Consider the following 56,635-nt stretch of genomic DNA (forward strand, 5'->3'; position numbering starts at 1 on the left):
AATATGGGCATGGGTCGACAGGCACATCAGTTCAGCTTTTAAGCCCTGATTGATGCGATGTTGCCCTTCAATGCGTTGTATAAAGACCTGAGAATTCAGCAATTCATTGGAAAACTGGATGTGCAGGGCGCGCTTTTGCAAACTCAAGCCCATACTGTCCATCAGCGTATGGATATTTTTAAACATCATGATTTATTATTTTTATAGGATTATTTTAATTTGAAACGCATTCTAGAAAATGTTGTTTTTTTAGTCCAGTAGGTTTTTTGTTAATTTTATCCATCGGTGCAATTCAGTTAAATGGATGAAATTAGATAAAAATGTGCAGAGATTAAGCCCATCCTTTTATTCTGCTGTGCTGCGCTTGCTGTTACACTGAAAAGCATAAGAATATTGAAGAGTTCGGGTCATGATTGACATTCATTCCAAACTACCGGCACAGGGTGTCACCATTTTCAGCGTGATGACTGCCATGGCACATCGCCTAAATGCCTTAAATCTTTCCCAAGGTTTTCCCGACTTTGCCGCACCACCCGCGCTACTCAAAGCCTTAAGCCAGGCGACTCTAGATGGTTTTAACCAATATGCACCCAGTGATGGTCTGATTTCACTGCGTGAACAGGTGGCCCAACAATTTTTAAAACGCGATCAATTGGTGATTGATCCACTGACTGAAATCACCATCACGCCTGGGGCCACGATTGCTATTTTTGTTGCCATTCAAGCGCTGATTCATGCCGGTGATGAAGTCATCATTTTCGATCCCTGCTATGACAGTTATGGGCCGAGCGTACAACTGGTTGGTGGCAAAGCCATTCATATTGCTTTGACTGCACCACAATTTTCAGTGGACTGGAACCGGGTTAAAGATGCCATCAATGATAGAACCCGGATGATCATTGTGAATACGCCGCACAATCCAAGCGGTGCCATCTGGTCAGGTCAGGACTGGTTAAATTTAATTGAACTGATCCGGGATAAAAACATCGTTGTACTGTCAGATGAAGTCTATGAACATCTGGTTTACGATGGTCAAAAGCACTCTTCAGCGCTGTCTTTCCCTGAATTGCGCGATCGTAGCATTGTCGTCGGTTCATTTGGTAAAACCTTCCATGTTACCGGCTGGAAAACCGGTTACTGCATTGCCTCACCTGAACTGATGAAACTGTTTCGCCAGATTTACCAGTTTGTCAGTTTCTGCGGCGTAACACCGATCCAAATGGCCTTGGCCACTTTTATGCAGCAGCATCCTGAACATATTGAAGGACTTACAGAATTTTATCAGGAAAAGCGTGACCTGTTTAATTCAGGCCTGCGTAACTCGCGCTTTCATTTTACCCCTTCACAGGGCACCTATTTTCAAAACCTGAATTACAGTGCGATTCGTCCCGATCTGGATGATGTCGAGATGTGTAAATTTCTGGCGGAACATCATGGCATTGTTGCCATTCCGGTTTCGGTTTTTTATCAACAAGCCCCGGAAAATTTACGTTTAATCCGTTTCTGTTTTGCTAAAAAAGATGAAACCCTAGAACAGGCCTCGGCCATTCTATCTGCAGTTTAAGTTCATGATTTATTCATGAACTTTAGCCTTAGTTACCTAACAACTAAGGCTTTTTTAAGCTAACTCGGATAGTGTGACTTTAAATCTGAAAATGATAAAAATATATTCACAGGACGTTCCATGCCTCATCATCAACCCCTGGTCAACCAGCAGAAATTATGGAAAACTTTTTTAATTTTCCTGTTGCCGTTGATTGCGACCAATATTCTGCAAAACCTGTCCGGAACGATTAACACCATTTTTGTTGGACAAATGATGGGGGTCAATGCAATTGCAGCGGTGGCAGTATTCTTTCCGATTTTGTTCTGCCTGCTGGCTTTTGTGATTGGACTGTCCTCCGGTGCCACCGTATTGGTTGGACAGGCCTGGGGAGCACAAAATATTGAAAAAGTGCGCTGTGTGGTCGGTTCTACCCTGTTTATGACCTTAATCGGCGGCAGTGTCATCGCCCTGTTTGGCGTGCTTTTTTCCAGGCCTATTTTACTTGCCTTAGGGACTGATCCGGATGTCATGCATCTGTCGCTGCCTTATGTACAGTGGATGCTGGCCAGTAGTCCCTTACTATTTATTTATATTATTTACACCTCCATTTTACGTGGCGTCGGTGACAGTACCACACCACTGATTGTCTCAGGCATGACTATTGTGATTGGTCTTTTCGTTACGCCTGTGCTGATTGCAGGTTATTTTGGCTTTCCGAAAATGGGCATTATTGCGCCGGCGATTGCTACCGCAATCGGTTATCTGGCAGTACTGATCTTTTTGCCCATATATTTGAATAAAAAAGATCACCCGCTTAAGCTTGACCGTCATTTGCTTAGCCATATCCGCCATCACCCTGAACTGAGTAAAATTATTCTGCGTTTGGGTATTCCTACTGGTGTGCAGATGGTGACAACCTCCGTTGCCGGCCTGGTCATTGTCGGGCTGGTCAACCGTCATGGTTCACATGCAACCGCAGCCTATGGTGCAGTCAATCAGGTGCTGAATTACATTCAATTTCCAGCCCTGTCCATTTCGATTGCCGCTTCCATTTTTGCAGCCCAGGCCATTGGTGCCGGAAAATCGGATCTGCTCAATAAAGTTACCCGTACCGCACTGGGTATGAATATCGTTATCACCGGTGGATTGGTGGCTTTGGCTTATCTGTTTTCCAAATATCTGATGGCGTTGTTTATTACCGACCCAACAGTGGTTGTACTGGGGCAGCAATTATTGTTTATTGTACTGTGGTCAATCCTGTTCTTTGGTGCCAGTGCCATTTTTGCTTCCATCATGCGTGCCAGCGGTACGGTCACGATCCCCATGCTGATTAATATCGGCGCAATTTTATTGATTGAAGTGCCTTGTGCTTACCTGTTCAGTTACTGGTGGGGCTTGCAAGGCATTTGGTATGCCTATGCGCTGGCGTTTGTCTGCTTGTGTATTTTGCAGGCTGTTTATTATCAGTTGGTCTGGAAGAAAAAGACCGTAACTACCCTTATTTAAACCGCTCACTGATTTAAAAAAGACCTACTGCAATGCTTGAGAAATAGAATCCTTTTCCTTATCCCATATAGGTGATAAGGATTTAATTTTATCGTATTTTTCAAGCATGTTTTTCCTTGTTATAAACCTGTTGAAAATGAATGATGATAACAAGGGATCAGCATGGCTAAACGACAAATTAAACTGGGTGCTTTTATTCCAACCACTTCACAGCATGCTGCAGGTTGGCGTCATCCACAGTCTCGTCCACAAGATCATTTAAGTGTTGATTACGCCATAGAACTGGCAAAAACAGCCGAACAAGGCTTATTTGATGCCTACTTTCTGGCTGATGGCTTATCGGTGAACTGGAGTCATGGTGCTTCCAAACACAAACAAAGTATCGGCTATAGCGACAAGGTGGTTGGCTTTGAACCGGTGACTTTATTTGCTGCTATTTCTGCCGTAACCAAAAATATCGGTTTTATTGCTACAGCCTCCACTACCTATGAAGAACCTTACCTTTTGGCACGTAAATATGCCTCTTTAGATCATATTTCTAAAGGGCGTGCAGCGTGGAATGTCGTGACCACCATTTCGGCTGATACTGCGCGTAACTTTGGTTTTAGTGCACACCCGGATGCCAAAGTCCGTTATGAACGCGCGGATGAATTTATTGAAGTGACGCAAAAACTTTGGGATTCCTGGGAAGATGATGCTTTCCTTTATGACAAGCACAGCGGTCAATTTTTTGATGCCAGCAAACAACACGAACCCTTGCATGCAGGTAAATATTTTCATGTGCAGGGTGCACTGAATGTGTCCCGTCCGCCGCAAGGTTATCCGGTGATTGTGCAAGCCGGTCAGTCTGAAGATGGTCGGGAACTGGCTGCAAAATATGCCGAAGTGATTTTCACTGCCCAGCAAGACCTGAGCGATGCCCAAGCCTTCTACCGCGATGTTAAATCCCGTTTAGCTAAATATGGCCGTCAGGCTGATGACCTGAAAGTGATGCCGGGCGTATCGGTTTTTGTCGCTAAGACTGAACAGGAAGCGCAAGAAAAATATGAATTGCTAAATAGCTTGATTCATCCTGATGTTGGTTTAGGCTTACTTTCTGGTTTGGCTGGTCATATTGATCTTTCAAAATTTGATCTGGATGCACCATTCCCTATAGAAGATATTGAGATCAAGTCTAGCCGTCAGCAAATGATGATTGAGATTGCCCAAAAGCATAATTTCACTATCCGACAACTATATGAATATATTGCCTCTGCACGCGGTCACTGGACGCTCATTGGTACGCCGGAACAAGTGGTAGATCAGTTGCAAAACTGGTTTGAAAATGCAGCAGCAGATGGTTTTAATGTATTACCACCTTCGACCCCGGCAGGCCTGAATGATTTTGTAGAATTTATTGTTCCTGAGCTGCAACGCCGTGGCCTGTTCCGTACCGAATATGAAGGCACGACTTTGCGTGAAAACTTAGGTTTAAAACGCCCTGAAAACCAGTATGTACTGGCTCGACAACAAACGCAGGCATCATAACAAGTATGAATAAAAAAAGCCTGCATGATGCGGGCTTTTTAATGGCTCATCTCAGTTTGATATATCGTATTACCATGCCAGTTTAAACTGCTCCAGCTCATGTGGCAGGCTGTCCTGAACATCCTGAAAGTCTTGCAAAATGTTATTTTTAATAGCAGCCAAACGGAAGTCTTCACGCTTGCGCGGACGCTCCAAATCGACATGTACAATACGCTTAATCCGCCCCGGATGCGGCTCCATGACCACCACCCGGTCACCGAGCAATACCGCTTCTTCCACATCATGAGTGACTAAAATGCTGGTGATTTTTTCAGTCTGCCAAATCCGCTGCAATTCCTGCTGCAGGTTGGCTCGGGTCAAGGCATCCAAAGCGCCGAATGGCTCATCCAGCAGTAAAATCTGCGGCCGATTCACGAGACTGCGCGCAATCGCGACGCGCTGGCTCATGCCGCCGGACAGCTGGCTGGGATAAGCCTTCTTAAAAGCGCTGAGCTGTACCAGTTCCAAATGATAATCGATCAATTCCTGCTTTTCAGCTTTAGCCAGCGGACTCTTTTCCAGCGCCAGCGCAACGTTTTGCTCGACATTCAGCCACGGAAACAAGCGGTGATCCTGAAAGACAATGCCGCGGTCTAGGCTGGTGCCTTTGACTGGCTGGCCATCAATCAAGATTTTGCCCTGAAATTCTGCATCCAGCCCCACCAGCAGGCGCAGCAGGGTTGATTTTCCGCAGCCACTGCTGCCGACAATACTGATAAATTCACCCGGATGGATATCTAAATTAATCTGTTCTAAGACTTTTAAGACCGTACCGTCTTTGGGAAAAGATTTGTCCAGATGCTGGATCTGCACTTGGCCGCTAATTTCAACTGCTTGATTCATGATTTATTCCTGTTTTTTTATTTATGTGTGCCCTGACGCCAGCGCAAGTTGTAATTTTCAAAATACTGCGCCGCTTTGGAAAACACCAAGCCGACAGCACCAATAATCACCATGCCGTAAATCACCACTTCCATCTGGAACAGGTTCTGCCCGTCCAGAATCGGATTGACCACGCCCGGCGCCGCTACAAAGAAATACTCGGCGCCCACTGTCGCCACCCATGAAAATACTAAGGCGATATTCAAACCGGCAAAAATGCTCGGCGCAGCTGCCGGCAAAATCACTTTGAAAAAGCGTTGCAGGCGGCTGAGCTGGAAAATCTGCGCCACTTCTTTGACTTTCTCCGGCACATTCTTCACGCCGTCATAGGTATTAAAGAACACCGGATAGAACACCACCAAGGCGATAAAAATCACTTTGGATACTTCACCATTGCCAAACCACATAATCATCAGCGGAATCCAAGCGAATACCGCCACATGCTTCACCGCATTCAATGTCGGTGCAAAAATCCGGTCGGCCCAGTGATTCAGTCCCAGCGCCAGCCCAGCCAAAGCACCCAGCCCTCCGCCAATCAAAAAACCGGAAGTATTGCGCAGCAGGCTGGACAGTACATTTTCATACAGCTCACCTTTCTGCACTGCCTGTACCAGTTCTGCCCATACCGCTGATGGCGCCGGCAGCAGCGCCGCATCAATCCAATGCAAGGCCGTTACCGCATACCACAGTACCAACAACACAACAGGAAGGACTGCACCTCGAAAATCATATTTTTTCATGCTTCATTTCCCCGATTATTTCGCCTGATTCCAGCCACTGAACTGTTTCTGCAGCAGGCGGATCAGCACATCAAAAACAAATCCGACCAGGCCAATCACAATGACCGTTGCCAGCACCACATCCAGCTGGAAAATCTGTCGGCCATAGACCATGACATAGCCAATGCCTTCACTGGAGGCCAGCAATTCCACCGCCACCAAAGCGCCCCAAGCGCTGGCCAAAGACAGGCGCAGCCCGCCAATGAAACTGAGAAAGGCGCCGGGCAAAACCAGGTTTTTAAATTTCGACCATGCACCCAATTGATAGACATCAGCGACTTCTGTCAGTTGCTGTGGAATATTGCGCACCCCTTTGAACACATTAATGGTCATCGGCACCAGCGCGGCTTTGGCAATCAGAATAATTTTCAGGGCTTCATCAATACCGACCAGCAAGATTAGCAGTGGAATCCAGCCCACCACCGGCACCAAATTGATCACTTTAAAAGTCGGCCAAAGATACGCTTCCGCGCTGCGTGACAACCCCATGGTCAGCCCCAAAGCCAGCGCCAGGATGATGCCGGCTGAAAAACCGTAACCGATGCGGCTCAAGCTGACCCGCAGATTGCTCCACAGCTCACCGCTGCTGTATAAGTCTTTCAGGGCCGTCCAGACCAAGTCCGGCCCCGGCAGCAGCAGCGGATTGACCCAGTTGTGCAATGAGGCGATATGCCACAGATACAGTAGCGCTAGCGGAAAAATCAGGCCTGCAGCCCAGCGCAGCGCGCTGCTGTGTTTTAAAAAATGGCGCCAATCTTTGACCGCAGGCGTTACCGCCTGAGTCAAGCTATCCTTAGATGCATCCAATTCAATATGTTTGAGCATCGTCACTCCCCCTCAGCCGCTGCGGGCTTATTTGCCCCAGTAAGCTTGCAGATTCAGGCTTTTGACTGCGTTATTGACATATTTCGGCTCGACCCATTGATCGACATCAATATTGCCGCGGATTAGCTTCAAGTCCTGTCCCGCTTTTAGTTTCTGCTTGATCAGGGAAATACTGGCCGCATCAAAAATGGGAGAGCTGTGGTTCTTCAAATCCACACCGTCATTGGCGCGGACAAAGGTGTTGTATGACAGCCCAGACTTCGACCAGATTTTAAACAGCGCTTCGCGGTTTTTCTGCTCAGATTCCCATGCCGCCTGTTTCACCAGCACATTCACCACGCGCTGCACCGTTTCCGGATATTTCTGTTCGAACTTAGAATTCACCAAGAGATAGCCTGAACTTTGCAGAGCAGTCGACTCTTTTTTCGAACTGTAGATAATCTTGGCCACGCCGCGGTCGACCACTGGAAACAAAGACTGGTTGCTGAAAATTGCATCCAAGTCACCGCTGGCCAGCGCGGCATAACCGACCGGGCCATCGACATTGACAAAACGGAAGTCTTTTTCAGTGAAACCGTATTTTTTAATGATTTGATACAGTGCCAAGTGAATGCTGGTGCCGCGGTAGAAACCGATGCGCTTGCCTTTTAAATCGGCCCATGATTTGGCCGGTGAGCCCGGTGGTACAGCCAGATAGGTGTTGTCATGCGTGCCGCCTACCGCAATCAACTTGGTATCCAAACGGCTGGCTTTGCCGATCAGTGTGGGTAAATCACCCAGCCAGGTAATATCCACCAAGCCATTGGCATAGGATTCATTGATAGCGGGGCCTGCGCCTTTAAAATTGTTCCACTGCACCTTAATGCCGTCTTTTTGGAATTCTTTTTCCAGCAGGCCTAAGGTTTGCGTGGTTGCATAGTAGCTGCCATAGCCGACGGGGCGGTTGCCGGTGCCGACATAGGGCGAAGCCAAGCGGATTACGGACGGTTTCGCCTCTGCAAAGGCCTGTACTGCCGGCACAAGAGTGGATACAGCGATCACGCTGCTGAATAAAATTTTAGTCCATCTAGACATTCGGTTTACCTCTGCATTTATGTACATTTATATAATTAGGGGGCTTAGAAGCCGTACTGGAACTGCGCGACCAGCTCGTTATAGTTTTTGCTGATCAATTCGTTATTGACATGGTTCAAGTTAATCTGGAACTTGGTGGTTTCCGCAAAAAAAGCGTTCAGGCCAATGCTGTGAATATCAATGCTTTGATTGGCTGCATTTTTATCGCGGTCGATGCTGTCGAAACGGTAAAAAGTCTGATAGGACTTCGGCCACCAATCGTCATAGCGCCCCTGATTGCGGAAACCTTTGACAAACTGCTCGCCGAAATTCCAGAACAGCGTGCCGGTATGCGATTCACTTTCGCGCTTATAGACCGATGCGGTCTGATTGCGGTAGGTATCATCCTCACCCTGCACATATTCATAAGTCACGCCAAAAGGATGATGGTTGTAGTAAATATCGAAGCCTTTACGCAGTACATCGCCTTTACCGGCGAAAGAAGCCAAAGCGCCGGAAGTATCAAATAGGTTGCTACGACCCTGATACCACGACACGCCAAAGCTCAGCTCACGCAGCCAAGAGTTGTATTGTGCCGGTAAGGTATAGCGCAGCCGGCCAATAAAATTCTTGTCGTCGTTGTCATCGGATTTGTTGGCACCGTTGCCGTTCACAATCCCGAAGGCATAGCTGATCATCGGTGAGCGGTAGTTATAGCCATAATCTACCGTTGGCAAAGCATCGCCGCGCACAATCAAACCGACTTCGCGCAGCGCCAAGCCATAGCCATAACCGGGCAAGCTGAACAGCGCATTGTTGATGGTTGGCTTGAGGTCTTCAGTGGCCTGAACTTCCTGACCGAAGGGCAGCAGCTGCTGGCCAAAAGTCACTGAAAGGCGTCCTGTATCTGCACTTAAGGTCGGCAACACGTTATAAATCAGCTGCGCATCGAGCAAATTCAAATAGCTGTTGTTGGTGCCGGTTTGCGGCGAAGTGCCAAAACGCAGGTTAAAATCGAGGTTCTTGCCTTGTTCATAATCTTTAAACAGATTGCCGGCAAAACCGATCTGCACCGCGCCCAAATCAAAAGACGAACGGCGGTGATTCACGGCAGTACTGCCTGTCTTATCTGCAGGCAGGGTGATTTGCGGCTCATCAATATAAGACGCTTTGGCCTGCACTACGCCGTTAATCAGCAATTGACGGGTCGACAGCGCCGTTTTAGTATCACGCTCACGCTGTACCTGATATTTATAGTTTTCAACATCGCTTTGAATGCCTTGCAGTTCCGCACGGGTCACATAGCTTTGATCATCCGCTGCATCGGTATCCTCCCCCTCTTCCCCAGCATCGGCATGGGCCGCACCAGCACTTTGACTGCTGCCTTGAATACGGTTCAACTCGCTTTTTAATTGTGTTAACGACTGCTCCAGCTGGCTGACCTGCTGCTGCAATTGTGCAACGTTGCTGTCTGCGTGACTGATGGCAATGCTGGCGCTCAGCAGAGTTAAAAGGCACTGTTGCAAATAGGCTGACATGATAAGCTAAATATCTTATTTATTTCGAGATACAGCAGATGAATCCCATCCACATTTATTATGGATAAAATTTAGGCTGTTTTGTAAGCTTTGGCTTACATCAATTCCGGTGCTTTGCTGCTATTCGGAATAGTAGAATTTTCATATTATTAAGTTGTCAGGAACAGGATGTTCCTTAAAATTACAAAGAATGAGCACCAGGATGGGGCCAAATAAGACAACCACAAGCACGCAGAGACCTAAAGTTCCAATAAAAAAACCTGGCAGGATAATCTGCACCCCGAAAGTTGGACACTCTTAGTCTAATTTGAAGGGTGCTTTTTAATGGCTAAATATTCTCAAGAATTTAAATTAAAAGTTGTGGAGCATTACTTGTCTGGTCATGGCGACTCTGTAACAGGTCAAATTTTTAATGTTCATAGATCAGATGTTCAAAAGTGGAGTAAAGCATTTAAACTTTATGGCATGGCAGGCTTAGAACTCAGAAGATCTAAAACAACTTTCACGGTTGAATTTAAATATCAAGTTGTTAAAGCAATATGTGAGGAAGGAGCTTCATTAAGAGAAACGATGCAACGCTTTCATATTAAAGAAACAAGCACGTTAAGAGATTGGTTGAAAAAATATAAAGAAAACGGTATAGATGGCTTGAAAACGAAAGCTAGAGGACGGCCCAAAAGCATGCTAAAGCCAAAGATAACGAGAGCTCAATATACTCAAGCAGATCAGGATAAAACCCATGAGGAACTGCTTGAGGAGTTGGCATATCTACGTGCTGAAGTTGCTTTCCTAAAAAAGCGGAGAGCCTTGATTCAGAAGCAGAAAGAACAGGAAAAAGTCGAACAGCAACGGCTGCAAGATTCATATCTGAATTAAGGCAAAACTACCCACTAAAGCATGTGCTATGTGCAGCCAAGATGGCGCGTAGTACCTATTTTTATCATCAGAAATCATCAAAAATCAATGATAAATACAGTGATTTAAAACAGCAAATCAAAGTGATCTATCATCAGCATAAAGGGCGTTATGGGTATCGCAGGATTACGCTTGCATTGAGAAATACAGGTTTGATCGTGAACCATAAGTGTGTACAGCGATTGATGATATCTATGAAGCTTAAATCACGTATTAGGGTTGTGAAATACCGTTCGTATAAAGGGCAAGTAGGTAAAATTGCAAACAATGTATTGCAGCGTCAATTCAAGGCTGAGCGACCTAATCAAAAATGGGTTACTGATGTGACTGAATTTAATATTCGGGGGGACAAGCTTTACCTATCTCCCGTCATGGACTTATTTAACGGTGAAATTATTGCATTTCAAATGGAACGTAGACCAGTATTCGGACTAGTCAAAGATATGCTTAAAGAGGCTATAGAGACACTCAACCTAAATGAGAAGCCAATGATCCATTCTGATCAAGGTTGGCAATATCAAATGAGATTTTACCAGAAACAGTTAGCAGAACGAGGGCTCACCCAAAGTATGTCACGTAAGGGGAATTGTTTAGATAATGCTGCTATGGAGAGCTTCTTTGGAATACTTAAATCTGAATGTTTCTATGGAGAAGAATTTAAATCAGTTGATGAATTGGAGCAAAAAGTGAAAGAATATATTCACTATTACAATCATGAAAGAATCAAGGTTAAATTGAAAGGACTGACCCCTGTAGAATACAGAAATCAGTCCTTAGAAATTGCCTAACTTACTGTCTAACTTTTGGGGGTCAGATCAGGATGCCGGGTTTTTTTATTATCTGGATATCGTAATTACTAGGCAGTATCATTGGTTGAGCCAGCAAACAGTCAGTTCTTACTTCCCAGCGCCCATTTCCCAGCTTACCATCAATGAACTATTAGATTATATCTAAAATATCTGCTTGCTTAGCCTGTTGTATTAACCACTCTTTAAACGCTATCAGCTTAGGTAAAGTCCTACATTCTTCTCTATACACAACATAATAGGCCAAGCTTGAGGGACATTTTATTTTCGGATATAGGCGAATTAGACGCCCTGCTTTTAAATCATCATTTGCCATGACGCTTCTAGCAAGTGCTACTCCTTGACCATTAATTGCAGCTTGTAATACAGAAGCTGAATTATTGATTTTAAGACCCCATTGATTATTCTCACTAGTGATTTGATGAAAATGTAGCCATTTATCCCAAGTAGTGAAACCAGAATAGTGATCCATTGAAAGGTCATGAATCAAAGGTAAAGTTAATAATCCCTGAGGAGATTGCAGTTTCTGTAAATGCGCTTTATAAAAAGTTGGTGAACAGACGGGAAAAGTTTCTTCTTCCATTAATTTTTCAGCGACAAGTCCAGACCAGCTTCCACTCCCATAGCGCACGCCAATATCGATTCCATTTGCCAAAAAATCAACAAGTTTTAGATTAGTATCCAAACGCACATCGGTATCAGGATAGGCCATTTGAAATTGATCAATTCTGGGTAATAACCATTTAGCTGCGAATGCAGGACTGACCGTTATGGTCAAGATGCCCGAAGATACCCCCTTTTTTAATTTTTCTAAGCCTAAGGTTAGCTTATCAAATCCTCCTCTAATATCAGGCAATACAGATTCAGCCAATTCAGTTGGGATCAGCCGATTTTTACCGGTTTGCTGCCGATGAAAAAGACGAGTTCCTAAATAGTCTTCTAAACCTCGAACCAATTGCCCTACTGCCGCAGGCGTCACATTTAATTCTTTTGCAGCAGCAGAAAAACTCTGATGTCTTGCACTGGCCTCAAAGGCTTTTAATGCATTGAGAAAAACTGGTGTATTCATATTACAGCAAAGATTTTCTTTTAACTTAAGTTAGATTATCTCATTTGTTTAGTATGAATTCTATCTCTAGAATAATTTATAAGTTATTGACAAAGACTACTTTTAAAGGATGTTTTCAATTTAAATTAATTGATCCATGAATAGACTTTCTTTAAGAGATACAACCATATAGGTTCTGATAAATGATTAAAGAAAATTTATTCGACTTTCAAGATTTTTCTGAGAGCATCATGTTGAAACAGTAGATGTGGCTTTGTAATTTTTGAAACTCACTGAATACTTCATTGATTACCCCACAAGTCTGTCTTTCAATAACGATGCAATTGCTAGATACAGATCTGTCTACCATTGATTTTCACAGACATCTTAAGAGACCCCCTATGCAAGACTGGAATAATTATCGTATTTCAATACTGAAACAAATTGCGGATTATGCCGCCCTCGCACCTGATACAATGAGTGGCTTATCCGCCATGGATGCCGGTACGAGTAAAATTGGGAAATTGGATGCTAAAGTTCATGAACTGATTGCCTTGGCAGTTGCTGTTACGACACGTTGTGACGGATGTATTGCCGTTCATGCCAAAAAAGCAAGTGAGTTAGGTGTAAGTAGAGAAGAAATTGCAGAGGCATTATCTGTTGCAATTACACTAAATGCTGGAGCAGCTTTAACGTATTCCGCACGTGTGCTAGAAGCCGTCGATAATCTCCCTAAACGTTAATATAGCTTAAAATAAACCTATGCATTTTCATTAAAATGCGTAGGTTTATTCATTTTAGGATAGCATTCATGTTGATTCATGCCGACTTTTCACAAACCGCCATCATCAAGCCAGAGGATTATCATTGGGTAAAATCTCCAGGAGGTGAAGTCGATCGGATGATGCTTGACCGTATTGGTACTGAAAAAGCACGTGCAACGAGTTTAGTAAAATATGCACAAAAATCTGCCTTCCCCCAACATGAGCATCATTTGGGTGAAGAAGTACTGATCTTGTCCGGCACTTTTACTGAGAATGCTACAGAGGATTATTCTAAAGGCTGGTATTTACGTAATCCCCATCGTTCAACTCATCGAGTCTCCAGTCAGGCAGGCTGTTTAATCTTTGTCAAATTGATGCAAATGACTGAAAACGAGAGTGAACCTACCCGGATTAATACCAATGATCCAGCGAATTGGATGCTTATCAAAGATAGGATGATATGCCCTTTATTTCAATCTGAACATGAGCAGACCTATTTAGAAAAGCTAAAGCCTGATCAAATTTTCAATGAGCAATCAGAACAAGGGATTGAGATTTTCATCATCCAAGGTCAGTTGTTTTGTGGCACTGAAATATACCCTGCGGGATCATGGATCCGTATGCCCATCCATAGCAGTGTTAAATTTCATGCAGGTCAATCAGGTGCTAGACTTTATGTAAAAACTGGACATCTGCAATATGCTATGAATGTATGGGGAAACAGACAGTAATGCGCATTCAGAATGCTATGCATCGTCAAGTCCTTATCTTGGCGAGCTCGCAAGCCCTATTCCAAACTGTTTCAGTTATAGTGATGACTATTGGTGGTCTGGCAGGTGCAAATATTGCAAATACTCCTATGCTTGCAACATTGCCAATCGCTTCTATGTTCTTAGGGACAGCGATCATGATGTTTCCTGCATCAATATGGATGGCTCGTGTAGGAAGACGTAATGGTTTTCTTTGCGGGGCATTATTTGGTGTATCGGGAGGTATCATCGCCGCGATTGGTGTTTTTTATAACTCACTTTTTCTTTTGGCATCAGGGACTTTCTGCATCGGTATTTATCAATCATTTGCCCAGTTTTATCGCTTTGCTGCTAGTGAAGTTGCTGATGATGCATTCCGGTCAAGAGCTATCTCCTTTGTGATGGCAGGTGGTGTAGTTGCTGCTCTTATTGGCCCCACACTCGCGCACTTCGGTGGTCCTTTATTTATTCATTTAGAATATGCCGGGTCTTTTTTAATGATTGCTATTGTTTCTCTACTGGCAATTGGAATTTTATCCGGTCTGAATATTCCTAATAAATTAGAAGTAAAAACGAGTTTTAGTGCTGGAAGGCCTTGGCATCAGATTGTTTTTCAGCCCGCCTATTTAGTTGCATTGTTTGGTTCAGTAACAGGTTATGGCATTATGATTTTAGGGATGACTGCTACACCTATTGCCATGCGACATGTTCATCATGAGCTAGGCTCTATTGCGACAGTGATTCAGTTGCATGTGTTAGGAATGTTTCTCCCTTCATTTTTTACCGGTAATCTAATTTCACGCTTTGGAACTCTCAAAATTATGTTTGCAGGTCTTTTATTATTTGCCTGCTACATCACATCTGCTTTATCAGGTACACATTTTTTTTCATTCGCAGTTTCACTCATTATATTGGGAGTTGGATGGAATTTTCTGTTTATCGGTAGTACTGCATTGCTTACTGGAACGTATACAGTAGTTGAGAAAGCGAAAGCCCAAGCGATAAATGATATGACTGTCTTTATTATAGGTTTGGCCTGCTCTTTCAGTGCCGGAGCTTTAGTTGATATTTTTGGATGGTACACCATGAATATTGCTCTCGTACCTTGGGTCATGCTCTCAGCTTTATCATTGTTATGGCTGCATAAAAAAACTGCAAAAAAGACCTAACGTCTGGAAGGAATAATATATCCATTCATATTTCATGGCATATCTACAATTGATATAGGTGGTGTTTCAAAAAGTATGCTGAAAAAAACAATATGACTTTTGATAAATTGGTCGAAACCAAGATGTATTGCATCAAATTATTAGAAGATAAATTAACGGCAAGGTACTTTCATCGTCAGGTGAATGAGATTCATGCTTCTTGTCTTGAATAAATTCATTGAACTAGGTCGCCCTCATACCCAAGTTGTATCTTAAATTTGGATCTTTTAGGGTATCTATCTTTTAAACCTTTGTGCAACAAAGCCAGCTAGAGTGAAAAAGAGGCTTAAGCAGCACAGTATAATTGATGCAAGGTTTGCATAAGCGTAAGAACTTTAGGATCAGCAACCTGATAGAAAATCTGTTTACCTTCACGACGGGTACTCACCATATTGCTTTTACGCAGTACAGCCAGTTGTTGCGATAGGGTGGGTTGATGAATATCAGTGCCATCCTCAATTTGTTGCACATTGAGTTCACCATCCACTAAAACACAGAGAATTTTTAGACGGTCAGGATTGGACAAGACTTTTAAACAGCCAGTCACTCGGTCTGCTTCTGAAAAATCAATTTTAGCCTGACTAACTACAGTATTCATTACAATATCCTTCAATCCGATATATTGAAAATTAGTTACAGAATAATATCACAAGGGACTTGATTAATATTTAGTATTATATATTATAAAAAAATATATTGTAAAGAAGTAAACTCGCTATGCATGACTTTCTGATTGCTTTTCTAGGCGGCTTGATGCTCGGTATTTCGGTCGTAGGTTATCTTTATGTGCATGGTCGCATTGCAGGCATCAGTGGATTGATCGGACAAGTACTAAATCCACAGACGGTGTTTAAAACACCTGCGATCTGGTTTTTATTGGGTCTAATTATCACGCCATTTATTTATGGTCTGTTTATACAGCCTGAAATTGAACTGAATGCAAGCCCACTCATGATGATTATTGCAGGTTTGCTGGTTGGTTTTGGTACTCGCTTAGGTTCGGGTTGTACCAGTGGTCATGGGATCTGCGGGATGAGCCGTTTGTCTAAACGTTCCATCGTAGCCACCATGATTTTCATGTTTGCAGGTTTTGTCACTGTTTATCTTGTTCGTCACGTAACCGGAGCATTTTAAAATGAAAAATATTCTAGCTTTTATTTTTGGTGCTCTTTTTTCTGTTGGACTGATGGTTTCAGGTATGTCGAATCCTGAAAAAGTGCTGGATTTCCTGGATCTGTTTGGTGATTGGGATGCCAGTCTGGCTTTTGTCATGATGGGTGCAATTGCTGTGGCATTCATTCCATTTCAAAAGGCCATGCGTTCTGAAGCACCGAAAACCGTATTTAACGAACCTATTGTATTGCCAACCAGTCAAAAACTTGACCCACGCTTAATCATTGGCAGCCTCTTATTTGGTATCGGTTGGGGGATTGCTGGGGTATGTCCCGCACCAAGTTTCACATTGATTGGCCTAGGGCATTACCAAGTCTTCTATTTTATTATCGCGATGTTTATTGGCGTATTGTTGCACCGTAAATGGGCTGGAGAATAACCATGGCAAAACACCCACTGGTACAGAATTTTTTTGACGAGGCAACCAATACATTCAGTTACGTGGTATCCGATCCAGTCACAAAGCGCTGTGCAATTATTGACAGTGTGCTGGATTATGATGCGGCATCTGCAAGCACTTCAACCACACAGGCAGACCGTATCATTGCCTATATCAAAGAGCAAGGTTTAACTGTCGAATGGATTCTGGAAACCCATGTTCATGCAGATCATCTGACTGCAGCCCAATATCTGAAACAGAAACTGGGTGGAAAAATTGCAATCAGCCAGAAAATCGCTGTGGTACAGGAAACCTTTGCTGCAATTTATCACTTGGATATCAAGCAGGTGAATGCCAATCAGCCATTCGATCATTTATTTGAAGATGGTGAACATTTCAAAATCGGTGAGCTGGATGTTTATAACATCCCAACACCGGGGCATACGCCGGCTTGCCTGAGCTATGTGGTTGAAGATGCAGTCTTTGTTGGTGATACGCTGTTTATGCCAGATTATGGGACAGCACGCTGTGATTTTCCGCGTGGCAGTGCAGAAGTACTTTTTGATTCAGTACAAAGTCTGTATCAGTTACCGGAAGATACCCGAGTCTTTTTATGTCATGACTATTTACCTGAAACACGTGAGTCATATGTATGTGAAACTGATATCCAGACTCAGAAAACACAGAATATTCATATTCACGAGGGAGTCAGTAAAACTGAATTTGCTCAGATGCGAAATCAGCGGGACTTAGGACTCAGTATGCCGAAACTGATTCTGCCCTCAATTCAGATCAATATGAAAGCAGGACAGTTTCCTGAGCCAGAAGAGAACGGGGTTTCTTACCTCAAGCTACCTCTTAACTACTTCAAATAAGCTTAGGTGGTGATTAAACAAAAAGTTTAACTTTTATTTAATCACTTTTATGTATAAGGGAGAGGGGCGATGTGGGCATTAATACTTGAAGGGCTGGTCATCGGAGGGCTGTTGGGTTTAACCGGTGCTGGTGGCGGCATCCTGGCTGTACCGGCACTGATGGCAAGTCAGGGTTGGACGGTGGCTCAGGCTGCGCCTGTGGGATTGCTTGCAGTCACGCTGTCAGCCTTGGTCGGAACGTTCGAGGGTTTATTCAAGCGCATAGTGCGATATCGCGCCGCACTCTGGATCGCTCTTATCAGTATTCCTTCAGCACGTTACGGGGTGCAGCTGGCTGATATTGTTTCTCCGGTCTGGCTAACCTTGGCTTTTAGTCTGGTTATGCTGATCGTGGCTTACCGGATATTCTTTAACAAAGTGAATGACTATGAGAATCCACCATGTAAAGTCAATCAAACAACCGGCCGTCTGATCTGGAATGTAAAAACTGCCTCCTTCCTTGCTGGTATTGGTGTAGTGGCAGGTTTATTAACGGGTCTGCTTGGCGTTGGGGGTGGTTTTGTCATTGTTCCAGCCCTGCGTAAATTCACCGATCTCGATATGCGCAGCATCGTGGCGACCTCCCTCATGATTATTTTCCTGATTGGTGGGGTCAGTATTTCTGCACACGTACTGGATGGCTTTCAATATCCTGTTTCGGTCACATTGACCTTTGTCCTGGCCTGTATTGTCGGGATGTTCATTGGACGCAGTCTGATGCATCGGATTGACAGTAACAAGGTACAGAAAATATTTGCCACAACCGTGGTTGGGGTAGCCATGTATTTAATCTATTCAGCGCTCATGGGCTAAAACAGCCGATTGAGTCCTTAAACTAAACCGCTTTAATCTACCTGAGTATGGCCGAGGAATGAAAAATGATGAAAACTGCAGAGCAATTGATCCGGAATGCAAAAAACCGAATTCAGGAAGTCAGTGTAAATGAATTGTTTGAGGCGATGCAAAACCATAAAACCATACTGATCGATGTTCGGGAACCAGATGAATTTCAGGCAGCAGCAATAGACCGGGCGGTGAATTATCCTCGTGGTATTTTGGAAATGCGAATTCACCAGCATCCCTTAGCGAGTCATTATTGTGATACCCAGCAGGCACTGGAACATCTTAAAGATCAGCCGATTTATTTGATCTGTGGTACGGGTGGACGTTCAGCACTGGCAACCGATACCTTACAGAATATGGGCTTTACCCAGGTCAAGTCGGTTCAGGGTGGTTATCAGGCCTGGCTGGAACAGGGCTATCCGGTAGAAAAATAAGCTATTGAATATATAAATGAATACTGATTTCTTTATTTGAGGTGAAGCAATGAAATACAAAGAATTAACCCAGAACATTTCGGGCAGTTTAAGAACCTTAAGTCAGGATTCGCCTGATTTAATGAAAAGTTTTAACCAATTGTCTCAGACTGCTATGCGTGATGGCATGATTGATCCGAAAACCAAGGAGTTAATTGCCTTGGCGATTGGTGTGGCGGCACGTTGTGATGGCTGTATCGGTTTTCATGTCAGAACATTAGTCAAAATGGGCATGACCCTACAGGAACTGGAAGAAGTTTTAGGTGTTGCCGTCTATATGGGTGGTGGCCCTTCATTGATGTATGCCGCAAATGCCCTAGAGGCATTTAAAGAGTTTTCCAGCTGATTGAATCGTTTAGTAAATGGAGGCTGAAATGAGTCAGCACTGGAATGAATTATATGCCCAGACGCAAGATCTGTATGGCACAGCAGCAAATCTTTTCATTCAGGAAATTTCGGACAAAATCCGGATAGAAGGTAAAACACTGGCAATTGCTGAAGGTGAAGGACGGAATATCCTGTACCTGGCTGAGCGGGCAAGACAGCAGGGTTACCCTTTTTCAGTGGAAGTCTGGGATTATTCCGATGTTGCTTTGAAGCATCTGTCCAGCAAGGCCGAAGCCCAAGGGATAAACATTGAACTCAAAAATGTTGATTTAACAACAGCTCAATGGCCATCCCAATGTTATCAAAATGTGATCTGTGTATTTGGTCATTTCGATACAGAAACACAAAAAAAGGTTTTAGAAGGCATAAGAAAATCCTTGCTCAACGGTGGATGGTTTATCGGTGAGCTGTATTCCAAGGAGCAGATCAACTATAAAACTGGTGGCCCTAAAAATATCGAATATTTATACGATCCGTGGGATATTTTGCAGGTTTTCAAGCAGGATCATATCCATCATTTTTATGTTGGAGAGCAAGAAAGACAGGAGGGAGAATTACATTGTGGTAAATGCCATGTTATTCAATTTGCGATACAAGTGATGAAGTAAAAACAAGTGAATTCTTAAATGTGATGCAAATATTCAGCATTGCAGTACTTTAAAAAAGAGGTTTTATTATGTCAAATCGGTTCAAAAATAAAGTTGCCCTAGTTACTGGTGCGGGTTCTGGAATTGGGAAAAGCACAGCTATGCTTTTAGCGAAGCAGGGTGCAAGTGTTGTAGTCTCGGATATTAACTTTGAAGCAGCACAGAAAGTTGCTGAGGAAATTGTATCTTTAGGCGGTAAAGCGGCTGCGAATAAAGCCAATACGGCTGAACCTGAAGACATGAAAGCAGCGGTTGAATTTTCAATTAGCACGTATGGTGCCCTTCATTTAGCTTTTAACAATGCTGGAATATTGGGTGACGTTCAGCCAATTGCAAATTTAAGTATTGAAGCTTGGCGTCGTGTGATTGATATTAATTTGAATGCGGTCTTTTATGGCCTACATTATCAAATCCCTGCAATATTGGCAGCCGGCGGTGGTGCAATTGTGAATACAGCATCAATTTTAGGTTTAGTTGGGACTAAAAATATTTCTGGTTATGTGGCAGCTAAGCATGGTGTAACCGGGCTTACTAAAGCAGCTTCGCTAGAATATGCTGAAAAGGGTATTCGTATTAACTCTGTACATCCAGGTTATATTAAAACCCCTTTAATTGGTGAGTTTGATGAAGCTGAACTAACAAAATTACATCCAATTGGGCGTTTGGGACAGCCGGAAGAAGTTGCTCAGGTCGTTGCTTTCTTACTCTCTGATGATGCAGCCTTTGTAACAGGCAGCCAGTATGTAGTAGATGGTTCCTATACTTCACAATAGTTAATTTTAGGAAAGGCCTTCTGATTGAGAAGGTTTTTCCTTTTGGAGTTTATTAGAAGTATCTGTCTTACAAATAAAAAACGCCTGATGCAATTAATCAGACGTTTTTATGAAATATCGTGCAACTTATTTCGAGCCTAGGCAATTTAATTTTTTGCTGAAATAGCAGTTAGATAAGGTGTACTTTATCAGTTAAAGTTCCTATTAAAAGTTAATAATAACTTTAACTCTGGGGTCGGATTTTATTCAAGCGTACACAAAAGATAATCTAAAGTATTGAACTAAAGTGCAGATATAGGCGAGTTAAAGTAAACTATAAATAAAATTATCAGGATCAATTTCCTCAGTCACAATAACATGTACACCAATATTTTTGAGTTTTTCTCTTAATCTATCCCCCATCCCTGTAGTTACAAACATATCCATAGGTAACAGTTTTTCTAGCACCTCCCCCGACTGAGAAAATGACGATTCTTTCTCCACCTTAATGAGCTGTTTGTCCATAACTTCCCCATCTTTGAGCTCATATTTCCAGAATTTTCGGCATTTTCCAGCATGTGGACTAATATGACGCCGGTTCTGTGATGTGATTACAATTACCATAAAGACTTCTCCAAACGGCACTGTTGCAAATAGCCTGACATGCTAAGCTAAATATCTTGTTTGTCAGAGATACAGTTGATGAATCCATTTCATGGTCGGCATTTTCGTGGCGAAATCATTCTTTGGGCTGTACGTTGGTACTGTAAATACGGTATTAGTTATCGTGAACTTCAAGAAATGCTTGCTGAACGAGGTGTGAATGTTGATCACACCACAATTTATCGTTGGGTTCAGCATTATGCTCCAGAAATGGAAAAACGGTTACGCTGGTATTGGCGTAATCCTACAGATTTACATTCATGGCATATGGATGAAACTTATATCAAAGTAAATGGGCGATGGTCTTACCTATATCGTGCAGTTGATCAACGTGGTCATACGATTGACTTTTACCTTTCCGCTCGACGGAACAGTAAATCAGCCTATTGTTTTCTAGGAAAGATTTTCAATACGGTGAAAAAATGGCAGATTCCACGTGTTATCAATACAGATAAAGCAGCGACCTATGGCCACGCTTTATCACGGTTAAAGCGAGAAGGAAAATGCCCAATCGACCTTGAACATCGACAAATTAAATATAAGAACAATTTAATTGAATGTGATCATGGCAAGCTAAAGCGGATCATCAGGGCTACTTTAGGATTCAAATCTATGAAGACGGCATATGCCACAATTAAAGGCATTGAAGTCATGCGTGCACTACATAAAGGACAAGCTTCGTCATTTTATTATGGTCAACCTCAGGGCGAAGTGTGTCTAATCAACAGGGTTTTCGGTCTCTAAGCAATTTTAAAGGGAACATCATCGACTCAAATCTCTATTTGCAACAGTGCCAGTTAAAATGCCTGCGCCCTGTTGTAAACTTTTTCTTATGTGATGATTCATGAACGATAGGCACCTACAGCTTAGCAAGTGACACATCGGTCGATTTGATCAGCACAATCACTTGACTGCCGACCTGCAAATCCAATTCCAGCACTGAACGTGTGGTAATCACTGAAGTAAATACGCCTGATGCAGTCACCACATCGACTTCTGAAACCACATCTCCTTTCACAATTTCCTGAATCGTGCCTTTAAGCTGGTTGCGAACATTAATAGATTGAATTGTCATTTTAATTCCTATGGTTTTGTTTGGAATTAATCATGACGCATTTATTAATTTCAAAAAAATAATATAAAATGATTTTATTATCTATTTTTATAAAATGAATAGTTCTATCTATATTAAATTCACCTGCTCTTTTAAATAAAAATTATTTTTAATAATGATATTTTCATATTGCCAGCACAGAATATCCTGATGTGAAAGCATCTTGATTTCTTTATGAATGGTTTGGCGGGAAGAGGACAGCAAATCCGCCAGATCATGCTGTGAAATTTTCAGCCGGATTTCCGTGCCGAGCGGATGCTGGACGCCATACTGCCGTGCCAGGTCCAGCAGCATTTTGCAGACTTTCTGATGCAGATTCGCCACTTGCAGAAATTTCACCTGATGCATTAAATGCTGCATGCGCAGGCTGAGTATCTCCAAAGCATCCTGCTTTAAAGCATTGTTATTTCTTATTTCTTCCATAAAAACTGCTTTTGGGATCTGCAATACTTTCACCGCATTAAAGGCATAGTAGTCATAATCCAGCGCCTCTGAATTCAGGCACGGCAGCAGATTAAGCATGTGTTTTTCAGAATAATAATAGAAGGCGTGAAAACGCCCGGAAGGGCTGAGGTATCCAATTTGAACAATTCCGTCCAGCAGAATATGCAGCATATCGCTGCTATTTTCTTTATTAAGAATTAAATCATTTTTATAATATTTTTTAATTACCGAACTTTCTAATATTTTATAAACATCATTTTCAGACAAATTTTTAAAAATATCGCTTAAAACTAAATATTCATGATTATTTCTAATATTTTCATTTTTATTTAAATACATGATTCATCCACCATTAATTCTAATTTAAAAAGATTAAAATATATTAGATGGATGAATCAGTGCTGACGAATCATTTATTTTTGATTCCTTAGCGTTTTAAATGCAAAGTTTACGAATTATTTTGCATTCTTTATGAAACTTTTTCATATTGACCATCATGGGTCAGACGGTAATCGCTGATATCCTGTTTCTGCTCTTTACGCAGCGTTTCGCTTGGACGACCATCCACACCGACTGGAATATCACCGGCTAAAGTGACACGGCGGACGACGCGGTGCTGATCGCCATAATCATTAATAGCGCGGTGCTGTGTCGCACGGTTGTCCCAAATTGCCACATCACCTGCTTCCCAGCGCCAGCGCACAATATTTTCCTGCTTCACCACATAGCTTTGGAACAGCTCAAACAGCTTGCGCGAATCTTTGGAATTGAAGCCGACAAAATGCTTAAAGAAATGCCCCAGCAGCAATGTTTTTTCACCGGTTTCAGGATGCACACGCACCAGCGGATGCTCTGTTTCATATTCGGTTGAATTAAAAAAGTTTTTATATTTGGATATGGCGTCTGGTGTTTTATTTTTAACAATCGCTGCATAGTCGAAATCATTGCTATGCACAGCACGCAGTGTATCTGCCAGCGCCTTTAAAGGTTCAGGTAAAGAAGCATAGGCCGAAGTGGTATTGGCCCAAGCCGTATCGCCGCCGGCAGCCGGCGCCACCACGCTGCGCAGAATTGAGGCTTTTGGATAAGCATCCAGGAAGCTGATATCGGTATGCCATGAATCTGCGCGCGCGCCATGTGACGAATCCAGTTCTAAAATATGTTTAGACCCTTGCTTGATCGGCACAGTCGGGTGATTCAGTAATTCACCTAAACGGCCTGCAAAAGCTTCCTGCGCTTCATCATCCAAATGCGTTTGACCTTTAAAGAAAATGGCTTTGTACTGCAGCAGCGCCTGATTGATTTCCTGTACAACTTCCTCAGCCAAGTCACCTGAAAGTGTTAGGCCCTGAATTTCTGCGCCGGTATGGCCAGTAATCGGTTTCACTTGAATATGCTGATATGTATAGCTCATGATATATGCCTCATTGATTTATCAATTGGGTTGTTCTTTTAATGGCTTTTTAATTCAAGCCTGAATTCGTGCTGTGAAATCATCTTGCCAAAAGCGCTTATTCAAATCTGTCAATTTGTTGACATTGCTATACTGCTTTTCAGATATCGAAAAAATAAAAAATGCATAAAAAGCCGGTCTTAAAGCTAAATACTGAATTTGTGCAAAAGTCTGAGCCTTGCCTGAGAGGCAGCAGCTAAATAACAGACATAAAAAAACCCGCATGATGATGCGGGTTTTTAAGGGGTAGGCTGTTAAGCGGATTTCTTGCCTTTATTGCCTAATTTTGTCGCCAATGCCATAACGCGCTGATAGCCGGTCGGCAAAATGCGCTGCATCAAATCGATTGCCTTGGCATCGTTACCAATCAGCAAACGGCGCTTATCTTTTTGAACTGCCTCAATAATTTGACGTGCTGCTTCTTCAGGCGGACAACGTAATAACTTATTAAAGGCTTTGGCCGATTTTTCAGGATGCATACCCAAGGCGCGAATACTGTCATTCATTTTCGCCGCATTGGCAATATTGGTACGAATTCCACCCGGATGCACGCAGAGTGCACTCACGCCACAGTTTTCCATATCCAGTTCCTGACGCAAGGATTCAGTAAAACCACGCACCGCAAACTTGGTCGCATTATAGGCAGATTGGGTCGGCTGAGCCGTTAAGCCAAACAGGCTGGAAATATTGATGATATGCCCTTCACCCGATTGCTTGATCAAGGGTAAAAATTCTTTGGTGCCATAGACCACGCCCCAGAAATTAATATTGACAATCCATTCCAGCTCTTCATACGAAGCGCCTTCCACGGTTGAACCCAATGCCACACCGGCATTGTTAAAAATCATGTTAACTGAACCATGATCTTTCACGGTTTCCGCAGCCCAGTCACGAACGTCTTCAACCTTGGCTACATTGACCTTTTTTGTCGTCACACGGACATGACTGTCTTTGACCAGTTCAACCGTTTTTGCCAAACCCTGTTCATTGACATCACTTAAGGACAAATGACAGCCTTGCTTCGCCAACAGTACTGCCAATTGCTGCCCAATACCTGACCCTGCACCGGTAATTGCTGCGACTTTATTTTTAAAATTTTTCATGACCTATCCTTATTCAATTTTCTGCCTCATCATCCTAAACATCTCGATTGTTTTTCTGTCGGGATGATGTGCAGTTCATCCATCCAATATAATTTTGACAATAACCATTGTCAATATAATATGTAAGTTATCCATCCATACAGTAAAAGCCGCGGCTTTGCTTTACGCATAGGTATAGAGATAAATTATTGTTAATATAAGGCAAAATCTCGATTTCATTTGGCACACCACATTTATGACTGAACAGCACAAAAGTTTCGAAGAAAATCAAAAAAAACCGGCGAAAATCAAAGAACGTCAATTTAAAGGCATGTCCTTAACCGAACGTAAACAGGCACGTCGTGAAAAACTGATTGAAGCCGGGATTGAAGCCTATGGTACGCATGGTTTTTTTGCCGTTACGGTCAAGGACATTTGTACTGAAGCCAAACTGACTGAACGCTATTTCTATGAATCCTTTAAGAAAAGTGAAGAACTGTTTCAAACCATTTTTTTAAAGCTCATTGATCAGTTGCAGCACAATGTCATGCAGGCCATTATGCAGGCCTCGACCGATCCCAAAAAAATGATCGAAGCGGGTCTCACTGCCCTGCTTACCACCTTAAAAGACAATCCACATATGGCACGGATTATTTATATCGATGCCATGCTGGTGCAAGAGCTGCATAACCAGGCCACCATCCATGAAACCATGTTGCGTTTTGACCGCATGATTCATGCTTTTGTCATGCTGATGATGCCGAACATTAACCGCTCTGAACGTGAAATCTCAATGATTTCAACCGGATTAAATGGCTATGTCACACAAATCGCCATTCGCTGGGTGGTCAGTGATTTTAAACCCTCGCTGGAGAATGTCCTCTCTTCTTGCAGCATCGTCTTCTTATCGCTGCTGGAGACTTTTTCGGAAAAAGAAAAAATATGATCAAAAAGCAGTTACTTTTACAAAACTGTTAAAAAATATTCAACATCTTGAATTTAATATATTTATATAGCTGATTTATTTTAAATTCTTCATTTTATGACATCAAAATTGTCACAATTTTTTGCGAAAATAGGCAGAGCTGCCTTTTCTGCAATGATACTGTCATAATTAATCTTTGTAATAAGCCTGTCATAAATAAAAAACGGTTCACCGTTAACATCAAATAGGATATTGCGTTGTGAAAGATGACTATATATTAATCGTCGATGACGAACTTCCCATTCGAGAGATGATTCATACCTCTTTAGATATGGCAGGCTTTCAGTGCTTACAAGCCGAGGATGCAAAACAAGCCCACCAGATGATTGTCGATCAACGTCCTGCGCTTGTTTTACTCGACTGGATGTTACCGGGTGGTGTCAGCGGTGTAGATCTGTGCCGCCGTTTAAAACGTGATGAAACCCTATCTGAAATTCCGGTGATCATGCTCACGGCCCGCGCTGAAGAAGACCATAAAGTGCAAGGTCTGGATGCCGGTGCCGATGACTACATGACCAAACCTTTTTCCACCCGTGAACTGGTTTCCCGCATTAAGGCCGTGTTACGCCGTGCCAATGCGCTCAGTGGCGAAAAAACCATTGATGCCAATGGTCTGATACTGGATCCGGTCAGTCAGCGTGTCAGTCATGGTCAAAATATTTTAGAGATGGGGCCAACCGAATACCGTTTGCTGGCCTTCTTCATGACCCATCCGGAACGGGCCTATACCCGTGCGCAATTGCTTGACCAGGTTTGGGGTGGTAACGTATATATTGAAGACCGTACCATTGATGTACATATCCGCCGTTTGCGTAAAGTGCTGGAACCGTATGGTGCTGACCGTTATGTACAAACCGTTCGTGGCACTGGTTATCGTTTTTCTACCCGCTCTGATGTCGCTTTAGGTTAGCCGCTCTTTAGGTCAATTGTGTTTTATGTATGAACCCTATCCCGTCCCGGAACTTGCACGCGAACATAAACGTTTCCGTTACAGCAGTTTATGGACTTTTGCCAAGCAGGATTTACGTCTGCTGGCCTTTTTACTGCTGATTGCAGGTTTAATCGGTTTAGGGATTGGCTATTTCTGGATTTTTGTCTTCATTGCTTTTACGGTGTTTTTTGCCTTGCAATTACGCTCGCTATATCTGGTGAATGAATGGATTTCCAATCGCCCTTATGATGTGCCACCCAATTTAAATGGCATCTGGGGTGCATTGCTGTTTAATGTGTATCGCGCACAGCGTCAGGAACGTATTGTACAGGCGGAAATGGTCGGCCTGATTGATCGGGCACAATCGTCACTGGTAGCGCTGGCTGAAGCTGTGGTTTTAATTGATGAACTGCATCAAATTGAATGGTGGAATCCGGCTGCAGAAAAGCTACTTGGCATTCAGCCGCTCGATCGTGGTCGCAATATTTTAACCATTTTGCGTCAGCCCAATTTTATTGAATATTTCAATCATATCGATCAAGCACCTGATGGCCTGAAAATGAAATCTTCTGCCTTTGAAGACCATTATGTGCAAGTCAAAATGACCCGTTTTGGCGGGGAAAGCCGCCTACTGGTGGCTTATGATGTGACCCGCATGCATAATCTGGAACAGATGCGCACAGATTTTGTCGATAATATTTCCCATGAATTACGTACACCGCTTACGGTACTCAGCGGTTATATTGAAACTTTTACCGATCAGGAAGAGTTAAATCCGCGCTGGAAACGTGCCTTCGACCAGATGCAGGCGCAAACCAAACGCATGAATGCGTTGGTGAATGATTTACTGTTATTGTCGCGCTTAGAAAATGATAAAAAAATTGCTAAAAATCAGATTATTGAAATGCCGAGTCTGATGAACCAGCTATTCGATGATGCGCAAGCCTATAATGTCGACTACCACCATGCACTCAACCTCGATATTGACAGTCATTGTGACCTGATCGGTTCCGAGACCGAGCTGTCCAGTGCTTTTAGCAACCTGATTACCAATGCCATTAAATACACCCCCAAAGGTGGAACCATTACCATGGGTTGGCATGATGATGGCGAACATGGCATCTTTACCGTTCAAGATACCGGCATCGGGATTGACCCCAAACATCTGCCGCGTTTAACCGAGCGTTTCTATCGTGTAGATAGTGCCCGTAGCCGCCAAACCGGAGGAACCGGTTTAGGTCTGGCCATTGTGAAACATGTGCTGATGCAACACGGCGCACATCTGGAAATTGAATCGAAAGAAAATCAAGGCTCAACCTTCAAAGTCATTTTCCCTAAAGAACGCCTTTACAAACCAAACTAGACATTCCCGGTTTAATCCAGCTTTAAAGCAAGGCAGCTGACTGTATTAAGTCAGGCCTTGTTCCTTGAATCTGGCTCTCTGAAAGGCAGGCCGCTCCGCAAGACGTTTCAGATACTGGGCTATATGCGGATATGAACCCGAGGTTCTGGATTGAATGGCATCAAGCGGAAACCACATCTGAATATCAGCAAAAGAAAATGATCCGGCAAAATATTCATGCTTGGATAAATAATCTTCCAGATAGGCAATATGATCTTTTAAACGCGGGTGAATAAATCCCGCCTTCACGCCCGCAGTAATTTTGTGTGCCACGGGCTTAATCAGCCAAGGCACATGTTTTGGTACATTGTTCATCACCAGTTGCATCACCAATAAAGGCATTAAGGAACCCTCGGCATAGTGCATCCAGTAGCGGTACTGTTGCTGATCCTTTTTGGCCTTCGGTTTAAATTTCTGCGCTGTATCATAGCTTTCTTGCAGATGTTGCAAAATCACTGCCGATTCAACAATGGTCTGATCCTCATCGGTCAAGATCGGTGCTTTAGCCAAAGGATGAACCAGCTTTAATTCAGGTGGTGCAGCCAACGTAGGTAGACGTTTATAAAACTTGACCTGATAATCTTGAGCCAGTTCTTCTAAAGCCCATAAAATTCGAAAAGAGCGAGATTGATCTAAATGATGCAGTGTAATCATTATTTTTTGACCTCTATTTTTATATTTTGATCATAGCGGATGGTTTTAACAAATGACATTTTGCTTTAGACAAAATGTCATCGGTATCAGGGTCATGTCGTTAAAGCAGAACCGTATTAATTTCCAGACTGCGCAACAATGTTTTGGTGACTGGCGTTTTACTGCTGATGTCTAAAACTTTTTGTTTCAGTTCATCCGATAATGGCTGAGCAAAAGACAAACGGCGCTCAATCCATTCTTTGCCTTCTTTATTGGCATTAAAATCGGCTTCCACAGAAAATTGACCTAATTCTATGCCTTTATGACTGGCATACATGCGCAAGGTAATCATGGTGCAAGAAATCAGGCCCGAACAAATCAGGTCATAAGGTGCAGGCCCTAAATCCTGCCCGCCAAAGGATTCGGGTTTATCGGTAATAAACTGGTGTTTTCCGCTGGTCACTTCACCTGACCAAGGTTCAGCCAGGCTGTGTACTTCTGCATTTGCAATAATTGCCATATCCACAATCCTAAGTTTTGTTGTTATCGTGAGGCGCGCATTTTATCGGGAAATGCGGGTGCTTCCAAGCGGGGTCCCGGATAGTCAGGAATCGTACCAAAACGTTCATGCTGAGCAATCCAGTGGTCGCGGGCTTGGCAAAGCTCTTCCTGAGTCCGCCCGACAAAGTTCCACCACAGTAATATCGGTGACTCAAAAGGTTCACCGCCCAACAACAGGACACGACTGCCTTTGTGCAACCGGATTTCGATTTCAGTCATACCTGGCTCCAGCACCACCATGTTGTCTTCAGTCAGTTCATGACCATTGACTTCAGCTTCACCATCGAGCGCCATAAAGCCATATTCAAATTTTGGATTCAATTGAATTCGGGTGGTGGTAGATTCCTGCGCGGTTAAATCTACACCCAGCAATTCGGTATGAACCTCGACCGGTGACTGGGTTTGTAAAAACTCTCCCACCAATACGGTAAATTCAACCTGATCTTTTTCCACCACAGGCAGTTCCGGATAATGATCGAAACGTGGCGCCATATTGATCTTGTCATCTGGCAAGGCAATCCAGAGCTGGGCAGCATGCATATGGGTTTCACTTTCCGGTGCGACTTCAGTATGTGAAATCCCATATCCTGCAGTCATTAAATTGACCTGTTTGGGGCGAATCAGCTGTTTTGTACCCAAGCTGTCGGTATGCATCATGGTACCTTCAATCATCCAGGTAAAAGTCTGCAAACCAATATGTGGATGTGGCCCGACATCCAGACCATCGCCTTGAGGAAAAACCGCCGGACCCGCATGATCCAGAAAGCACCACGCCCCAATTAAACGTTTATGCCGGCTTGGCAATGCGCGTTTAATTACGGTGCCCTGCCCAATTTCCGCACTACGTAAAGGAAATTCCTGAATAAACTGATTGATATATTTTTCACAATCGTCCGAATTGGAAAGCTCTGTATAGTTGCTATTGGTCATATTCCTATCCTGAATTTCATGAACGCGACTGTTCTTGTAAGTTCTCATCTATTGTCATAAATCATATAGATTCTTCGTCATTCAGCCTATAGTTAAGTTAATACTCTGAATACCATGTATAGGACAATGTTATTTTTGAAATTTCCTTCATAAAACAAGGTTTAAACGCGATAAATTACTGGCTGTTTATAGCCTATTCATATGAATTTTATAGGAAAAAAATTTTTTGTCACAATTATACCGACAACTTGCCGAGTCTGCTGTATACAGATATTTCTCCTCAGCATACTATTTCCTCCTGACCAATCTTGCTATAGAAGAGGATAATCATGTCCCATGGACAGCAGGAAAATTCTCATTACTCAGAAAATCAAGAACATAAGCATATTAGAGACAATGAAGATAAATATTCAAATGTCGGAACCGCCATTTTACCCAAGCGGCTGTGTACGCTCGACAATAAAAAACAAATAGAACAACAACTAGAACATCCGACAACCCGTATTCCAGAGCAATTTCAACAATATTATCTGGACTATCAAAATAAGCACCAACGTCAATTTTTAAAATGCGTCAATTTGATTGGTCAACTGACTTTTTTAAGCTATTTCTTTGTCGATTGGGTTTTATTACCGGACATTGGCATGCTGTCCGGTATTGCACGGCTCAGCCTTGTAATTTTTGCCTTATTGATCAACTGGGTGGCTTTCCGCTACTGCAAGAATATTAAAGTTCTGGATAGTTTGCTGCCAGCCTCTGTTGCAGCTGCAGCTGCTATATGGCTTGAGCTGCTGTATTTGTCGCATAGTCCCGTTGTGAATACTTATCTATACGCCAGCATCATTTTTATTTTATTGGGCAATTTAGGCGTACAGGTGTCTTTTCGCAATTCCATTTTTAGCTCCCTGCTGATTAGCGCAGTGATTTTTAATGGCGTATTCATGTTAGTCAGTTTTCAGGAACTGATTTTATTTTCACTCATTTACGCGCCGGTTTTATTGCTCAGTATGTATATCAGCTGGAATAACACCTTAAATTCGAAACGTAATTTTTTGCGGGTTTTACTCAATGACTGGAACTATTACACCTTAAGTGAAATGGCACATACCGATGAACTGACCCAGCTGTATAACCGTCGACAATTTTTACAACTGGCCGAACAAAGCATACAGCAATGGCCCAAATATAATTTAACCTGTCTGTTGATGTTTGATATCGACTTTTTTAAGAATATTAACGACACCTACGGACATGATGTGGGGGATGAAGTGCTGCGGGTACTGGCAGATATTACCCGTCGCGAAATGCGTCATGCCGATGTATTGGCCCGTTTTGGGGGGGAAGAATTTATTGCTTTGCTGCCCAATACCACACTGGAAGATGCGATTAGCATTGCCAACCGTTTATGCCGAAAAATTGAAAGCCATCAAATTTGTATTAAAGATAAGTGCTTCTTTAATTTTAGTGTGTCGATTGGAGTATCCCAACTGCAACCCAACCAAAGCGATTTAAATTTGCTGATTAAAAATGCCGATATTGCACTCTACCAAGCCAAGAAAAATGGACGCAATCAGGTGGCAATTTATACCCATGAATAATTAGAAATTATCCTCATCGAAACGGTCTTGGTCGATTTTATAAATATGAAAACTACGCTCGACTTGAACACCCAATCCAAATTCGATCATGAGTGACGTGAGTTTGTCACCATCTATGAGAACAATCCCTGATTTTTTGGCGGATTCGATTGCTTCCTTACTGAAATTGGATGTAGTAATAAATACGCCTTTTAATAATTTAAAGATAAAAGTTTTTATTAATAGATTCTTATGAATTCACTATCATTAAATACTTCTTTTGATTTCTAATAATTCTTTCAAAATTCTCTATGAATCCACACATAATTTGAGCTAGCGAATGATTATGAAATTTTACTTTATAATTTGATAGTTTATTATTTTTTACGTAATAAGAGACTATGTTCGGGGTTTCTGAATATGATGCATAGCTCTCATGATGTAAAGATGAATGCTTAATTGAATTAAATAATTCATTTAATATTTTCAAGAATCCTGTTTTATCTTTTTCATATTCAGCATCATTTCCTAGAATAATTTCTTTACTGATCATATGATTTTGATTTTCATCTAGAATTCCTCCTAATGAATCTAGTCTTTCAAAACTCAAATCTTTTTTTATAAGCTCGTAATTAGACATAATAAATGTCAGCTGTACTAATTCATCAATAACGATTTTCATCATCATGACTAAAAATTCAGTTTCCACTTTATAAAGAATGCCCAGATCATTTTGATCAACACTATATTTTGTTATCTCTTGAATGAATGAATTATGAAGTTGTCTAACTTCAAAGTATTTTTTTTGAATTAAAGAAATTTTTTTGCTAAGAAACATAGCCTTTAAATGAGAATTTATAAAATTATGTAATACTGGATATTGGGGGAAATACAAAATTGGATTCTCAATTACTCCTCCTTGAAAAGATTCACGGAGATTTTCAGAAAATACATAACTAACCTCTTCTATATCTATTTTATTAAATTTATCTTCTACCTCTTCCCACTTATCTTCCTTAAAAACATAAATAAATCCTGCTTTAGCCCCTGAAACTGGTATTGGAATATCTGTTGAATTAGCTGGCAACCCTGACCCTTTCTTTTGCTCATATCTACTTTTGCCTTTGTAATATTTATCTATAGCATCATATTCATAAATATCAACTACTCGATCATAATCATAGTACTGAGCCAAATTAAATCTCCCTGAAATATTTTTTATAATAAACAAAGGACGCCGAAGCGTCCTTTTTATCGGATGTGTCTAGAATCAGACACTGCCGCGAGCATAGCTCTTGGCGTAATTTAGGCAAGAAGCTTCGCTTCTTGAAACCCCTAAATTACTCCCATTCAATTGTCGCTGGTGGCTTAGATGACACGTCATAAACTACACGTGAAACATCTTTAATTTCGTTCATGATACGAGTCGAAATCTTGTCTACCAGTTCATAAGGAAGATGCGCAAAACGTGCAGTCATAAAGTCCACAGTTTCAACTGCACGCAGTGCAATCACCCATGCATAACGACGGCCATCACCCACTACACCAACAGATTTAACCGGTTGGAATACAGCGAATGCTTGAGCAGTTTTGTCATACCAACCGCTAGCGCGAAGTTCCTGCATGAAGATGTCATCCGCTAGACGAAGGATGTCAGCATATTCTTTTTTCACTTCACCCAAAATACGCACGCCCAAACCTGGACCTGGGAATGGATGACGATAAAGCATCTCGTGCGGTAAACCTAAAGTTGTACCTAAACGGCGTACTTCATCTTTAAACAAGTCACGAATTGGCTCAACCAATTCAAAGGCTAAATCGTCTGGTAAACCACCCACGTTGTGGTGTGATTTAATCACGTGTGCTTTACCATTTTTAGTTGCCGCAGATTCAATCACGTCTGGGTAAATTGTGCCTTGTGCAAGGAAATTTACACCATCAAGCTTACGCGCTTCCTCAGCGAAGACTTCAATGAATTCACGACCAATGATTTTACGTTTTTTCTCAGGATCTACTTCACCTGCAAGCGCAGATAAGAAACGATCTTCAGCATCGGCACGAATCACACGGATACCCATGTTTTTCGCAAACATGTCCATCACTTGCTCGCCTTCGTTCAAACGGAGCAAACCGTTATCTACAAATACGCAAGTCAATTGATCGCCAATCGCTTTATGAAGCAATGCAGCAACCACAGATGAATCTACGCCACCTGAAAGACCAAGCAATACTTTTTGATCGCCAATCTGCTCACGTAACTGTTCAACACGAAGGTCGATAATATTTTCAGAGTTCCAAAGATTACGGCAACCACAAATGCTGTGTACGAAGTTAGACAATAACTCGGCACCTTTAGCAGTATGCGTTACTTCCGGGTGGAACTGCACGCCATAGAAACGGCGTTTTTCATCGCTTACTGCTGCAAATGGACAGCTTGGTGTGCTGGCAGTAACCGAAAAACCTTCTGGAATTGCACTGACTTTATCGCCATGGCTCATCCAAACATTGAGTTTGTGGCTACCACTTTCAGAATCAGCATCATTTAAATCACCAAGAAGCTGGTCACGAACCAAAACGTCAACCGCTGCATAACCAAATTCATGTACTGTACCTGGCTCTACTTTACCGCCAAGCTGTTCAGACATGGTTTGTAAGCCATAGCAAATACCCAATACAGGTACACCCAAGTTGAATACAACTTCAGGTGCGCGTGGACTACCTTCTTCATGAACACTTTCCGGACCACCAGACAAGATGATACCGTTTGGATTAAATGCACGAATGTCTTCTTCAGACATGTCATAGGCATACATTTCAGAATATACACCAGCTTCACGTACACGACGTGCAATAAGCTGACTGTATTGAGAACCGAAATCCAGGATCAGGATGCGGTCTTCAGTGATTTGAGTATTGGTAGTCATGACAAACAACTATGTAAGGCAAACGAAATAAGCGCTGCATTCTATCATTTTTCGTCGCATTAAGCACACTATTCGCACAAGGCTTGCATTCAATTGATTGCATTATATTTCGATCATAAAAAAGCACCCTGTTCGAGTACTTTTTTATTTTTCAATTTTAACCGCATCTATATCTGTGGGTTCATTCAGATCAGTATCGACTTCAGCAATTACTTTCACTTTATCAACCAGATTCAAGCCTATCGGTTTTAATAAAGCATCTTCTTCATCACTGCTGATTATACCAAGTCCATTTATCAGATTGTTTGTCCATTTTTCCAATTTGAACCACATCGATATCCGTCGCTTGACCGGTATGGGTATCCACTTCACCCATCACCTTGACTTTATCACCTGCTTTCAAGCCCATCGGTCTCCATAAGTCAGAATCCACTTCTATACCAATTTTGCCCGAGCTATCTTTTAGTTCAAAATGATCCTTATGGGTTTTTCTAACAATGACGCCGGAGAGCGTGACCGCAGTTTCATCTGGGAGTTGCTTTGCTTCTGCAACAGTCACCATGTTTTGAGCAGCTTCAGTCATGATGACCTGATCACTTTTACCTGCCCATGATGCTGTAGAAAACATTGAACCGGATATAAAAATTACCAATAACATTTGCTTCATGATTGACTCCACTAGGGTAGCTTCATCAAGCTTTATTGAAGCAAAATTTGCTTAATTTATGTACGCATTTTTTATGTAGTATGCACAGCTTTTATGTAATTACAAAAATGAAATATGCACGCTTACTATCTTGTTATTTTCAAATTGAATCACGATTTTTCTATCTTATAATCCACGCTGAATTTTCCTGCACCATGCAGCATCAAGAATAATAGCCCGCCGGTCATCGCCATGTTTTTCATAAAGTTAATTGCATCTTCAGCAGCACCATGGAACAACAATGCGGTCATTAAACTGAATACTGCCAGACCTAAAGCTGCAAGGCGGGCTTGAACCCCCAATAACAAAGCGAGTCCCCCACCCAATTCAACCAGAATGGTTAAAGGAAGCAGCGCACCAGGTACTCCCTTCGACTCCATATAACCCATGGTCGCACTATAGGCTGTGATTTCCCCCCAGCCAGCCACAATAAAAATATAAGCGATCAACAGACGCGCGATCAGGCTAATGACAGCATCAACTTGTGGATTCTGAAGTAAATTTTTAATCGTAATATTAGGATTTAACATACGGGTCACCTATTCATTTTTGTTTTAATGACCTGTTCATCCTAAGCTTATTTTTTATCTGCTTCAAAAATAATTTGTAAGATAAATCATTGCAAAAAGATGGCCGGATGAAAGCGCAATTAATTTCCTTTTTGGTACTGACTTTCATGTCCCGGACTGCTAGGATTTCAGCACATTTTTGCTGTCTGTACCTTTCATGGAACTGCTTGATTTTATCTTACATGTTGATGCCCATCTGCTCGAATTTATCACCAATTACGGTGTGTGGATTTATGCCATTCTCTTCTTGATTATTTTTGTGGAAACGGGTTTGGTGGTGATGCCATTCCTGCCGGGAGATAGCCTGCTGTTCGCTGCAGGGGCATTAGCGGCGTCCACAGGGGCAATGAATCCTTATGTACTGGTCATCTTGCTATTTGCTGCAGCAGTATTGGGCGATACCCTGAATTACCATATTGGTAAATTTATTGGACCACGTGTATTTGAAATTGAATCACGATTCATTAATAAAAAGCATTTAACCTATACGCAAAAATTCTTTGAAAAACATGGTGGTAAAACCATTATTTTTGCGCGTTTTGTTCCTTTTGCCCGTACCTTTGCCCCGTTCGTTGCCGGTGCAGGTCATATGAATTATAAATATTTCCTGAGTTTTAACGTGATTGGTGCCATTTGCTGGGTCGGTTCCTTTGTGACTCTGGGCTATTTATTCGGCAATATGCCAATTGTCAAAGACAATTTTACCCATCTGATTTTTGGCATCATTATTATTAGTGTCTTGCCGGGTATCATTGGTTTTATTCGCCAAAAGCTGAAAAAGACCGCTTAAACTCCTGTGTGGTATGTAAAATAAAAATTAAAAAAATCGAACCACTACAGGCAACATACACATAATGAGCAACATGGCCGATCCTTTATATAAGAGATCGGCTTTTATTTGTCTGGACTGACCTGCCAAAATTGCACGCCCAAAAGACATCCAGAACACTGCCGTAGGCAACAGCACCAAACTGAACGCCGCAAATACCAACACAAAATTAGTCGGATTGTTCCAGGTTTCAAGCGGTAGCACACCTGCAGCAAACAACAAGGCTTTGGGATTTTTGAAGGTTGAAAAAAACAGTTGCCGAGGTCGGATCGAATGATGACGTTGATTATGCTTTTCTAAATCTGAAGCTTTCCATAAATGAAAGGCCAGCCACACCACATAAATAGCGCTACAAAAATGCAGGATATGAATAAAGTTCGGCCAGACTGGACCACACAAATGAATGAGTAATGCCCACAAATTAATGGCATAAAAATAGCCAAGCAATTTTGCCGGAATAAACAGGCTGGTTTTGGCAATACCTTGTTGATGCGCCGAGCTTGCAAGTAATGCATTGGTCGGACCCGGAATCATCAGCACCGCAATCACTGCCAATACAAAAAGCCAACTCTCAATCATACATACCTGATATCACCCTTAAACTGGGGCACACCTTATATGAAACCGATAAAAAGTGACAAGTATTTTTCGACGAAAAAGCATCACCTGATGCGTTTAAAAAATGCAATAAAAACGATTAAGCAAATGATATTTATATGATTTATTTTGAAACATTTTACTAAGATTTAATCACCCCAGCCTTGATTAAAGAACAAGAATAGAGTGATTAATCGAGTAATTATTGAACTTTCTTACGAACAATAATAGGACAATTTTTGAATTGTGCTGCCTGCACTACTGCTTCTTGCTCGCCTAACAAACGTGCCAGTTCAGTATTTTTGGTATTTGAAGATTGTCCCATATTTACCGAAACACTCGGGCCAATTCCCCAACCGCCATGACTGCCCCAACCGCCGCCCACACCAACACCCACACCGACGCCAGTGCGTTTTGGTGCTTGCACACCATTGTCGATATATTGCTGAATACGGTTATATTCACTTTGCAATTGCTGGCAATTGAGTGCTTGATACTGGGTCGGAGAAACATAACTCGGTTTCACCGTCGTTGCACAGGCACCCAATAAGACCGTACTTCCCAGAAGGAAGCCTAGATAAATCGTTTTCATGAGAAATCTCAATGCTTATATATGCTCAATTTCATTGAACAACGATTGATAGGCTTGCGTCAATTTATGATCGGTTGCCAAATGGATTAAAGGCTGATTTTTCAGATGTGATTCCTTCATTAAAATGGAAGGCGGCAACATGCTGTCTAACACTGGCAAGCTTTCATCTTTCAGCTGTTGTACCACTTCACGCGGTAATTTAGCCTGCGCCTGAAACTGATTCACTACAATCCCTTCAATTTCCAGGCGATCATTATGATCATCTTGTGTTTCAATGACATTTTCAATCAGGGTCTGCAAAGCACGCTTGGAAAATACGTCACAATCAAAAGGAATCAGCACGCGACTGGCTGCAATCAGCGCCGATAGCGTAAAGAAGTTAAACGCAGGCGGAGTATCGATATACACCCGGTCATACTGCCCTTCCAGCTGTTGCAAGGCATCACGTAATTTATAAATCTTGTGTTTTGACTCTAAGGCATATGCCAGTGCACCCAAAGTGGGACTTGCAGGAATCACATCCAGATTTTTAAAAGGAGATTGGTGCACATAGCGCTCCAGACCTTTATCGCGGTTCTTTAAAATAGAACCAATGGCATTGCCTAAAAGCCCCTTGCTTTGGGTAGCTCCCAGCACTTCTTCAAAATAGTTTTCAATATTGGGTTCCAGCGCCGGCTTATCTACCGTATAGGTCGCATCATCCCCCAATAGATATTGACTGGAATTGGCTTGCGGATCGAGATCTATCAACAAGGTTCTCAAACCTTGATGTGCACTAATTGCCGCCAAGTTCACTGCAATACTGGACTTGCCTACCCCACCTTTTTGATTAAAAACCACACGTATCAGCATTGGAATCCCCTATCATTTATAGTTATCTATGAATTGCAGTTTAACCTACACGCCTTGCGACTAGAATAATTATGTCTAACAATTAACCAAAATTCGGCTTAATCATCACCAGACTGATGAGGGCAATCAGCGCAACCACCGCAATGGTCAAACCTGCGCGACGTTGTGCCAATAAAATGCTGTCATCTTTTTTATAAGCCTTAATCAAGGAAGAAAATAACACCAGAAACAGGATGATCTTGGCATAAAACCAGCTTTGTACTTCAAAATTCTTGATCACCAAAGACGTTAGCCCGGTCAGAATAATGATCGTCATAGCCAGATGCTGCCATGCCACCAAAAGTTTTCGTGCCACCGGATTCGGTTGATTACCCCGTACCCCAATAAATAAAGTCAAACCACGTGCAATGATTGCCCCAATCAATAGAGTCACGGCAATCATATGCACAATTTTAACGGTTAACTGCAAATCCATTGTTTAGTCTTCCTTCTTATTCAGCTTTTGGTGCATGCGCGCATTCAGGACTAGGTGTTGCTTGTCCTTGCCATTCCGATGGCACAAAAGCATGAATGGCCAGTGCATGAATACGCTCGGGAGCCAGCAAGTCCCCGGCAGCCGCATAAATTTTTTGATGACGTTGCACTAAACGTAAGCCCTGGAAAATGTCACTGACCACAACCACCTTAAAATGTGATTCTTTACCGGGGAAATAGCCGCCATGACCCGATGATTCGTTCACCACTTCTAAATGCAGCGGCGACAAATCTTGCAGGCGCTGAATCAGTTGCTGTTCTATATTCACAATAACACTCCCAAATAGCTCAATCTTTGGCTTCAGTATAACGTGTTCCGATTCAATCTTCGTACCAGCCCCATCAATCATTTATCCATTTCAAGCGAAAAGTCGGGTTTCCAATCTCAATCTTGTTTAGAAAATCAGCAAACCCGGGCAAAATGGTTTTATTTTATGCAATTGATGCAAGTTTTTTCACAAAGTTATTGACCCTATTTTTGCATAATGTATTATACACGGCATGCGGGAATAGCTCAGTTGGTAGAGCATAACCTTGCCAAGGTTGGGGTCGGGAGTTCGAGTCTCCTTTCCCGCTCAAAATTTTTTCATTTAGTTTTTTATTTAAAAAACTTTATAGACTCCGCGGGAATAGCTCAGTTGGTAGAGCATAACCTTGCCAAGGTTGGGGTCGGGAGTTCGAGTCTCCTTTCCCGCTCCAGATTCAAAAAAGCCCTGATCGAAAGATTAGGGCTTTTTTTATACCGGTAGCATACGCAACCCAACAAATCAGCACCATTTTGCATAAGCTTGTCATTATTTATTTCAACTGCTTAAAGATTCAGCACAATCGCTGCTTTTTAAAATAAAGTCCCCTTTTCAACTGTTCAGGCACTGTGTATAACAATGAACCGGGAATGGAAACCAATAAGCATAGGCAAACATCGTAAAAAAACGGTAGACTATGCAACAATCAATGTAAGCAAAATGTCGTTCAAGACAACAAGAAGGTGAAGCTTGATGCCGCTCAATACAGTTGAAGAGCTTGTAGCAGATATCCGTGCAGGAAAAATGGTTATCCTGATGGATGATGAAGATCGTGAAAATGAAGGCGACCTGGTCATTGCTGCAACTCACGTACGTCCTGAAGACATCAATTTTATGATCACGCACGCACGTGGTCTGGTTTGCCTCACCTTGAGTCGCGACCGTTGTCAGCAGCTCAACCTTCCTTTAATGGTTGATGCCAACGGTGCCCAACACGGTACCAACTTCACGCTATCCATTGAAGCTGCTGAAGGAATTTCAACAGGTATTTCACCTGCAGAACGTGCCCATACAATCCGTACTGCTGTAGCAGCCCATGCAAAACCGGCAGATATCGTTCAGCCAGGCCATATCTTTCCATTAATGGCTCAGCCAGGTGGGGTATTGCACCGTGCTGGCCATACTGAAGCTGGCTGTGACTTATCTCGTCTTGCGGGTCTTGAACCTGCATCTGTCATTTGTGAAATTATTAATGAAGATGGCAGCATGGCGCGCCGCCCTGACCTTGAAGTTTTTGCAGAAAAACATGGTCTAAAAATGGGTACCATTGCGGACTTAATTCACTACCGCATGACCAATGAACAAACCGTTGAACGCCTGGATCAACAAACCCTAGATACTGAATACGGTACTTTTGAATTATTCCGCTACCGTGAAATTGGTAATCCGGATATTCATTTGGCCCTGGTCAAAGGCGAACCGAAACAAGGTGTGACCACTGTACGTGTACATGGTTTTAGTCCAGCACGTGACTTGCTTAAAATCAACAAGCAAGATGGCGAACCTGCCTGGAATTTAGATAAAGCGCTGAAAACTATTGCAGATAGTGATCGCGGCGTATTGGTGTGGATTGGTCAACGCCATTTACAGGATCTAGGTCCTGCGCTGGAAAGTTTAGGTGCGCCAAAACCCACCAAATCAAATGCTGCGTTATCTCAGCAATATCAAACCATTGGTGTCGGCGCACAGATTTTACGTGATTTAGGCGTAGAGAAAATGAAGCTGCTCAGCTCACCTTTACGTTTTAATGCACTATCAGGTTTTAACTTAGAAGTGGTGGAATACATCACTGCACAACAAACATCTTAAGAAATCATCGAGGTTGCTATGGCAATTCGCCGTATTGAAGGTATGTTACATCTCGCTAGCGAAGGCCGTTATGCGATTTTAGTGGGTCGTTTTAATAGTTTTGTTGTAGAACATCTATTAGAAGGTGCAATTGATACATTGAAACGTCATGGTGTATCAGAGGATAATATCACCGTTGTTCACGCACCTGGCGCCTGGGAACTTCCAGTAGTGGCTAAAAAACTGGCTGCTGCCGATCGTTTTGATGCAATTATTGCCCTTGGCGCAGTAATTCGTGGTAGCACGCCTCACTTCGATTTTGTTGCTGGTGAATGTGCCAAAGGTCTAGGCGTTGTTGGTCTGGACACTGGCTTACCAGTAATTAATGGTGTATTGACTACGGATAGTATTGAACAAGCGATTGAACGCTCGGGTACAAAAGCAGGTAATAAAGGTGGTGAAGCTGCCCTTACTGCGATTGAAATGGTTAACTTGTTAAAGGCTATTTAACGCTATGTCGCAAACACTTCAAGCAACTTATGCAGCAAAACGCAAAGCACGTCGTTTTGCTGTACAAGGAATTTATGAATGGCAGATGAGCCACAATCCGGTACATGAGATTGAAGCACGTACACGTGTGGAAAATGCCATGCACAAAGTGGATCTCGGCTATTATCATGAATTGTTGACTCAAGTGGTTGCCAATCATGAAGCATTGGATGCGCTCTTAATCCCTGTGCTTGATCGCGAAATTGATGCGCTTGACGGCGTTGAACTCGCAACCCTTCGTCTTGGCGCGTATGAATTGAAAGAACATCTTGAAATTCCATATCGCGTGGTTTTAGACGAAGCGATCGAGCTGGCTAAACATTTTGGCGGTGCAGACAGCCATAAATACATCAACGGTGTATTGGATCGTTTAGCGACAACATTGCGTGCAGCAGAAAAGCAACAAGCCAACTAAATTTTAAGTAGACTTGTTGTATGGCTGAGTTCTCTATCATCGAAACCTATTTTAACCGTCAGACCAATTCATCTGTCGATTTAGGCGTCGGTGATGACTCAGCCTTGCTCACCCCTCCTCCACAGCAACAGTTGGTGATTTGTACCGATACTCTGGTTGCTGGACGACACTTCCCTCTCGATACCAATCCGCATGCCATTGGCTGGAAATCTGTCGCAGTCAATTTATCTGACATTGCCGCGATGGGTGCAAAACCGCATAGCATTTTACTGGCATTGAGCCTACCCCAAATTGATCATGACTGGCTAAAAGCGTTTAGTCAGGGTTTATATGATTGTTGCGATCAATTTGGGGTAAGTTTAATTGGTGGCGATACCACGCAAAGTCCTCATCTCACCCTTTCTGTTACGGCTCTGGGCTGGGTAGAATCAGGAAAAGCCATCACACGTTCCGGTGCACAAGTCGGTGATTATGTATGTGTGAGTGGACAAGTCGGTGATGCCGCGTTTGCTCTGGCTCATTTAGGCCATCCTTTACAAAAACGTCTGGACTACCCAACACCTCGCTGTCAACTTGGCCAAAGCTTAAAAGGCTTGGCCCATAGCATGATTGATGTCTCTGATGGCCTGGCCCAAGATCTTGCTCATATATTAGAGGCTTCAGGAGTGGGTGCAGAAATTGAATTGAATCAACTTCCTGTCGATGCGGCCTTAAAAAAATTACAACAAGAAATGCAATGGCAATATGCATTGGCTGGTGGCGATGATTATGAATTATGTTTTACAATTAGCCCGCAGAACTATCAGCAACTTTTGCAACAACAATTAGATGTCAACATTACGAAAATTGGAAAAATTACAGCAACATCCAAACTTCGTTTTGTTCAAAATGGTACAGAGCAAATATTAAAATTTAATGGATACCAACACTTTGCATAAACCTGCGATTCACTTTAAAGATATGTCCTGGTACAACCGCTTTATTGTTTTTTGCGGTGTCGGCTTTGGTTCAGGGTTGGCGCCCAAAGCCCCGGGTACTTTTGGTTCAGCATTTGCGTTGTTATTTGTGCCTATTTGGCTTGCAATTGGATTTTTCAACTCCATCATAGCCATGATTGTCATGTCCTTAATTGGCATCTATATTTGCGGACAAACCGCCAAAGTCATGGGGGTGCATGACGATGGACGCATTGTTTGGGATGAGTTTGCAGGGCAATCCATTACCTTTTTACCGCTTATTTATTTGGGAATGATAAGCTGGTTATGGGTATTGGTCGGATTTGCCTTATTTCGGTTGTTTGATGTTTGGAAACCTTGGCCTATTCGTGTGATCGACCGTCAAGTCGGTGGCGGATTTGGCATTATGTTTGACGATATTATCGCAGGCATCTGGGCAGCTCTATGCATTTACATCTATTTATCTTTCGTGATGGCTTAAGCTAAAACTTGTAGGATTACACATGTCTACTAGCGTTATTATTCTTGCTGCAGGTAAAGGAACTCGTATGCGTTCTACTTTACCAAAAGTATTACAACCACTTGCAGGACGCCCTCTTCTGGGTCACGTGATTGAAACTGCAAAAAAACTCAATGCAGCAAATATTATTACCATCTATGGACATGGTGGTGAGCGAGTTCAACAGGCCTTTGCGCAAGAAAATGTACAATGGGTTGAACAAGCCGAACAACTCGGTACAGGCCATGCGGTTAAAGTGACTTTACCGGTTCTTCCTGCAGATGGCGTTTCCCTTATTCTATCGGGTGATGTGCCTTGCATTACACAAGAAACATTAGAAAAGCTGCTCGCTGTTTCACGTGAAACAGGAATTGGCCTGGTGACATTAACTTTGGCCGATGCGACTGGTTATGGCCGTATTGTTCGTGAAAATGGCAAAATTCAGGCCATTGTTGAACACAAAGACGCAAGTGATGCACAGCATCAAATTAAAGAAATTAATACCGGCATTTACTGTGTCAGCAACGCCAAATTGCATCAATGGTTGCCAAAATTAAGCAATGAAAATGCCCAAGGTGAATATTACCTGACGGATATCGTGGCGATGGCCATTGCTGATGGCTTAGAAGTCGCATCGGTTGAACCAAAGCTTGCCTTTGAAGTTGAAGGTGTAAATGACCGCATTCAGCTTGCCGCTCTAGAGCGTGAATTTCAAAATGATCAAGCCAAAAAACTGATGCAGCAAGGTGTACATTTAATTGACCCTAGCCGTTTCGACTTGCGTGGCAATCTTACAGTCGGTCAAGATGTGCGGATTGACATCAATGTGATTATTGAAGGCGACTGCGAGTTGGGTGATCATGTCGAAATTGGTGCAGGCTGTGTGATTAAAAATACCAAGATTGCTGCCGGTACCAAAGTTCAACCCTACAGTATCTTCGATAATGCAATTGTCGGTGAAGATACTCAAATTGGACCTTTTGCCCGTTTACGCCCAGGTGCCAAGCTAGCCAATGAAGTGCATATTGGCAACTTTGTTGAAGTTAAAAATTCCACTATTGGACTGGGCTCTAAAGCCAATCACTTTACCTATTTAGGTGATGCCGAAGTCGGTGCAGGCTCGAATATTGGTGCCGGTACCATTACCTGCAATTATGATGGTGCCAATAAATTTAAAACCATTATTGGTGACTCAGCCTTTATCGGCTCGAACAGCTCACTGGTTGCTCCAGTCAGTATTGGCAATGGTGCAACTGTCGGTGCGGGTTCAGTCATCACACGCGATGTAGCAGAAAATAGTTTAGCCTTTGAACGATCAAAACAAGTGGCCAAAGAAAACTATCAACGCCCCCAAAAATTGAAAAAATAAGAGGATTATAAATATGTGCGGAATTGTCGGTGGCGTTGCTGAACGTAATATTAGCAATATTTTAATTGAAGGCCTGAAGCGCCTTGAATACCGTGGCTATGATTCAGCTGGTGTTGCGCTGATCAATGGCGGTCATGTCCTGCGTGAACGCCGTGTCGGTAAAGTAGTTAACCTAGAACAAGCCGTGAGTGAATCGAATATCGAAGGTTCACTGGGTATTGCGCATACCCGTTGGGCAACGCATGGTAAACCGACTGAAAATAATGCCCATCCGCATATTTCAGGTACCGTGGCTGTAGTTCACAATGGTATTATTGAAAACTATCAAGAACTTAAAGATGATCTTGAAGCACTAGGCTATGTCTTTACTTCACAAACAGATACCGAAGTTGTCGCGCATCTGGTCAATGATGCCTTAAAATCAACCTCTAGCCTTTTAGAAGCGGTTCAACAAGTGGTTCCACAGCTCAAAGGTGCATATGCACTGGGAATCGTACATACCGATCATCCTGATGAATTGATTACTGTGCGTGAAGGTTCGCCACTTGTGATTGGTGTAGGGATTGGCGAGAACTTTATCAGTTCAGACCAACTGGCCTTGCTTCCTATTACCAACCGTTTCATTTATCTGGAAGAAGGTGATATTGCACGTTTAACACGCAATAGCATTGAAGTGTTTGTAGATGGTAAATTGGTGAACCGTCCAGCAAAAGAACTGGACGCAACGGTAAGCAATGCATCTAAAGGTGAATATAAACACTACATGCTCAAAGAAATTTATGAGCAACCTGAAGCCATTCAGCAGACCATTTCCCAAGCCTTGAATGGCAATGATTTACGCGAAGATTTCTTGAAAAATGCGGTTGCTGATTTTGAAACAATTCAACAGGTGCAAATTATTGCCTGTGGTACCAGCTACCATGCCGGCATGATTGCAAAATACTGGTTTGAACAGCTGATTGACCTGCCTTGCCAAGTTGAAATTGCCAGTGAATTCCGCTATCGCACACCGGTGATTGTCAATAACACGCTGTATGTGTGCATTTCCCAATCTGGTGAAACTGCCGATACCTTGGCTGCACTGCGTGATACCCAAAAACGCGCTGCTGCAAAAAATTTAAACATTAGCACCATGACCATTTGTAATGTGGCTACCTCTTCAATGGTGCGTGAAACCAATCATAGCCTGTTAACCCTGGCTGGACCTGAAATTGGCGTTGCTTCAACCAAAGCATTTACCACGCAACTTGCTGCACTGATGCTGTTAGTTTTAAAAATTGGTCAAGTCAAGCAAACGATTTCTGCTGAACAAACCACAGCAATAATTACTGATTTATGGCATACCCCTAAAGTCATTTTAGATACTTTGCAACAAGATAAAGACATTTTGCGTTTATCTGAATTGTTTGTAGAAAAACAGCACTGCCTGTTTTTAGGTCGTGGTACCGAGTTCCCGATTGCCCTGGAAGGTGCACTGAAACTGAAAGAAATTTCATATATTCATGCAGAAGGTTATGCAGCAGGTGAACTGAAACATGGCCCATTGGCATTGGTAGACAATGACATGCCTGTGGTAATTCTTGCACCGCAAGACGACATGCTGGATAAACTCAAATCCAATATGGAAGAAGTTCAGGCACGTGGTGGTGAACTGTTTGTCTTTGCCGATGAAAACAGTGGCATTAAAGGCAAAGACCGTCAGCATGTCGTTCATGTGCCAAGTATCAGCCCGGTTCTTGCGCCTATTGTTTACAGTATTCCTGTGCAGCTGCTGTCGTACCATGTGGCAGTTTTGCGCGGGACAGATGTCGATCAGCCACGCAACCTGGCAAAATCGGTAACGGTTGAATAATAAATTTTGATATAAGAAGGCTGGGTAACCGGCCTTTTTCTTATAAAGGAAAAGAGTAAAAAACATGACACTGAGTTGCTTTAAGGCCTATGACATTCGTGGAAAATTGGGTGAAGAATTAAATGAAGACATCGCCTATAAAATTGGCCGGGCTTATGGGCAAATCTATCAACCCCAGACTGTGGTAATCGGTTGTGATATTCGTCTAAGCAGTGAAAGCCTGAAACAGGCGACCATTCGCGGTTTAAATGATGCCGGTGTGAATGTCTTAGATTTAGGTATGACGGGGACTGAAGAAGTCTACTTCGGGGCTTTCCATCTTGATGTTCAAGGCGGCATTGAAGTGACTGCCAGCCATAATCCAATGGATTATAACGGCATGAAACTGGTTCGTGAAAATGCACGTCCTATTAGCGCCGATACTGGTCTAAAAGACATTCAGGCTTTGGCTGAATCTGGTGAATTTGCTGATGTTGTGACTAAAGGTACAACTGACAAATACAACATTTTGCCAGAGTTCATTGATCATCTAATGACCTATATCACCCCTGCAAAAATTAAACCGTTAAAACTGGTCATGAACGCAGGTAACGGTGCAGCTGGTCATGTGGTCGATGCCATTGAAGCGAAATTTAAACAGCTCAATGTTCCTGTTGAGTTGATTAAAATCAATAATGAAGCAGATGGCAATTTCCCGAATGGTATTCCCAACCCGATTCTGGTAGAAAACCGTGACAGCACACGTGATGCCGTGATTGAGCATGCTGCAGATATGGGCATTGCCTGGGATGGTGACTTCGACCGCTGCTTCCTGTTTGATGAAAAAGGTCAGTTTATTGAAGGTTATTACATCGTTGGTTTATTGGCACAAGCGTTCTTGCTTAAACAATCAGCTGAGAAAATTGTGCATGACCCTCGCCTTGTATGGAATACTTTTGACATTGTTGAACAATACCAAGGTGAAGCGATCCAGTCTAAATCCGGTCACTCATTCATTAAAGAAAAAATGCGTGAACATAATGCGATTTATGGCGGAGAAATGAGTGCGCACCACTATTTCCGTGACTTTGCCTATTGTGACAGCGGCATGATTCCCTGGCTGTTGGCTACTTCTGTATTGTCTGAAACAGGACAATCTTTATCTTCACTGGTTGAAGGCATGATTGCAAAATTTCCATGTTCAGGCGAAATCAACTTTAAAGTTGCAAACACGCAAGCCACCATTCAAAAGATTTTTGATCACTTCGCTGCTCAAAATCCTGCCATTGATCAAACAGATGGCGTGAGTCTGGATTTTGGCGTCTGGCGTTTAAACGTGCGCGCTTCCAATACCGAGCCATTACTACGCTTAAACATTGAAAGTCGTGCGGATAAAAATCCAAAACCGATACAGGATTATGTAGATGAATTGACCCAGTTAATTCAAGGCAATAGCTAAAATAAAATGACAATATAATCGTAGATTTCCATCTTATAAGAAGAGCTCAAATCGAGCTCTTTTTTATTTTATTTCAAAAACCAGCCTTCAAATTTTATATCTTTTATTGACAAATTTTCCTGGCTGATCAAAATTCAGTACTTTGGCATAATTACCTGCAGCAGTCGCATTTTCGGGTATGTCTTTGGTCACTACACTGCCCGCGCCAATGGTCGCATTATCGCCAATTTTAACATTTTCAATAATGCACACATTCGGCCCGATATAGACATTATCGCCAATGATAGCCGCAGGGCCTAAATTTGCACCGATGGTGGTATATTGCGATAAATTCACATTATTGCCGATGGTTGCCGTTGGACTCACCACCAGGGGGCCGCCATGACCGATATATAAGCCAAAACCAATTTTGGTATTGGCATGAATATCGATGCCATACTTTTTCTTTTTATAATAAAAAACAGGATAGGCAAGCTTGGCTAACCAGGTTTTAGAACTGGCGATTCTGAGCCAGACACAAAAATTAAATCCTCGATTAAAAAAATAATTTTTAATAAAAGCGCTTAGTTTTTGATTGCCTGTATATCGATATAAATCACTCAAAATTAATTTTAAGATCATCGAATCCACCTGTCTGTTCATGATCTAGTCTTAGATAAATCCTTGAGGATTTTGTTTTTGCCAATGCCAACTATCAGCCAACATATCTTCTAAAGTATATTGTGGTTTCCAGCCCAACTCCGCTACAGCCCGAGCGTTATCTGCAAATGAAGTTGCCACATCTCCTTCACGGCGTGGTTCAATACTATATGCAACCGGCACATGATTGACCCGTTCGAACGTTTTCACCACTTCCAAAACCGAAGAACCCTGACCTGTGCCAATATTCCAGGCACGACAACCTTGAGTATTTAAACGATTATTCAAGGCACATAAATGCGCATTGGCTAAATCGACCACATGGATATAATCGCGCACTCCAGTCCCGTCAACGGTATCGTAATCATTGCCAAAGATAGACAGTTTTTCACGACGGCCAACCGCAACCTGGGTAACAAAAGGCATCAGGTTATTTGGAATACCTTGCGGGTCTTCTCCAATACGGCCACTTTTATGTGCACCGACCGGGTTGAAATAACGTAATAAGGCAATCGACCAGCGTTCGTCTGCCACGGATAATTTTTGTAAAAGCTGCTCTACAATCAGTTTGGTATAACCATAATTATTACTTGGCATACCTGTAGGCATGTCTTCATTGAGTGGCGATACATTGGCTTCATCATAAACAGTCGCAGATGAACTAAACACCAGCTTAAATACCTGGGCACGTTCCATTGCTTTCACCAGGCTAATTGAACCTGAAATATTATTTTCAAAATACTTCAGTGGAACTTGCTGGCTTTCACCTACCGCTTTTAAACCGGCAAAATGAATAACGGCATCAATGTGATGTGTAATGAAAATTTTATCTAGGATTTGCTGATCTAAAATATCACCTTCTATAAAATCCAGATTTTTAGCAGTTAATTGTTTTACCCGTGTTAAAGACTCTTCAGAGCTGTTCGATAAATTATCTAAAACAACAACTTCATGACCTGCATTTAATAATTCAACACAGGTATGCGAACCAATATAGCCTGCACCGCCCGTCACTAAAATTTTAGCCATGTGTTTTTCCTAATAATATCTTTAATAAACCTTGGGTTGAGGCATCTAAATCTGAAATATTCTGGCGATGCCCATTTAAAATCGGCAGCAGCTGATTGGCAATTTCTTTGCCTTTTTCAACGCCCCATTGATCAAAGGGATTAATATTCCATAGTACAGATTGCACGAATACTTTGTGCTCATACATGGCAATCAACATGCCTAAACTGTATGGATTTAATTCTTTGATCAAGATAGTGGTACTGGGCTGATTACCTTCATATTGCTTATATTCCGCTAAAGATGCGATTTCCTTTTGATCTAAAGCCTGATTACCAAATGCCAGTAAACGAGATTGAGCCAAGCAGTTCGATAATGCCAAATGATGCTGTTCGATCAATGCCTCTGCATTATCGACATAGGTAAATTGATTTCCGTTATAACGCTTAACCGGTGCAATAAAATCACTGCTTACAGATTGAGTGCCTTGATGGAGCAGTTGATAAAATGCATGCTGTGCATTCGGTCCCACTTCCCCCCACACAATCGGGCAGGTATCCCATTCAACTTTTTCACCACTGCGCTGAATCGACTTACCGTTAGACTCCATTTCCAGCTGTTGTAGATAAGCTGCGAAGTATTTCAAGCGACCATCATAGGGCAATACTGCATGGGTTTGAATGTCTAGGAAATTGTTGTTCCAGGCACCTAATAGACCCATCAGCACAGGAATATTTTTTTCAAACGGTGCTGTCTGGAAATGTTGATCTATCGCATAAGCGCCTGCCAACAACTGTTTAAATCCATCTACACCAATGGTTAAGGCAATAGGTAAGCCTATACATGACCAGAGTGAATAACGTCCACCGACCCAGTCCCATAACAAGAATTGATTTTCAGGAGCAATTCCCCATTCGGTCATTTTATCGGCTTTGGTCGATACCCCAATAAAATGATGTTTCAGAATTTGCGATTCTTGACCTAAAGATTTTTCCAGCCAAATACGGACAGTTTGCGCATTGGATAATGTATCAATGGTGCCAAATGACTTCGATGAAATGATAAATAAGGTCGTTTCAGGACGCAGCTTATGCAATAAATCTGAAAGTTGACTGCCGTCAATGGTCGATACAAAATGTGTATTTAAGGGTTTTTGCGTTGCTTTTTTAAAATCAGACAAGGCATGACTGACCATGAGCGGTCCCAGGTCTGAACCACCGACACCAATATTCACCACATCTTGAATGACTTCACCTGTCGCACCACGATATTGCCCCTCATGAATTTTATTGACCAGATCAAACATCCGCTCTAATTGTGCATGTACCTGCCCGGCAAGTTCAGGATGTTGAACTTCATGTTTAGGCAAGCGTAGTGCCCAATGCATCGCTGCACGCTGCTCGGTATAGTTAATTTCTTCACAAGAAAACAAGCGTTTAATCCATGGCGCCAAGTCTTGTGCATGTGCCCACTGCACCAGGGCTTGAATGACCTTTTGATCCACACGATGCTTGCTAAAATCGTAAACGATTGGCTCTAAAGCCACGGAAAAATGTTGAAACCGCTCCGTATCTTCTGCAAATAGTTCAGTTAGATGTTTAACCTCAAATTCATTTTTCAATGCATTTAAGTGAGTAATGACTGAGTTTAAATCCTCTACAGCATAAGGATGAACCTGTCCGACCATTAACGCCCTACTCCCATATAAGCAAAGCCTTGAGCTTTAACATAGCTTGGGTCATAAATATTTCGACCATCCAAAATCAGGGGATGCTTCATTATTTTGAGTAAGTCTGAATAATTCGGACTCCAATATTGCTTCCAAGCTGTCAATAAACAAAGCGCATGTGCATCTTGAGCAGCCTGATACTGGTCTGTACAGTAAATTAAATCTGAACGCTGTCCATACACTTTTTCAATTTCAGCCAGGGCTTGAGGATCATGTAATTTAACCACTACACCTTGCGCCCAAAGCGCTTTCAACATGACATGAATGGGTGACTGTTGGATACGAGCAGTATTTTCTTTAAATGCAGCACCCCAAATGGCGACAGTTTTAGCGGCTAAATCGCCATGGTAATAGTTCCATAATTTACGGAATAGAAGTTCTTTTTGCTGTTCGTTAATATCCCATACTTGAGAGAGCAACTGACTTTTGGTACCGGTACCTGACACGGTATTGGCCAGGGTTAAGATATCATGGCTAAAATTTTCACCGCCAAAACCTGTACCCGGGTATAAATAAGATGCGCCAATACGGTTATCTGCGGCCATTCCCTGACGGACATGCTCAATATCAATCCCTAGTTTTTCTGCAACTACAGCTAAGTCATTGATATAACTAATGCGTGTTGCCAACATGCCTGAAATGCTGAGTTTGGTGAATTCAGCATCGAGTATAGGCATAAATAAATATTGCTGTTCACGCGGGAATAATGGTCTTAATAATTCTTTGATTTTGATTTGACTGGACTCATAAACACAACCCACAATCAGCTGTTTGGCCTGAACCAGACTTTGTATAGCATTGCCTTCTTGAATAATATCAGGTAAATAGACCCATTCATCCTGATTGAGAATTTTTTCAAATTTCTCTGTGCCATGCAAACCTAAAGTTGAACCATTAATCATTAATTTAGGATGAATAATGCTGCGCTGTTTAAGCTCTTTTAAAATCTCAATAGCTTGTACTTCTTCAGTAGGATTAAAACTAAAGAGGTAAGCATCTATATCTAAAGGAATATCATTAAAGGTGCAGTATTTTAAAAATCCACTTTGTTGCTGCTTATCAAGCAATTGCTTGACTGCTTCATCTTGGGTATAAGCCTGCTCTAAAGTGGGCTTTTTCAGTAGTTCACACCAAAAAACTTGATGACCACATTCTGCCAATAAAGCTGCCAACACACCGGAGTAAAGGGTTTGTCCAAATACTGCAACTTTCATAGAAATTCCTAATTTAAAATTTAAGTTCTTTAATTAAGTCTTTAAATGCCTCACCAAGTTTGGGATGGTCTACACCATAATGTAATACTGCTTTTAGATAACCGAGTTTGCTGCCACAGTCAAAGGTTTGACCTTTCATACGATAAGCTTCAACGGTTTCTTCACGTTGTAGTTCTGCTATTGCATCGGTCAGTTGAATTTCATTCCCTGCACCCTTCGGCGTATTTTCCAATAGCTGCATAATCTTGGCAGGTAAGACATAGCGTCCAACCACAGACAAATTAGATGGTGCCGTACCCACAGCAGGTTTTTCTACAATGCCCTGCATAACAATACTTTTACCTTCTTCCGGTATTGAAGCGACATCCACAATACCATATTGATCGACCAAATGATCAGGCACAGCCTCGACCATAATTTGTGATGCTTGTGACTGGTTATAATGTTGAATCATCAAGCTTAAATCATTCAGCTCATCAGCGTCCTTCACCAGAACATCTGGTAAAAGTACTGCAAATGGCTCATTTCCAATAATATCCTTGACACAGAGTACAGCATGGCCCAAGCCCAAAGGCTGTGGCTGACGTACACTCACCACACTGACATGCGGTGGCAATATTTCTGTAATTTCTTTCAGTAGGTCAAATTTCTTTTTATTTTCTAAAGTCGTTTCCAGTTCAAAATTACGGTCGAAATAGTTTTCAATGGATGCTTTTGATGAATGGGTCACCAAGATAATCTGTTCAATGCCTGCCGCGACAGCCTCGCGTACCACATATTCAATTGCAGGACGGTCTACCACTGTCACCATTTCTTTAGGAATGGATTTACTGGCAGGTAAAAAACGAGTCCCCAAACCAGCAACCGGGAGAATGGCTTTTTTGATCATAATATTTACAAAATTGAAAATGAACAGAAATTTATTTTATCCATTTTTAGACAGATGAGTATCTGAAATATGTTTATTCGAAAAACGTTCAGCTCCAACTTCTTGATCAGGAGCATTAATACCTTCTTTGGTGAACATCACTTTAACGGTTTTAAACATGATTTTAGAATCAAGCCAAATAGAAGATTGATCGACATATTGCACATCTAATTCAAATTTTTCTTCCCAAGACAGGTTATTACGCCCACTGACCTGAGCGAGTCCCGTCATTCCCGGCCGAACTTCATGGCGACGCATTTGCTCAGGAGTATAATGTTCCAAAAAATCTTTCATTTGCGGACGAGGACCCACAATACTCATATCCCCCTTTAATACATTTATAAGCTGCGGCATTTCATCTAGGCTAGTTGAACGTAATTTTTGTCCAAAAGGAGTAATCCGCTGATCATCAGGTAAAGGGTTTCCGTCTTTATCCAAAGCATCTTTCATTGAACGGAACTTGATCATCTTGAAAAGTTTTGCATTCTTTCCAGGCCGCTCTTGATAAAAGAAAATTGGTGAACCTAAATTTTTACGGACTTTATAAGCCACCCAAAGGAAAATTGGACTCAACAGAGCTAATGCTGTTAAAGCTATTAAAAAATCAATTAAACGTTTCATTTATATAACCTTAATTATCCTTATTTAGTCCTTAAAGAAGTTCTAAAATTAAAATTATTCAATACTTATTACTACAATAATCTTTATAAAGACATCCAGATTTTAAACACTTTCTATGAAAAGTATTATATCTTGAAATTACTTACTTTAAACCTGAATTTACTTAAATCATAGAAATCAGCTTTTCAACTGTAACATCTCGTAAGTATTCAGATTTTATTTTTTCTCTGTTTTTTACGCATAATTGCCGATATTTACCATTTTCTTGGATATGCTGAATTTCACACTTCAATGCCTGAATATTGCAGGGAGCTATTAAAGAAACATTTTGAAAGCTTTCTAGGGTTTTTCCAGCTACACCAACGCCACCATATAAAATATATTTTCCGGTAGATAAATATTCATATAACTTAGAAGGCATAGCAGTGGAGAATTCTGGGGTCAATTGTGCATATAGAACATCGGACTGATTATATATTTCTAAAAGTTCCTCAAACTGACAACGTCCCAAGAAGTTTAAATTTGGTTGGTTAAGATTCGCTAATTTATTTATTCTTTCAAAATCTGTACCAGCACCAACAATATTAAATTGAACATGTGGTAACAGTTTACTTGTTTCTACCAGGGTTGATAAGTCTTGTGCCAAACCTACATTACCAATATAAGTTACGGTAAATTGATTAGAACGATTCGGCTGGATATGACTTAACTTTTCAAAAACTGAAAGCGAAACCCCATTTGGAACTTTAACAATTAATCCAGAGTTAGAGATATTTTTAGACACATAATCAAATTCATGATTATTGGTCACACTGATAATATCAAACTTCTTTAAATTAGCTAAAGCGCTTTGAGTAAAAACTTTTTTAGCAATTCTATTAACCAATGACTTTTGATCTAGATACTCCCAGCTTAAATCGCGGATATCTAAAATTTTGGTTTTTCCCGATTTAAGTAAAAAGCTTAAATGCAGTAAAAACATTGATGGGATGGTGATTAAATTTACATCACAATTGAGTTCATTGGCTTTATTTAATGCCAGTGAAGCTATTTTCATTTCCAAAAAAGCACGTTTAATAAAAGATGGAATCTTGGTATCAATAAATGGAATTTTGAAATGTTTGAAGCGCTCATGTTCCAGTAAATTAAATGCCTCACCATCCATAGAAATCAATTTAACTTGATGTCCAGCCG

Annotated in this window: 62 protein-coding genes, 2 tRNA genes and 2 pseudogenes (1 of these 66 cut by a window edge); 32 read left to right on the plus strand and 34 right to left on the minus strand. The window is 42.0% G+C overall.

Features of this window, described 5'->3' with window-relative positions; genetic code table 11:
- Positions 1-186: hypothetical protein (locus B9T26_RS12560; RefSeq protein ID WP_143223029.1), on the minus strand; the 186-nt coding region annotated here is incomplete at its 3' end.
- Between the two features lie 223 nt (positions 187-409).
- Here B9T26_RS12560 and B9T26_RS12565 point away from each other — a divergent pair.
- The 3 genes from B9T26_RS12565 to B9T26_RS12575 all read left to right on the plus strand — a co-directional run bounded on the left by B9T26_RS12565 (position 410) and on the right by B9T26_RS12575 (position 4,579).
- The gene (locus B9T26_RS12565) at positions 410-1,564 is read left to right on the plus strand and encodes a methionine aminotransferase (protein ID WP_086200021.1); all 1,155 of its coding nucleotides are present in this window, start codon (positions 410-412) and stop codon (positions 1,562-1,564) included.
- A gap of 120 nt (positions 1,565-1,684) precedes the next feature.
- Complete coding sequence (locus B9T26_RS12570) at positions 1,685-3,052, plus strand: MATE family efflux transporter (protein WP_086200022.1); 1,368 nt, start codon at positions 1,685-1,687, stop codon at positions 3,050-3,052.
- Positions 3,053-3,214: 162 nt separating this feature from the next.
- The gene (locus tag B9T26_RS12575; RefSeq protein WP_086200023.1) at positions 3,215-4,579 is read left to right on the plus strand and encodes an LLM class flavin-dependent oxidoreductase; all 1,365 of its coding nucleotides are present in this window, start codon (positions 3,215-3,217) and stop codon (positions 4,577-4,579) included.
- Positions 4,580-4,648: 69 nt separating this feature from the next.
- On the opposite strand, the gene B9T26_RS12580 is transcribed toward B9T26_RS12575, so the two are convergent.
- The 5 genes from B9T26_RS12580 to B9T26_RS12600 all read right to left on the minus strand — a co-directional run bounded on the left by B9T26_RS12580 (position 4,649) and on the right by B9T26_RS12600 (position 9,695).
- Entirely contained in the window at positions 4,649-5,461 is an 813-nt protein-coding gene (locus tag B9T26_RS12580) for an ABC transporter ATP-binding protein (RefSeq protein WP_086200024.1), read from the minus strand.
- Positions 5,462-5,478: 17 nt separating this feature from the next.
- Positions 5,479-6,240 (minus strand): ABC transporter permease, encoded by a 762-nt coding sequence (locus B9T26_RS12585; protein ID WP_086200025.1) that lies wholly within the window; start codon positions 6,238-6,240, stop codon positions 5,479-5,481.
- A 15-nt stretch (positions 6,241-6,255) separates the two neighbouring features.
- Complete coding sequence (locus B9T26_RS12590; RefSeq protein ID WP_227518812.1) at positions 6,256-6,897, minus strand: ABC transporter permease; 642 nt, start codon at positions 6,895-6,897, stop codon at positions 6,256-6,258.
- A gap of 234 nt (positions 6,898-7,131) precedes the next feature.
- A complete protein-coding gene (locus B9T26_RS12595) occupies positions 7,132-8,178 on the minus strand; it encodes an ABC transporter substrate-binding protein (protein WP_086200027.1) in 1,047 nt (348 codons plus the stop codon).
- A gap of 44 nt (positions 8,179-8,222) precedes the next feature.
- Positions 8,223-9,695, minus strand: a complete 1,473-nt coding sequence (locus B9T26_RS12600; RefSeq protein WP_227518813.1) for a hypothetical protein — start codon at positions 9,693-9,695, stop codon at positions 8,223-8,225.
- A gap of 324 nt (positions 9,696-10,019) precedes the next feature.
- Between B9T26_RS12600 and B9T26_RS12610 the strand changes: the two genes are divergently transcribed.
- Positions 10,020-11,398, plus strand: a protein-coding gene (locus tag B9T26_RS12610) for an IS3 family transposase (protein ID WP_143223025.1) whose coding sequence is annotated in 2 segments (ribosomal slippage) — positions 10,020-10,494 and positions 10,494-11,398 — 1,380 coding nt in all. Because the reading frame shifts where the segments join, the coding sequence is not laid out codon by codon here.
- Between the two features lie 151 nt (positions 11,399-11,549).
- Here the strand turns inward: B9T26_RS12610 and gcvA are convergent.
- Complete coding sequence (gcvA, locus tag B9T26_RS12615; RefSeq protein ID WP_086200029.1) at positions 11,550-12,485, minus strand: transcriptional regulator GcvA; 936 nt, start codon at positions 12,483-12,485, stop codon at positions 11,550-11,552.
- Positions 12,486-12,865: 380 nt separating this feature from the next.
- On the opposite strand from gcvA, the gene B9T26_RS12620 reads away from it, so the two are divergent.
- The 4 genes and pseudogenes from B9T26_RS12620 to B9T26_RS12635 all read left to right on the plus strand — a co-directional run.
- A complete protein-coding gene (locus tag B9T26_RS12620) occupies positions 12,866-13,207 on the plus strand; it encodes a carboxymuconolactone decarboxylase family protein (RefSeq protein WP_086200030.1) in 342 nt (113 codons plus the stop codon).
- 68 nt (positions 13,208-13,275) lie between these two features.
- Positions 13,276-13,959, plus strand: coding sequence for a cupin domain-containing protein (locus B9T26_RS12625; RefSeq protein ID WP_086200031.1), 684 nt, complete (start codon positions 13,276-13,278; stop codon positions 13,957-13,959).
- On the plus strand, positions 13,959-15,146 hold the full coding sequence (locus B9T26_RS12630; RefSeq protein ID WP_086200032.1) for an MFS transporter: 1,188 nt from the start codon (positions 13,959-13,961) through the stop codon (positions 15,144-15,146). Before B9T26_RS12625 ends, B9T26_RS12630 begins: the two co-directional genes overlap by 1 nt.
- Before the next feature lie 107 nt (positions 15,147-15,253).
- Positions 15,254-15,401 (plus strand): annotated as a pseudogene (locus B9T26_RS12635) (IS5/IS1182 family transposase); the annotation flags it as partial.
- Positions 15,402-15,471: 70 nt separating this feature from the next.
- On the opposite strand, the gene B9T26_RS12640 reads toward B9T26_RS12635, so the two are convergent.
- Complete coding sequence (locus tag B9T26_RS12640; protein WP_005404971.1) at positions 15,472-15,783, minus strand: ArsR/SmtB family transcription factor; 312 nt, start codon at positions 15,781-15,783, stop codon at positions 15,472-15,474.
- A 119-nt stretch (positions 15,784-15,902) separates the two neighbouring features.
- Here B9T26_RS12640 and B9T26_RS12645 point away from each other — a divergent pair, with 119 nt between their 5' ends.
- The 8 genes from B9T26_RS12645 to B9T26_RS12680 all read left to right on the plus strand — a co-directional run bounded on the left by B9T26_RS12645 (position 15,903) and on the right by B9T26_RS12680 (position 20,774).
- Positions 15,903-16,319: a YeeE/YedE family protein gene (locus tag B9T26_RS12645; protein WP_005404970.1), complete on the plus strand. Its 417-nt coding sequence runs from the start codon at positions 15,903-15,905 to the stop codon at positions 16,317-16,319.
- 1 nt (position 16,320) lies between these two features.
- On the plus strand, positions 16,321-16,737 hold the full coding sequence (locus tag B9T26_RS12650; protein WP_086200033.1) for a YeeE/YedE family protein: 417 nt from the start codon (positions 16,321-16,323) through the stop codon (positions 16,735-16,737).
- Between the two features lie 2 nt (positions 16,738-16,739).
- Positions 16,740-17,612 carry an MBL fold metallo-hydrolase gene (locus B9T26_RS12655; protein WP_086200034.1) on the plus strand — a complete coding sequence of 291 codons (873 nt, stop codon included), beginning with the start codon at positions 16,740-16,742 and terminating at the stop codon, positions 17,610-17,612.
- A 69-nt stretch (positions 17,613-17,681) separates the two neighbouring features.
- Positions 17,682-18,464: a sulfite exporter TauE/SafE family protein gene (locus B9T26_RS12660; RefSeq protein ID WP_086200035.1), complete on the plus strand. Its 783-nt coding sequence runs from the start codon at positions 17,682-17,684 to the stop codon at positions 18,462-18,464.
- A gap of 68 nt (positions 18,465-18,532) precedes the next feature.
- The gene (locus tag B9T26_RS12665; RefSeq protein ID WP_034430120.1) at positions 18,533-18,928 is read left to right on the plus strand and encodes a rhodanese-like domain-containing protein; all 396 of its coding nucleotides are present in this window, start codon (positions 18,533-18,535) and stop codon (positions 18,926-18,928) included.
- Positions 18,929-18,977: 49 nt separating this feature from the next.
- Positions 18,978-19,313, plus strand: a complete 336-nt coding sequence (locus B9T26_RS12670) for a carboxymuconolactone decarboxylase family protein (protein WP_086200036.1) — start codon at positions 18,978-18,980, stop codon at positions 19,311-19,313.
- Positions 19,314-19,341: 28 nt separating this feature from the next.
- Positions 19,342-19,962: a class I SAM-dependent methyltransferase gene (locus B9T26_RS12675; RefSeq protein ID WP_086200037.1), complete on the plus strand. Its 621-nt coding sequence runs from the start codon at positions 19,342-19,344 to the stop codon at positions 19,960-19,962.
- Positions 19,963-20,030: 68 nt separating this feature from the next.
- The gene (locus B9T26_RS12680; protein ID WP_086200038.1) at positions 20,031-20,774 is read left to right on the plus strand and encodes an SDR family NAD(P)-dependent oxidoreductase; all 744 of its coding nucleotides are present in this window, start codon (positions 20,031-20,033) and stop codon (positions 20,772-20,774) included.
- A gap of 303 nt (positions 20,775-21,077) precedes the next feature.
- Here the strand turns inward: B9T26_RS12680 and B9T26_RS12685 are convergent, their stop codons facing one another.
- On the minus strand, positions 21,078-21,377 hold the full coding sequence (locus B9T26_RS12685; protein WP_086200039.1) for a NifB/NifX family molybdenum-iron cluster-binding protein: 300 nt from the start codon (positions 21,375-21,377) through the stop codon (positions 21,078-21,080).
- Between the two features lie 78 nt (positions 21,378-21,455).
- Between B9T26_RS12685 and B9T26_RS12690 the strand changes: the two genes are divergently transcribed.
- Positions 21,456-22,160: an IS6 family transposase gene (locus tag B9T26_RS12690; RefSeq protein WP_086200040.1), complete on the plus strand. Its 705-nt coding sequence runs from the start codon at positions 21,456-21,458 to the stop codon at positions 22,158-22,160.
- Positions 22,161-22,275: 115 nt separating this feature from the next.
- Here B9T26_RS12690 and B9T26_RS12695 read toward each other — a convergent pair whose 3' ends face one another.
- From B9T26_RS12695 to B9T26_RS12710, 4 genes are all read right to left on the minus strand, one after another.
- Entirely contained in the window at positions 22,276-22,491 is a 216-nt protein-coding gene (locus B9T26_RS12695) for a TOBE domain-containing protein (RefSeq protein ID WP_086200041.1), read from the minus strand.
- Between the two features lie 108 nt (positions 22,492-22,599).
- Positions 22,600-23,313, minus strand: a complete 714-nt coding sequence (locus tag B9T26_RS12700) for a Crp/Fnr family transcriptional regulator (RefSeq protein ID WP_086200042.1) — start codon at positions 23,311-23,313, stop codon at positions 22,600-22,602.
- A gap of 130 nt (positions 23,314-23,443) precedes the next feature.
- The gene (locus B9T26_RS12705; RefSeq protein WP_171263009.1) at positions 23,444-24,388 is read right to left on the minus strand and encodes a TauD/TfdA dioxygenase family protein; all 945 of its coding nucleotides are present in this window, start codon (positions 24,386-24,388) and stop codon (positions 23,444-23,446) included.
- A gap of 293 nt (positions 24,389-24,681) precedes the next feature.
- A complete protein-coding gene (locus tag B9T26_RS12710) occupies positions 24,682-25,530 on the minus strand; it encodes an SDR family NAD(P)-dependent oxidoreductase (protein WP_086200043.1) in 849 nt (282 codons plus the stop codon).
- Between the two features lie 235 nt (positions 25,531-25,765).
- Between B9T26_RS12710 and B9T26_RS12715 the strand changes: the two genes are divergently transcribed.
- The 3 genes from B9T26_RS12715 (at position 25,766) to phoR (ending at position 28,788) form a co-directional block, all read left to right on the plus strand.
- Positions 25,766-26,455: a TetR/AcrR family transcriptional regulator gene (locus B9T26_RS12715; RefSeq protein WP_086200044.1), complete on the plus strand. Its 690-nt coding sequence runs from the start codon at positions 25,766-25,768 to the stop codon at positions 26,453-26,455.
- Positions 26,456-26,693: 238 nt separating this feature from the next.
- Complete coding sequence (gene phoB, locus B9T26_RS12720; RefSeq protein WP_086200045.1) at positions 26,694-27,404, plus strand: phosphate regulon transcriptional regulator PhoB; 711 nt, start codon at positions 26,694-26,696, stop codon at positions 27,402-27,404.
- A gap of 25 nt (positions 27,405-27,429) precedes the next feature.
- Complete coding sequence (gene phoR, locus B9T26_RS12725) at positions 27,430-28,788, plus strand: phosphate regulon sensor histidine kinase PhoR (RefSeq protein ID WP_086200046.1); 1,359 nt, start codon at positions 27,430-27,432, stop codon at positions 28,786-28,788.
- A gap of 45 nt (positions 28,789-28,833) precedes the next feature.
- Here phoR and B9T26_RS12730 read toward each other — a convergent pair whose 3' ends face one another.
- The 3 genes from B9T26_RS12730 to B9T26_RS12740 form a co-directional block, all read right to left on the minus strand.
- Positions 28,834-29,481 (minus strand): glutathione S-transferase, encoded by a 648-nt coding sequence (locus B9T26_RS12730; RefSeq protein ID WP_086200047.1) that lies wholly within the window; start codon positions 29,479-29,481, stop codon positions 28,834-28,836.
- 100 nt (positions 29,482-29,581) lie between these two features.
- Positions 29,582-29,980, minus strand: a complete 399-nt coding sequence (locus B9T26_RS12735) for an OsmC family protein (RefSeq protein WP_086200048.1) — start codon at positions 29,978-29,980, stop codon at positions 29,582-29,584.
- 23 nt (positions 29,981-30,003) lie between these two features.
- Entirely contained in the window at positions 30,004-30,951 is a 948-nt protein-coding gene (locus tag B9T26_RS12740) for a pirin family protein (RefSeq protein WP_086200049.1), read from the minus strand.
- Between the two features lie 329 nt (positions 30,952-31,280).
- Here B9T26_RS12740 and B9T26_RS12745 point away from each other — a divergent pair, with 329 nt between their 5' ends.
- A complete protein-coding gene (locus B9T26_RS12745; RefSeq protein ID WP_086200050.1) occupies positions 31,281-32,549 on the plus strand; it encodes a GGDEF domain-containing protein in 1,269 nt (422 codons plus the stop codon).
- On the opposite strand, the pseudogene B9T26_RS12750 reads toward B9T26_RS12745, so the two are convergent.
- From B9T26_RS12750 to B9T26_RS12770, 6 genes and pseudogenes are all read right to left on the minus strand, one after another.
- Positions 32,550-32,741, minus strand: a pseudogene (locus B9T26_RS12750) (restriction endonuclease); the annotation flags it as partial.
- A gap of 37 nt (positions 32,742-32,778) precedes the next feature.
- Entirely contained in the window at positions 32,779-33,723 is a 945-nt protein-coding gene (locus B9T26_RS12755; RefSeq protein ID WP_086200051.1) for a hypothetical protein, read from the minus strand.
- Positions 33,724-33,868: 145 nt separating this feature from the next.
- Positions 33,869-35,452 (minus strand): glutamine-hydrolyzing GMP synthase, encoded by a 1,584-nt coding sequence (gene guaA / locus B9T26_RS12760; protein ID WP_086200052.1) that lies wholly within the window; start codon positions 35,450-35,452, stop codon positions 33,869-33,871.
- A 144-nt stretch (positions 35,453-35,596) separates the two neighbouring features.
- Positions 35,597-35,773: a hypothetical protein gene (locus B9T26_RS15700; protein WP_171263008.1), complete on the minus strand. Its 177-nt coding sequence runs from the start codon at positions 35,771-35,773 to the stop codon at positions 35,597-35,599.
- On the minus strand, positions 35,721-36,119 hold the full coding sequence (locus tag B9T26_RS12765; RefSeq protein WP_086200053.1) for a NirD/YgiW/YdeI family stress tolerance protein: 399 nt from the start codon (positions 36,117-36,119) through the stop codon (positions 35,721-35,723). The genes B9T26_RS15700 and B9T26_RS12765 overlap by 53 nt, the downstream gene beginning before the upstream one ends.
- Positions 36,120-36,268: 149 nt before the next feature.
- Positions 36,269-36,688: a DoxX family protein gene (locus B9T26_RS12770; protein WP_086200054.1), complete on the minus strand. Its 420-nt coding sequence runs from the start codon at positions 36,686-36,688 to the stop codon at positions 36,269-36,271.
- Positions 36,689-36,884: 196 nt separating this feature from the next.
- Between B9T26_RS12770 and B9T26_RS12775 the strand changes: the two genes are divergently transcribed.
- Positions 36,885-37,517 carry a DedA family protein gene (locus tag B9T26_RS12775; protein WP_086200055.1) on the plus strand — a complete coding sequence of 211 codons (633 nt, stop codon included), beginning with the start codon at positions 36,885-36,887 and terminating at the stop codon, positions 37,515-37,517.
- Positions 37,518-37,544: 27 nt separating this feature from the next.
- Here B9T26_RS12775 and B9T26_RS12780 read toward each other — a convergent pair whose 3' ends face one another.
- The 5 genes from B9T26_RS12780 to B9T26_RS12800 all read right to left on the minus strand — a co-directional run bounded on the left by B9T26_RS12780 (position 37,545) and on the right by B9T26_RS12800 (position 40,400).
- Positions 37,545-38,135 (minus strand): LysE family translocator, encoded by a 591-nt coding sequence (locus tag B9T26_RS12780; RefSeq protein ID WP_086200056.1) that lies wholly within the window; start codon positions 38,133-38,135, stop codon positions 37,545-37,547.
- 220 nt (positions 38,136-38,355) lie between these two features.
- Complete coding sequence (locus B9T26_RS12785; protein WP_086200057.1) at positions 38,356-38,745, minus strand: hypothetical protein; 390 nt, start codon at positions 38,743-38,745, stop codon at positions 38,356-38,358.
- Between the two features lie 15 nt (positions 38,746-38,760).
- Positions 38,761-39,597, minus strand: coding sequence for a ParA family protein (locus B9T26_RS12790; protein ID WP_086200058.1), 837 nt, complete (start codon positions 39,595-39,597; stop codon positions 38,761-38,763).
- Positions 39,598-39,679: 82 nt separating this feature from the next.
- Positions 39,680-40,072, minus strand: a complete 393-nt coding sequence (locus B9T26_RS12795) for a SirB2 family protein (protein WP_086200059.1) — start codon at positions 40,070-40,072, stop codon at positions 39,680-39,682.
- A gap of 16 nt (positions 40,073-40,088) precedes the next feature.
- Complete coding sequence (locus tag B9T26_RS12800) at positions 40,089-40,400, minus strand: BolA family protein (RefSeq protein WP_086176527.1); 312 nt, start codon at positions 40,398-40,400, stop codon at positions 40,089-40,091.
- Between the two features lie 234 nt (positions 40,401-40,634).
- On the opposite strand from B9T26_RS12800, the gene B9T26_RS12805 reads away from it, so the two are divergent.
- From B9T26_RS12805 to B9T26_RS12850, 10 genes are all read left to right on the plus strand, one after another.
- Positions 40,635-40,707, plus strand: a tRNA-Gly gene (locus B9T26_RS12805).
- 47 nt (positions 40,708-40,754) lie between these two features.
- Positions 40,755-40,830: transfer RNA gene (locus B9T26_RS12810), tRNA-Gly, on the plus strand.
- A 299-nt stretch (positions 40,831-41,129) separates the two neighbouring features.
- On the plus strand, positions 41,130-42,245 hold the full coding sequence (gene ribBA / locus B9T26_RS12815) for a bifunctional 3,4-dihydroxy-2-butanone-4-phosphate synthase/GTP cyclohydrolase II (RefSeq protein ID WP_086200060.1): 1,116 nt from the start codon (positions 41,130-41,132) through the stop codon (positions 42,243-42,245).
- A gap of 18 nt (positions 42,246-42,263) precedes the next feature.
- A complete protein-coding gene (gene ribE, locus B9T26_RS12820) occupies positions 42,264-42,734 on the plus strand; it encodes a 6,7-dimethyl-8-ribityllumazine synthase (RefSeq protein ID WP_086176519.1) in 471 nt (156 codons plus the stop codon).
- Between the two features lie 4 nt (positions 42,735-42,738).
- Entirely contained in the window at positions 42,739-43,188 is a 450-nt protein-coding gene (gene nusB / locus B9T26_RS12825) for a transcription antitermination factor NusB (RefSeq protein ID WP_086200061.1), read from the plus strand.
- A gap of 20 nt (positions 43,189-43,208) precedes the next feature.
- On the plus strand, positions 43,209-44,126 hold the full coding sequence (gene thiL, locus B9T26_RS12830) for a thiamine-phosphate kinase (RefSeq protein WP_086200062.1): 918 nt from the start codon (positions 43,209-43,211) through the stop codon (positions 44,124-44,126).
- Positions 44,104-44,625 (plus strand): phosphatidylglycerophosphatase A, encoded by a 522-nt coding sequence (locus B9T26_RS12835; protein WP_086200063.1) that lies wholly within the window; start codon positions 44,104-44,106, stop codon positions 44,623-44,625. Before thiL ends, B9T26_RS12835 begins: the two co-directional genes overlap by 23 nt.
- A 22-nt stretch (positions 44,626-44,647) precedes the next feature.
- Positions 44,648-46,012 (plus strand): bifunctional UDP-N-acetylglucosamine diphosphorylase/glucosamine-1-phosphate N-acetyltransferase GlmU, encoded by a 1,365-nt coding sequence (glmU, locus tag B9T26_RS12840; RefSeq protein ID WP_086200064.1) that lies wholly within the window; start codon positions 44,648-44,650, stop codon positions 46,010-46,012.
- Positions 46,013-46,025: 13 nt separating this feature from the next.
- Positions 46,026-47,864 (plus strand): glutamine--fructose-6-phosphate transaminase (isomerizing), encoded by a 1,839-nt coding sequence (gene glmS / locus B9T26_RS12845; protein ID WP_086200065.1) that lies wholly within the window; start codon positions 46,026-46,028, stop codon positions 47,862-47,864.
- Positions 47,865-47,928: 64 nt separating this feature from the next.
- Complete coding sequence (locus B9T26_RS12850; protein WP_086200066.1) at positions 47,929-49,302, plus strand: phosphomannomutase; 1,374 nt, start codon at positions 47,929-47,931, stop codon at positions 49,300-49,302.
- 87 nt (positions 49,303-49,389) lie between these two features.
- On the opposite strand, the gene B9T26_RS12855 is transcribed toward B9T26_RS12850, so the two are convergent.
- The 7 genes from B9T26_RS12855 to B9T26_RS12885 form a co-directional block, all read right to left on the minus strand.
- A complete protein-coding gene (locus B9T26_RS12855; RefSeq protein ID WP_086200109.1) occupies positions 49,390-49,923 on the minus strand; it encodes a serine O-acetyltransferase in 534 nt (177 codons plus the stop codon).
- 30 nt (positions 49,924-49,953) lie between these two features.
- Positions 49,954-50,970 (minus strand): UDP-glucose 4-epimerase GalE, encoded by a 1,017-nt coding sequence (galE, locus tag B9T26_RS12860; RefSeq protein WP_086200067.1) that lies wholly within the window; start codon positions 50,968-50,970, stop codon positions 49,954-49,956.
- A complete protein-coding gene (gene pgi, locus B9T26_RS12865) occupies positions 50,963-52,636 on the minus strand; it encodes a glucose-6-phosphate isomerase (RefSeq protein ID WP_086200068.1) in 1,674 nt (557 codons plus the stop codon). Before pgi ends, galE begins: the two co-directional genes overlap by 8 nt.
- Positions 52,636-53,892, minus strand: a complete 1,257-nt coding sequence (locus tag B9T26_RS12870) for a nucleotide sugar dehydrogenase (protein WP_086200069.1) — start codon at positions 53,890-53,892, stop codon at positions 52,636-52,638. The genes pgi and B9T26_RS12870 overlap by 1 nt, the downstream gene beginning before the upstream one ends.
- 13 nt (positions 53,893-53,905) lie before the next feature.
- Entirely contained in the window at positions 53,906-54,781 is an 876-nt protein-coding gene (galU, locus tag B9T26_RS12875) for a UTP--glucose-1-phosphate uridylyltransferase GalU (protein WP_086200070.1), read from the minus strand.
- 36 nt (positions 54,782-54,817) lie between these two features.
- A complete protein-coding gene (locus B9T26_RS12880; RefSeq protein ID WP_086200071.1) occupies positions 54,818-55,441 on the minus strand; it encodes a sugar transferase in 624 nt (207 codons plus the stop codon).
- Between the two features lie 163 nt (positions 55,442-55,604).
- Positions 55,605-56,635 carry the 3' portion of a glycosyltransferase gene (locus B9T26_RS12885; RefSeq protein ID WP_171263010.1) on the minus strand. It continues 91 nt past the right edge of the window, so 1,031 of the gene's 1,122 nt are visible here — the last part of the coding sequence; its start codon lies beyond the right edge, outside the window; the stop codon is at positions 55,605-55,607.

It is taken from the genome of Acinetobacter sp. ANC 4169, assembly GCF_002135355.1.
In the GTDB taxonomy this organism is placed as follows: domain Bacteria; phylum Pseudomonadota; class Gammaproteobacteria; order Pseudomonadales; family Moraxellaceae; genus Acinetobacter.

Excerpts from the sequence above, each read along its gene's own strand:
- B9T26_RS12565 (WP_086200021.1), top strand. The coding sequence starts at position 410 with ATGATTGACATTCATTCCAAACTACCGGCACAGGGTGTCACCATTTTC.
- B9T26_RS12570 (WP_086200022.1), top strand. The coding sequence starts at position 1,685 with ATGCCTCATCATCAACCCCTGGTCAACCAGCAGAAATTATGGAAAACT.
- B9T26_RS12575 (WP_086200023.1), top strand. The coding sequence starts at position 3,215 with ATGGCTAAACGACAAATTAAACTGGGTGCTTTTATTCCAACCACTTCA.
- B9T26_RS12580 (WP_086200024.1), bottom strand. The coding sequence starts at position 5,461 with ATGAATCAAGCAGTTGAAATTAGCGGCCAAGTGCAGATCCAGCATCTG.
- B9T26_RS12585 (WP_086200025.1), bottom strand. The coding sequence starts at position 6,240 with ATGAAAAAATATGATTTTCGAGGTGCAGTCCTTCCTGTTGTGTTGTTG.
- B9T26_RS12595 (WP_086200027.1), bottom strand. The coding sequence starts at position 8,178 with ATGTCTAGATGGACTAAAATTTTATTCAGCAGCGTGATCGCTGTATCC.
- B9T26_RS12600 (WP_227518813.1), bottom strand. The coding sequence starts at position 9,695 with ATGTCAGCCTATTTGCAACAGTGCCTTTTAACTCTGCTGAGCGCCAGC.
- gcvA (WP_086200029.1), bottom strand. The coding sequence starts at position 12,485 with ATGAATACACCAGTTTTTCTCAATGCATTAAAAGCCTTTGAGGCCAGT.
- B9T26_RS12620 (WP_086200030.1), top strand. The coding sequence starts at position 12,866 with ATGCAAGACTGGAATAATTATCGTATTTCAATACTGAAACAAATTGCG.
- B9T26_RS12625 (WP_086200031.1), top strand. The coding sequence starts at position 13,276 with ATGTTGATTCATGCCGACTTTTCACAAACCGCCATCATCAAGCCAGAG.
- B9T26_RS12630 (WP_086200032.1), top strand. The coding sequence starts at position 13,959 with ATGCGCATTCAGAATGCTATGCATCGTCAAGTCCTTATCTTGGCGAGC.
- B9T26_RS12640 (WP_005404971.1), bottom strand. The coding sequence starts at position 15,783 with ATGAATACTGTAGTTAGTCAGGCTAAAATTGATTTTTCAGAAGCAGAC.
- B9T26_RS12645 (WP_005404970.1), top strand. The coding sequence starts at position 15,903 with ATGCATGACTTTCTGATTGCTTTTCTAGGCGGCTTGATGCTCGGTATT.
- B9T26_RS12650 (WP_086200033.1), top strand. The coding sequence starts at position 16,321 with ATGAAAAATATTCTAGCTTTTATTTTTGGTGCTCTTTTTTCTGTTGGA.
- B9T26_RS12655 (WP_086200034.1), top strand. The coding sequence starts at position 16,740 with ATGGCAAAACACCCACTGGTACAGAATTTTTTTGACGAGGCAACCAAT.
- B9T26_RS12660 (WP_086200035.1), top strand. The coding sequence starts at position 17,682 with ATGTGGGCATTAATACTTGAAGGGCTGGTCATCGGAGGGCTGTTGGGT.
- B9T26_RS12665 (WP_034430120.1), top strand. The coding sequence starts at position 18,533 with ATGAAAACTGCAGAGCAATTGATCCGGAATGCAAAAAACCGAATTCAG.
- B9T26_RS12670 (WP_086200036.1), top strand. The coding sequence starts at position 18,978 with ATGAAATACAAAGAATTAACCCAGAACATTTCGGGCAGTTTAAGAACC.
- B9T26_RS12675 (WP_086200037.1), top strand. The coding sequence starts at position 19,342 with ATGAGTCAGCACTGGAATGAATTATATGCCCAGACGCAAGATCTGTAT.
- B9T26_RS12680 (WP_086200038.1), top strand. The coding sequence starts at position 20,031 with ATGTCAAATCGGTTCAAAAATAAAGTTGCCCTAGTTACTGGTGCGGGT.
- B9T26_RS12685 (WP_086200039.1), bottom strand. The coding sequence starts at position 21,377 with ATGGTAATTGTAATCACATCACAGAACCGGCGTCATATTAGTCCACAT.
- B9T26_RS12690 (WP_086200040.1), top strand. The coding sequence starts at position 21,456 with ATGAATCCATTTCATGGTCGGCATTTTCGTGGCGAAATCATTCTTTGG.
- B9T26_RS12695 (WP_086200041.1), bottom strand. The coding sequence starts at position 22,491 with ATGACAATTCAATCTATTAATGTTCGCAACCAGCTTAAAGGCACGATT.
- B9T26_RS12700 (WP_086200042.1), bottom strand. The coding sequence starts at position 23,313 with ATGTATTTAAATAAAAATGAAAATATTAGAAATAATCATGAATATTTA.
- B9T26_RS12705 (WP_171263009.1), bottom strand. The coding sequence starts at position 24,388 with ATGAGCTATACATATCAGCATATTCAAGTGAAACCGATTACTGGCCAT.
- B9T26_RS12710 (WP_086200043.1), bottom strand. The coding sequence starts at position 25,530 with ATGAAAAATTTTAAAAATAAAGTCGCAGCAATTACCGGTGCAGGGTCA.
- B9T26_RS12715 (WP_086200044.1), top strand. The coding sequence starts at position 25,766 with ATGACTGAACAGCACAAAAGTTTCGAAGAAAATCAAAAAAAACCGGCG.
- phoR (WP_086200046.1), top strand. The coding sequence starts at position 27,430 with ATGTATGAACCCTATCCCGTCCCGGAACTTGCACGCGAACATAAACGT.
- B9T26_RS12730 (WP_086200047.1), bottom strand. The coding sequence starts at position 29,481 with ATGATTACACTGCATCATTTAGATCAATCTCGCTCTTTTCGAATTTTA.
- B9T26_RS12735 (WP_086200048.1), bottom strand. The coding sequence starts at position 29,980 with ATGGCAATTATTGCAAATGCAGAAGTACACAGCCTGGCTGAACCTTGG.
- B9T26_RS12740 (WP_086200049.1), bottom strand. The coding sequence starts at position 30,951 with ATGACCAATAGCAACTATACAGAGCTTTCCAATTCGGACGATTGTGAA.
- B9T26_RS12745 (WP_086200050.1), top strand. The coding sequence starts at position 31,281 with ATGTCCCATGGACAGCAGGAAAATTCTCATTACTCAGAAAATCAAGAA.
- guaA (WP_086200052.1), bottom strand. The coding sequence starts at position 35,452 with ATGACTACCAATACTCAAATCACTGAAGACCGCATCCTGATCCTGGAT.
- B9T26_RS12765 (WP_086200053.1), bottom strand. The coding sequence starts at position 36,119 with ATGAAGCAAATGTTATTGGTAATTTTTATATCCGGTTCAATGTTTTCT.
- B9T26_RS12770 (WP_086200054.1), bottom strand. The coding sequence starts at position 36,688 with ATGTTAAATCCTAATATTACGATTAAAAATTTACTTCAGAATCCACAA.
- B9T26_RS12775 (WP_086200055.1), top strand. The coding sequence starts at position 36,885 with ATGGAACTGCTTGATTTTATCTTACATGTTGATGCCCATCTGCTCGAA.
- B9T26_RS12780 (WP_086200056.1), bottom strand. The coding sequence starts at position 38,135 with ATGATTGAGAGTTGGCTTTTTGTATTGGCAGTGATTGCGGTGCTGATG.
- B9T26_RS12785 (WP_086200057.1), bottom strand. The coding sequence starts at position 38,745 with ATGAAAACGATTTATCTAGGCTTCCTTCTGGGAAGTACGGTCTTATTG.
- B9T26_RS12790 (WP_086200058.1), bottom strand. The coding sequence starts at position 39,597 with ATGCTGATACGTGTGGTTTTTAATCAAAAAGGTGGGGTAGGCAAGTCC.
- B9T26_RS12795 (WP_086200059.1), bottom strand. The coding sequence starts at position 40,072 with ATGGATTTGCAGTTAACCGTTAAAATTGTGCATATGATTGCCGTGACT.
- ribBA (WP_086200060.1), top strand. The coding sequence starts at position 41,130 with ATGCCGCTCAATACAGTTGAAGAGCTTGTAGCAGATATCCGTGCAGGA.
- ribE (WP_086176519.1), top strand. The coding sequence starts at position 42,264 with ATGGCAATTCGCCGTATTGAAGGTATGTTACATCTCGCTAGCGAAGGC.
- nusB (WP_086200061.1), top strand. The coding sequence starts at position 42,739 with ATGTCGCAAACACTTCAAGCAACTTATGCAGCAAAACGCAAAGCACGT.
- thiL (WP_086200062.1), top strand. The coding sequence starts at position 43,209 with ATGGCTGAGTTCTCTATCATCGAAACCTATTTTAACCGTCAGACCAAT.
- B9T26_RS12835 (WP_086200063.1), top strand. The coding sequence starts at position 44,104 with ATGGATACCAACACTTTGCATAAACCTGCGATTCACTTTAAAGATATG.
- glmU (WP_086200064.1), top strand. The coding sequence starts at position 44,648 with ATGTCTACTAGCGTTATTATTCTTGCTGCAGGTAAAGGAACTCGTATG.
- glmS (WP_086200065.1), top strand. The coding sequence starts at position 46,026 with ATGTGCGGAATTGTCGGTGGCGTTGCTGAACGTAATATTAGCAATATT.
- B9T26_RS12850 (WP_086200066.1), top strand. The coding sequence starts at position 47,929 with ATGACACTGAGTTGCTTTAAGGCCTATGACATTCGTGGAAAATTGGGT.
- B9T26_RS12855 (WP_086200109.1), bottom strand. The coding sequence starts at position 49,923 with ATGATCTTAAAATTAATTTTGAGTGATTTATATCGATATACAGGCAAT.
- galE (WP_086200067.1), bottom strand. The coding sequence starts at position 50,970 with ATGGCTAAAATTTTAGTGACGGGCGGTGCAGGCTATATTGGTTCGCAT.
- pgi (WP_086200068.1), bottom strand. The coding sequence starts at position 52,636 with ATGGTCGGACAGGTTCATCCTTATGCTGTAGAGGATTTAAACTCAGTC.
- B9T26_RS12870 (WP_086200069.1), bottom strand. The coding sequence starts at position 53,892 with ATGAAAGTTGCAGTATTTGGACAAACCCTTTACTCCGGTGTGTTGGCA.
- galU (WP_086200070.1), bottom strand. The coding sequence starts at position 54,781 with ATGATCAAAAAAGCCATTCTCCCGGTTGCTGGTTTGGGGACTCGTTTT.
- B9T26_RS12880 (WP_086200071.1), bottom strand. The coding sequence starts at position 55,441 with ATGAAACGTTTAATTGATTTTTTAATAGCTTTAACAGCATTAGCTCTG.